Origin of the sequence: Vibrio sp. YMD68, assembly GCF_029958905.1 — a bacterium.
Taxonomy (GTDB): domain Bacteria; phylum Pseudomonadota; class Gammaproteobacteria; order Enterobacterales; family Vibrionaceae; genus Vibrio.
In genome coordinates this window covers 1,034,944-1,092,614 of record NZ_CP124614.1, presented here as the reverse complement: position 1 = coordinate 1,092,614, position 57,671 = coordinate 1,034,944, and the positions used below count along the sequence as shown (strand labels likewise).

Annotated in this window: 48 protein-coding genes (2 of these 48 only partly in view); 18 read left to right on the top strand and 30 right to left on the bottom strand. The window is 44.1% G+C overall.

Annotated features, from left to right (window positions below; genetic code table 11):
• The 5 genes from menC to QF117_RS11195 all read right to left on the bottom strand — a co-directional run.
• Positions 1-919 carry the 5' portion of an o-succinylbenzoate synthase gene (gene menC, locus QF117_RS11215; RefSeq protein ID WP_282388997.1) on the bottom strand. The gene continues 68 nt to the left of window position 1, outside the view, so 919 of the gene's 987 nt are visible here — the first part of the coding sequence; the start codon lies at positions 917-919; its stop codon lies off the left edge, out of view.
• 273 nt (positions 920-1,192) lie between these two features.
• Positions 1,193-2,059, bottom strand: coding sequence for a 1,4-dihydroxy-2-naphthoyl-CoA synthase (menB, locus tag QF117_RS11210; protein WP_282388996.1), 867 nt, complete (start codon positions 2,057-2,059; stop codon positions 1,193-1,195).
• Between the two features lie 86 nt (positions 2,060-2,145).
• Complete coding sequence (gene menH, locus QF117_RS11205) at positions 2,146-2,958, bottom strand: 2-succinyl-6-hydroxy-2,4-cyclohexadiene-1-carboxylate synthase (protein ID WP_282388995.1); 813 nt, start codon at positions 2,956-2,958, stop codon at positions 2,146-2,148.
• Between the two features lie 45 nt (positions 2,959-3,003).
• On the bottom strand, positions 3,004-4,779 hold the full coding sequence (gene menD, locus QF117_RS11200; protein ID WP_282388994.1) for a 2-succinyl-5-enolpyruvyl-6-hydroxy-3-cyclohexene-1-carboxylic-acid synthase: 1,776 nt from the start codon (positions 4,777-4,779) through the stop codon (positions 3,004-3,006).
• Positions 4,776-6,086, bottom strand: coding sequence for an isochorismate synthase MenF (locus QF117_RS11195; protein WP_282388993.1), 1,311 nt, complete (start codon positions 6,084-6,086; stop codon positions 4,776-4,778). Before QF117_RS11195 ends, menD begins: the two co-directional genes overlap by 4 nt.
• A gap of 217 nt (positions 6,087-6,303) precedes the next feature.
• Between QF117_RS11195 and QF117_RS11190 the strand changes: the two genes are divergently transcribed.
• The 4 genes from QF117_RS11190 to QF117_RS11175 all read left to right on the top strand — a co-directional run bounded on the left by QF117_RS11190 (position 6,304) and on the right by QF117_RS11175 (position 12,313).
• Entirely contained in the window at positions 6,304-7,518 is a 1,215-nt protein-coding gene (locus QF117_RS11190; RefSeq protein WP_282388992.1) for a pyridoxal phosphate-dependent aminotransferase, read from the top strand.
• Between the two features lie 208 nt (positions 7,519-7,726).
• Entirely contained in the window at positions 7,727-8,341 is a 615-nt protein-coding gene (gene yfbR, locus QF117_RS11185) for a 5'-deoxynucleotidase (RefSeq protein ID WP_282388991.1), read from the top strand.
• A gap of 78 nt (positions 8,342-8,419) precedes the next feature.
• The gene (locus tag QF117_RS11180; RefSeq protein ID WP_282388990.1) at positions 8,420-10,915 is read left to right on the top strand and encodes a cache domain-containing protein; all 2,496 of its coding nucleotides are present in this window, start codon (positions 8,420-8,422) and stop codon (positions 10,913-10,915) included.
• A 78-nt stretch (positions 10,916-10,993) separates the two neighbouring features.
• On the top strand, positions 10,994-12,313 hold the full coding sequence (locus tag QF117_RS11175) for an anti-phage deoxyguanosine triphosphatase (protein ID WP_282389466.1): 1,320 nt from the start codon (positions 10,994-10,996) through the stop codon (positions 12,311-12,313).
• Between the two features lie 22 nt (positions 12,314-12,335).
• On the opposite strand, the gene QF117_RS11170 is transcribed toward QF117_RS11175, so the two are convergent.
• Positions 12,336-12,989, bottom strand: a complete 654-nt coding sequence (locus tag QF117_RS11170; protein ID WP_282388989.1) for a DTW domain-containing protein — start codon at positions 12,987-12,989, stop codon at positions 12,336-12,338.
• Positions 12,990-12,992: 3 nt separating this feature from the next.
• Between QF117_RS11170 and rrtA the strand changes: the two genes are divergently transcribed.
• Positions 12,993-13,544, top strand: a complete 552-nt coding sequence (gene rrtA / locus QF117_RS11165; RefSeq protein ID WP_282388988.1) for a rhombosortase — start codon at positions 12,993-12,995, stop codon at positions 13,542-13,544.
• 89 nt (positions 13,545-13,633) lie between these two features.
• Here rrtA and sohB read toward each other — a convergent pair whose 3' ends face one another.
• A complete protein-coding gene (gene sohB, locus QF117_RS11160) occupies positions 13,634-14,695 on the bottom strand; it encodes a protease SohB (RefSeq protein ID WP_282389465.1) in 1,062 nt (353 codons plus the stop codon).
• Positions 14,696-14,804: 109 nt separating this feature from the next.
• On the opposite strand from sohB, the gene QF117_RS11155 reads away from it, so the two are divergent.
• The 4 genes from QF117_RS11155 to QF117_RS11140 all read left to right on the top strand — a co-directional run bounded on the left by QF117_RS11155 (position 14,805) and on the right by QF117_RS11140 (position 21,020).
• Entirely contained in the window at positions 14,805-15,545 is a 741-nt protein-coding gene (locus tag QF117_RS11155) for a YciK family oxidoreductase (RefSeq protein WP_282388987.1), read from the top strand.
• 197 nt (positions 15,546-15,742) lie between these two features.
• A complete protein-coding gene (gene imuA / locus QF117_RS11150) occupies positions 15,743-16,420 on the top strand; it encodes a translesion DNA synthesis-associated protein ImuA (RefSeq protein ID WP_282388986.1) in 678 nt (225 codons plus the stop codon).
• A gap of 3 nt (positions 16,421-16,423) precedes the next feature.
• Entirely contained in the window at positions 16,424-17,908 is a 1,485-nt protein-coding gene (locus QF117_RS11145) for a DNA polymerase Y family protein (RefSeq protein WP_282388985.1), read from the top strand.
• Positions 17,909-17,915: 7 nt separating this feature from the next.
• The gene (locus tag QF117_RS11140) at positions 17,916-21,020 is read left to right on the top strand and encodes an error-prone DNA polymerase (RefSeq protein WP_282389464.1); all 3,105 of its coding nucleotides are present in this window, start codon (positions 17,916-17,918) and stop codon (positions 21,018-21,020) included.
• A 127-nt stretch (positions 21,021-21,147) separates the two neighbouring features.
• On the opposite strand, the gene QF117_RS11135 is transcribed toward QF117_RS11140, so the two are convergent.
• The gene (locus QF117_RS11135; RefSeq protein WP_282388984.1) at positions 21,148-22,095 is read right to left on the bottom strand and encodes a chemotaxis protein CheV; all 948 of its coding nucleotides are present in this window, start codon (positions 22,093-22,095) and stop codon (positions 21,148-21,150) included.
• A 123-nt stretch (positions 22,096-22,218) separates the two neighbouring features.
• Positions 22,219-23,436, bottom strand: a complete 1,218-nt coding sequence (locus QF117_RS11130; RefSeq protein WP_282388983.1) for an ROK family protein — start codon at positions 23,434-23,436, stop codon at positions 22,219-22,221.
• A 263-nt stretch (positions 23,437-23,699) separates the two neighbouring features.
• Here QF117_RS11130 and pyk point away from each other — a divergent pair, with 263 nt between their 5' ends.
• A complete protein-coding gene (pyk, locus tag QF117_RS11125; protein ID WP_017034041.1) occupies positions 23,700-25,145 on the top strand; it encodes a pyruvate kinase in 1,446 nt (481 codons plus the stop codon).
• A gap of 45 nt (positions 25,146-25,190) precedes the next feature.
• Here pyk and QF117_RS11120 read toward each other — a convergent pair whose 3' ends face one another.
• On the bottom strand, positions 25,191-26,402 hold the full coding sequence (locus QF117_RS11120; RefSeq protein ID WP_282388982.1) for a DUF6363 domain-containing protein: 1,212 nt from the start codon (positions 26,400-26,402) through the stop codon (positions 25,191-25,193).
• Positions 26,403-26,719: 317 nt separating this feature from the next.
• Between QF117_RS11120 and QF117_RS11115 the strand changes: the two genes are divergently transcribed.
• The 3 genes from QF117_RS11115 to QF117_RS11105 all read left to right on the top strand — a co-directional run bounded on the left by QF117_RS11115 (position 26,720) and on the right by QF117_RS11105 (position 29,314).
• Complete coding sequence (locus QF117_RS11115; protein ID WP_282389463.1) at positions 26,720-27,271, top strand: outer membrane beta-barrel protein; 552 nt, start codon at positions 26,720-26,722, stop codon at positions 27,269-27,271.
• Positions 27,272-27,746: 475 nt separating this feature from the next.
• Positions 27,747-29,216, top strand: a complete 1,470-nt coding sequence (locus tag QF117_RS11110) for a sodium-dependent transporter (RefSeq protein WP_282388981.1) — start codon at positions 27,747-27,749, stop codon at positions 29,214-29,216.
• A 2-nt stretch (positions 29,217-29,218) separates the two neighbouring features.
• Positions 29,219-29,314, top strand: a complete 96-nt coding sequence (locus QF117_RS11105; RefSeq protein WP_017034046.1) for a MetS family NSS transporter small subunit — start codon at positions 29,219-29,221, stop codon at positions 29,312-29,314.
• 76 nt (positions 29,315-29,390) lie between these two features.
• On the opposite strand, the gene QF117_RS11100 is transcribed toward QF117_RS11105, so the two are convergent.
• The 15 genes from QF117_RS11100 to yceD all read right to left on the bottom strand — a co-directional run bounded on the left by QF117_RS11100 (position 29,391) and on the right by yceD (position 42,440).
• Entirely contained in the window at positions 29,391-29,798 is a 408-nt protein-coding gene (locus QF117_RS11100; RefSeq protein WP_282388980.1) for a hypothetical protein, read from the bottom strand.
• Positions 29,799-29,990: 192 nt separating this feature from the next.
• Positions 29,991-31,424 carry a PTS glucose transporter subunit IIBC gene (ptsG, locus tag QF117_RS11095; protein WP_282388979.1) on the bottom strand — a complete coding sequence of 478 codons (1,434 nt, stop codon included), beginning with the start codon at positions 31,422-31,424 and terminating at the stop codon, positions 29,991-29,993.
• A 441-nt stretch (positions 31,425-31,865) separates the two neighbouring features.
• The gene (locus QF117_RS11090) at positions 31,866-32,633 is read right to left on the bottom strand and encodes a YchF/TatD family DNA exonuclease (protein WP_282388978.1); all 768 of its coding nucleotides are present in this window, start codon (positions 32,631-32,633) and stop codon (positions 31,866-31,868) included.
• Positions 32,624-33,586 carry a DNA polymerase III subunit delta' gene (gene holB / locus QF117_RS11085; protein ID WP_282388977.1) on the bottom strand — a complete coding sequence of 321 codons (963 nt, stop codon included), beginning with the start codon at positions 33,584-33,586 and terminating at the stop codon, positions 32,624-32,626. Before holB ends, QF117_RS11090 begins: the two co-directional genes overlap by 10 nt.
• 1 nt (position 33,587) lies before the next feature.
• The gene (gene tmk / locus QF117_RS11080; protein WP_282388976.1) at positions 33,588-34,223 is read right to left on the bottom strand and encodes a dTMP kinase; all 636 of its coding nucleotides are present in this window, start codon (positions 34,221-34,223) and stop codon (positions 33,588-33,590) included.
• Positions 34,220-35,236, bottom strand: a complete 1,017-nt coding sequence (gene mltG, locus QF117_RS11075) for an endolytic transglycosylase MltG (RefSeq protein ID WP_282388975.1) — start codon at positions 35,234-35,236, stop codon at positions 34,220-34,222. The genes tmk and mltG overlap by 4 nt, the downstream gene beginning before the upstream one ends.
• Positions 35,233-36,036 (bottom strand): aminodeoxychorismate lyase, encoded by an 804-nt coding sequence (gene pabC / locus QF117_RS11070; RefSeq protein ID WP_282388974.1) that lies wholly within the window; start codon positions 36,034-36,036, stop codon positions 35,233-35,235. The genes mltG and pabC overlap by 4 nt, the downstream gene beginning before the upstream one ends.
• 81 nt (positions 36,037-36,117) lie before the next feature.
• Positions 36,118-37,359, bottom strand: a complete 1,242-nt coding sequence (fabF, locus tag QF117_RS11065; RefSeq protein ID WP_282388973.1) for a beta-ketoacyl-ACP synthase II — start codon at positions 37,357-37,359, stop codon at positions 36,118-36,120.
• Positions 37,360-37,450: 91 nt separating this feature from the next.
• On the bottom strand, positions 37,451-37,684 hold the full coding sequence (gene acpP / locus QF117_RS11060) for an acyl carrier protein (RefSeq protein ID WP_005595964.1): 234 nt from the start codon (positions 37,682-37,684) through the stop codon (positions 37,451-37,453).
• 234 nt (positions 37,685-37,918) lie between these two features.
• On the bottom strand, positions 37,919-38,653 hold the full coding sequence (gene fabG / locus QF117_RS11055; RefSeq protein ID WP_026026469.1) for a 3-oxoacyl-ACP reductase FabG: 735 nt from the start codon (positions 38,651-38,653) through the stop codon (positions 37,919-37,921).
• Between the two features lie 43 nt (positions 38,654-38,696).
• Positions 38,697-39,623 (bottom strand): ACP S-malonyltransferase, encoded by a 927-nt coding sequence (gene fabD, locus QF117_RS11050; RefSeq protein ID WP_282388972.1) that lies wholly within the window; start codon positions 39,621-39,623, stop codon positions 38,697-38,699.
• A gap of 97 nt (positions 39,624-39,720) precedes the next feature.
• Complete coding sequence (locus QF117_RS11045) at positions 39,721-40,671, bottom strand: beta-ketoacyl-ACP synthase III (protein ID WP_282388971.1); 951 nt, start codon at positions 40,669-40,671, stop codon at positions 39,721-39,723.
• A gap of 5 nt (positions 40,672-40,676) precedes the next feature.
• The gene (plsX, locus tag QF117_RS11040; protein WP_017034058.1) at positions 40,677-41,702 is read right to left on the bottom strand and encodes a phosphate acyltransferase PlsX; all 1,026 of its coding nucleotides are present in this window, start codon (positions 41,700-41,702) and stop codon (positions 40,677-40,679) included.
• Positions 41,703-41,711: 9 nt separating this feature from the next.
• Positions 41,712-41,882, bottom strand: coding sequence for a 50S ribosomal protein L32 (gene rpmF / locus QF117_RS11035; protein ID WP_004737376.1), 171 nt, complete (start codon positions 41,880-41,882; stop codon positions 41,712-41,714).
• A 33-nt stretch (positions 41,883-41,915) separates the two neighbouring features.
• Complete coding sequence (gene yceD, locus QF117_RS11030) at positions 41,916-42,440, bottom strand: 23S rRNA accumulation protein YceD (protein ID WP_282388970.1); 525 nt, start codon at positions 42,438-42,440, stop codon at positions 41,916-41,918.
• A 147-nt stretch (positions 42,441-42,587) separates the two neighbouring features.
• On the opposite strand from yceD, the gene QF117_RS11025 reads away from it, so the two are divergent.
• Positions 42,588-43,178, top strand: coding sequence for a nucleoside triphosphate pyrophosphatase (locus tag QF117_RS11025; protein ID WP_282389462.1), 591 nt, complete (start codon positions 42,588-42,590; stop codon positions 43,176-43,178).
• A 149-nt stretch (positions 43,179-43,327) separates the two neighbouring features.
• On the opposite strand, the gene rluC is transcribed toward QF117_RS11025, so the two are convergent.
• Entirely contained in the window at positions 43,328-44,275 is a 948-nt protein-coding gene (gene rluC / locus QF117_RS11020; protein ID WP_282388969.1) for a 23S rRNA pseudouridine(955/2504/2580) synthase RluC, read from the bottom strand.
• Between the two features lie 595 nt (positions 44,276-44,870).
• Between rluC and rne the strand changes: the two genes are divergently transcribed.
• Together rne and QF117_RS11010 are read left to right on the top strand one after the other, a co-directional pair.
• Positions 44,871-47,945 carry a ribonuclease E gene (gene rne, locus QF117_RS11015; RefSeq protein WP_282388968.1) on the top strand — a complete coding sequence of 1,025 codons (3,075 nt, stop codon included), beginning with the start codon at positions 44,871-44,873 and terminating at the stop codon, positions 47,943-47,945.
• 244 nt (positions 47,946-48,189) lie between these two features.
• A complete protein-coding gene (locus QF117_RS11010) occupies positions 48,190-49,749 on the top strand; it encodes a SulP family inorganic anion transporter (protein ID WP_282388967.1) in 1,560 nt (519 codons plus the stop codon).
• A 112-nt stretch (positions 49,750-49,861) separates the two neighbouring features.
• Here QF117_RS11010 and QF117_RS11005 read toward each other — a convergent pair whose 3' ends face one another.
• Positions 49,862-50,254, bottom strand: coding sequence for a glycine zipper family protein (locus QF117_RS11005; protein ID WP_282388966.1), 393 nt, complete (start codon positions 50,252-50,254; stop codon positions 49,862-49,864).
• Between the two features lie 198 nt (positions 50,255-50,452).
• Positions 50,453-53,113 (bottom strand): bifunctional acetaldehyde-CoA/alcohol dehydrogenase, encoded by a 2,661-nt coding sequence (gene adhE, locus QF117_RS11000; protein WP_282388965.1) that lies wholly within the window; start codon positions 53,111-53,113, stop codon positions 50,453-50,455.
• Positions 53,114-53,760: 647 nt separating this feature from the next.
• Between adhE and QF117_RS10995 the strand changes: the two genes are divergently transcribed.
• Together QF117_RS10995 and QF117_RS10990 are read left to right on the top strand one after the other, a co-directional pair.
• Positions 53,761-54,399 carry a YchE family NAAT transporter gene (locus tag QF117_RS10995; RefSeq protein WP_017035826.1) on the top strand — a complete coding sequence of 213 codons (639 nt, stop codon included), beginning with the start codon at positions 53,761-53,763 and terminating at the stop codon, positions 54,397-54,399.
• 80 nt (positions 54,400-54,479) lie between these two features.
• Positions 54,480-55,334 (top strand): ion transporter, encoded by an 855-nt coding sequence (locus QF117_RS10990; protein ID WP_282388964.1) that lies wholly within the window; start codon positions 54,480-54,482, stop codon positions 55,332-55,334.
• Between the two features lie 69 nt (positions 55,335-55,403).
• On the opposite strand, the gene asd is transcribed toward QF117_RS10990, so the two are convergent.
• Complete coding sequence (asd, locus tag QF117_RS10985) at positions 55,404-56,522, bottom strand: aspartate-semialdehyde dehydrogenase (protein WP_282389460.1); 1,119 nt, start codon at positions 56,520-56,522, stop codon at positions 55,404-55,406.
• Between the two features lie 251 nt (positions 56,523-56,773).
• Positions 56,774-57,671 carry the 3' portion of an Hpt domain-containing protein gene (locus QF117_RS10980; protein WP_282388963.1) on the bottom strand. 488 nt of this gene lie beyond the right edge of the window, so only the last 898 of its 1,386 coding nucleotides appear in the window; the start codon falls outside the window, past its right edge — the gene reads right to left on this strand; its stop codon occupies positions 56,774-56,776.

Sequence of the window (57,671 nt, the reverse complement as noted above, 5' to 3'; positions counted from 1 at the left end):
TCTCTAACTGGCACTGAAATAAATTTAAGGTATCAAGACCTGGAACTTCATCTGGCAATTGCCATAAAGAGAAACGAGCAAGCTGATCCAGCCCAAGACTAGATTCAATACTTGAGCTGATCACAGCTTGAATACCTAATACCTTAGCCTTTTCAATAAGATTAATGCAACGTGAAACCGAACCAATCAGCATCGGTTTAATGACGATCGCTTTTGCTCCGGTCAAATCCTCCAAACAAAAGTCATGTTTTTTCACTGCGTGTTGAAGGGTTTCATCCCATGCGATCGCTATGCCAGTATCTATCGCTAAAGAAAAACTGTCTCCAGGGTGCATGCAAGGCTCTTCTAAATAATGAACGCGTTGACGCAAAGAAGGGGCGACGTGCTTGGCAAATTTCTGAGCTTGTTCCAGTGTCCATGAACGGTTGGCATCGAGTCGAAGCGTTAGGTCTGGGATCGATTCAAGCAATAAGCTGACGATCATGCCATCACGAATAGGTTCATACAGCCCCACTTTGACTTTGGCTACTTTATTGCCTTCCATCGCGCTAAGTACCGGTAATACTTCATCAGGATCACCACTGCACAAAGGAGCAGAGCGATAATTACCCTCTTTCGGTAACTCACCAGCCAGCTCTAATTCGGCCATTGATAAACCAAAGGCGACAGAAGGATAGAGTTCATCATAATCAGCATTCTGCCCAGCTACCCACAACTCAAGCTGTTTCTGAGCTTGCAGCCCTGCTTCTTCAGTGGTTTCGACACTAAAGCCAATTAAAGGAGAAATTTCACCTCGACCGACCCGACCATTTTCCGTCAGTTCCACGATAAACCCAACACGCTCTTTGAGCTTATGATTTCTTAGAACTACACCGCTATCCATAGGTAACTGATAACGATAAAGCTTAGCTGATTTCATATAAGATTCCGCTGTGATAATGCGCGACCGCAAGTAATGCATAGACCATCAAATCAGGCCATAAGTTCACTCTTAATCGTAGATAGCTGCTGTCTAAGAGTGTTTTTTTACTGAGTTCTTTTGAGATTATTTTGCTTAACGTACCGATGCAAAACGTACTGATGCAAAACGTACTGATGCAAAACAAGCATAGTCGGCAAAGTGCGCAAAGGTGGTTTTATTCACATAAACACACCTTTGCTGACCAATGCTGTACTGGCTTACTCTCATTTATTAAGGGTTTCGAGGGAACTTATCAAAATCTGGACGACGTTTTTCATTAAACGCATTTCGACCTTCTTGGCCTTCTTCTGTCATGTAGAACATCATCGTTGCGTTACCTGCCAGTTCTTGAAGGCCTGCTTGACCATCACAATCCGCATTGAGGGCCGCTTTTAAACAACGAAGGGCCATTGGGCTGTGCTGAAGTGTCTCACGAGACCAACGAATCGCTTCTTTTTCAAGATCATCAACAGGAACCACCGTATTCACTAATCCCATATCAAGCGCTTCCTGGGCATCGTAGAATCGGCATAAAAACCAGATTTCACGCGCTTTCTTTTGGCCGACAATTCTCGCCATGTAAGACGCACCCCAACCACCATCAAACGATCCGACTTTAGGGCCAGTTTGACCAAATTGGGCATTTTCAGCCGCAATGGTTAAATCACACATCATGTGCAAAACATGGCCACCACCCACAGCCCAGCCAGCGACTGCAGCTATGACAGGTTTTGGACAGGTGCGAATTTGACGTTGAAAATCAAGCACATTGAGGTGATGTGTACCGCTATCATCTCGGTAACCACCGTAGTCACCACGAATCTTCTGATCGCCACCAGAACAGAAGGCTTTCTCACCTAAACCCGTGAGGATAATAACGCCCACTTGTTCATCATAGCGAGCGTTGGCCAATGCATCGATCATCTCTTTTACGGTCTGTGGACGAAACGCATTATGAACCTGAGGACGCGCGATAGTAATTTTCGCAATGCCATCAGCGGATTTATGATAATGAATATCTTCATACTCGTTGGTGCAGTCTTGCCATTCAACGGGTGCGTAAAGCTCTTCTTCGGTAATGCCTACTGTCTTTGCCATTTTAATTATCCATTTGTCCGATTCGTGCTCTGCTAATCGAGCATCAATTACTGTTTCGTGATCAATGACTGTTTTGTCATCAATTGCTATTTCGTAAAGTTCTTTATCGCATGCGCAAAGTTCTTTATCTCTTGCGCAAATGCATGTGGGCTTTCTTGATGCACATTATGCCCAACGCCTGAAACAAGGTTAAATGCCAACCCGCTCTCTCGCGCTATCTGACTAAATTTATAGTCATTCTCACCGCAAAGGTAATGCATGCGTATCGGCTGTTTTTTAAGTGCGGTTAACAAGTATTCTTGCTCGGCTAATGAAGTTGCAAGTAACATCTGCGCAATTGCAGGGCCAAGATTAGCATTGCGCTTTAACTGGAAGATTTGTTTCTGCTCATTGTTTAGTGAAGAAAAAACACCTTGCTGATACCAGTCGATTAACACCTGTTCAATTGGCTCATTATTGAAGCGATTTGCCCAGCCTCGATCATTGACAGCTCTTGCAAGCTTTTGTTCTGTGCTCTCTAATCCCAAGTGGCTCCCTTCTACGATGAGCCCGTGCACGTTAAGCATCGAAAACAAACCATTCGCCACACCGTGCATCGCAATTCTTCCCCCCATAGAGTAGCCAATAATAACCACTGGCTGGCTGGGCGCGAGTAATGCTGAAACAGTATTGGAAATCATGTCGCAGCAATCGTCAAAGCCTGTACACGTAATATGTGCACTTTGACCATGGCCAGGGAGGTCAATTGTCAGGCATGAGTAGTCCGTTAGCTGTTCGATACTCGATTGCCAATCATCGCCACTTCCTAGTAAGCCATGAAGAAAAACTAATGCCGGTTTGGCTGTATTACCCACATAATGATGTTCACTATGAAGCATGCCGTTCACTTTATTTTCCACAATCTCAGCTCCATAGGCCTAGCTCCACTAACCCAGAACCATAATCTAGGCATCATGAAGTAAACGAGAAAATTCGACGAGTTGTTCAGAGGCTTGATTTGAAGGCGTTATAACCTCGACAACCAAGGCACCACAGCCCTGATTGAGGTGTGTTGAGATACTGAGCAAACATTGAGATAGCGTATTTGGCCTATCGTAGGCCAAACCAAACTGCTTTGCTGCGTACTCAAACTGGTAGCCATGAGGCATTTGATATAAGGCTTCTTTCTGCTGCTTAGGCACTGGTAATAAATCAAAAATCGCCCCGCCATCATTGTTGGTCACAACGATCACAACCGGGCTCTTTTGATGGCTTAATAACGCCAAAGAGTTCAGATCATACAGCAATGAAGTGTCGCCGATAAAAACCAGCATGGGTGTTGATGAGGCTCGTTGAACACCAACGGAGGTCGCGACTAAACCATCAATCCCTGACGCGCCTCGATTGGTATGCACACGAAACGAGTCAATCGATGAAAACATATCAACCAAGCGCACAAAAAGACTGTTTCCGAAGAACAACATCGTCTCTTTAGGTACGTCTTTTAGTAATCCAGGAATGGCATAACTCAAACCAACTTCAGTCAAACGATCGCCATCTTCTAAAAACGCGTTTGCTTTTGTCGCGACCACACGGGAAAGCACTTGTAACGCATCGGCCCAACCCGCCGTTTCGCTTTTTTCAGACAATGGCAACTGAGATAACTGATTGAGTTGCCATTGGCACCAGTCAGCGACCTCAGAGCGATAATGGGTTTGTGGTAGATGTGACTGATTATTTCGATCGGCACTTGGGTCTACATAAATGTAGTCACAAGATGAGGAGGAGACGTGCTGATCTAGCCACTGATTTAAGCGCTTAGAGATAATTCGAGAGCCGCACTGAATGACAGCCATGCATTGATTTAATACATTTTTTTCTGGGTGAGAAGCGCTTGATAACTGTAACCACACATCATAGTGCGCCCAATCGCTACTCACACCAGATTGTGGGTCACATAAAACCGGCCAACCTAGTCGGTGCGCAAATTCAATGGCCGCGGCAGCCTGATCGCGTTCAACACGACCAATGATTACCAAGCCTTTTTTTGAAAAGAGATCCGTCGAAACCCAATGTGGATACTGATCCTGATACTGATTGCCATGCGGTATTCTGTCATGCTGTATGCAGTAAGGTTCTTTGCTTTGACGCCATCCAGATACCGTATCCTGGTAACCTTTAAACAGTGTATCATCGACCTCTCCGTACAACGGCTCTGGAAATGGGCAATTAATATGAACCGCAGAACCCTGTTGCGCTTGCTGGTACATGACCTCATCGAGGCTAGAAAGAAGCCAAGGTAGACCGATGTGCTCAGATGGGCTGGGTAGATTAAGCTCCGCGCGCGTATGCGGTGCAAAGATACCGCGTTGCTCGATAGCTTGATTAGCACCGCAACCCACCAATTGCTGAGGCCTATCGGCACTTAAGACAACCAACTTTTCCCCTGTCAATTTGGCTTCGGCGATAGCTGGCAGTAGGTTAGCCACGGCTGTACCCGATGTCACGATAATGGCAACGGGAGAACGGCTTGCCTTCGCTAGGCCCAACGCCAAGAATCCGAGCCCACGCTCATCAAAGTGCGTGTGAATATTGAGCTGCTGATTGGCATCAGATTCGAGAGTTAAAGGGGTAGAACGAGACCCTGGGGCAATGCATACCTCAGTCACACCAAATCGCGTCAATTCTTCGAGTATGACCCGGCACCAAATACGGTTCATCACCGCTTGGTTGTTGATCATGATGCGGCCTCAACCAATGGCGGGACATCGGAAAATAACGAAAGTAATGTGGACATTTTTTTGTCTAGCTCTTGCCATTCATGGCTAGCGACAGAGCCTGGAACAATACCCGCACCAGCGAATAATTGAACTTGCTCATTCACCACCAGCGCACTGCGTATCGCGACGCAAAACTCAGCTTTTTTATGGCTCACGTAACCCACTGAGCCGGCGTACCATCCTCGAGCAAAGGGTTCATTATTGCGAATAAACGCCATCGACTCCTGTCGAGGAAGCCCAGCAACGGCCGCTGTTGGTTGCAGGGCACTCAGCAACTGAACACCGTTGGTTCCCTTGTGCAAATGAGCCCGAATGCTGCGCTTTAAATGCTGCACTTTTCGTAATCGAATCAAGCGCGCATCTCGCTCCACATGAATCTCTTCCGAATGAGGGGTTAATCGTTCAACAATATCATCAACAACATATTGATTTTCATTTAAATTCTTTTCATCTTGCGACAACCAATTCGCCAATTGCATATCTTGTGTGGCGTTGACTCCTCGGCCAATCGTACCGGCCAATGCTTCCGTATGCAGCTCTTGGTCAAATCGAGAATATAAACGTTCCGGTGTTGACCCCATGAAGCTATGCTTCTGGTCAAGAGACATCAAAAAATGAAAGCTATGGTGATTCTGGTTATAGCTGGCTTTGAGCAATTGAGCGGCGCTGACAGGCTTATCTAGTTGAAGCACCGTCTTTCTTGCCAATACCACCTTTTTAAAGTCACCGGACTCAATACCATCAAGCACTTTATCCACCAAGTGCTGCCACTCATGCTCCGTTGGCGTATGATCAATATGATTAATGTGTGAGGATAATGACGGCAATGGCGCCACATCGTACTGAAGTTTGCGTAGCGACGTTAGCGTTCTCTTGTTATCTGATGTGATATTGACGGCAAGCGCCCAGGTGTCATCAAAACGAATCAGTTCTATTTGCGGTAGAAAGAAAAAGGACGGCATACATCGACGATTTTTTTCAGTGTTACCATCAAAAGAACGCCCACCCCAAATTCGTTGATCCTCACCTAATATCGCGTAGGCTGGGGCTGGATCCGAAAATGTGTACAACTGCCCCAGTGCAACCACTTCTTCACGAGTATCTCTCGATTGCCAATAAAATTTGGGAAAAACTGGTTGCGCTTCCAACCAGTCGATAAAAGCAATGTTCGGGTTTTCCTCAAGAACTTGAACTAGACGTACTTCACCTTCTTTGGCGCACTTCACACGTTCAATAAGTTCACAAACTGCTTGATGAAAAGAAGACAATTCAACCTCGTATATCGATGATATTGCTATTATTAGACGGCTACTTTATTTACAGACTCCGCTCAAATCAAGGCTGTCGCCCTTTTTTTACATATTCCTGTGATAAGAAACGTACAAAGATCAATCATCATTAAAATAAATACTAGATTTTCATTCTATCAAACCCGAAATTGAGATACTTTAAATATAGAATTGAATCATTTTTAGGGATTATGCAATGCAAAATATCGAGATGTCATCAAAACTCGATAATGTCTGCTACGACATTAGGGGTCCAGTACTCAAACATGCTAAACGCATGGAAGAGGAGGGGCATAAAATTCTTAAACTGAATATTGGTAATCCCGCCCCATTTGGTTTCGATGCCCCAGATGAAATTCTTGTTGATGTCATTCGTAATCTTCCAACGTCTCAAGGCTATTGTGATTCGAAAGGTATCTACTCCGCTCGCAAAGCGGTGGTTCAACATTACCAACGGAAAGGCATCCACTCTTTGGATGTGGAAGACGTTTATATCGGTAATGGTGTGTCCGAGTTGATTGTCATGGCGATGCAGGCGTTGCTCAATAATGGCGATGAAATGCTGGTACCAGCGCCTGATTACCCTTTATGGACCGCTTCTGTTGCTCTTTCAGGGGGTAAGGCCGTTCATTACATGTGTGATGAGGAGTCTGATTGGTACCCTGATCTTGACGATATAAAAAAGAAGATTGGTCCTAAAACGCGTGGCATTGTTTTAATTAATCCAAACAACCCCACTGGCGCGGTTTATAGCCGTGATTTTTTACTGGAAGTGATTGAAATTGCTCGTAAGCACAAGCTGATCATTTTCGCTGATGAGATTTACGACAAAGTGCTCTACGATGGCGCCACTCACACTTCTGTTGCGACACTCACCGAGGATGTTCTGGTTGTTACCTTTAATGGGCTATCAAAAGCGTATCGAGTCTGTGGCTTCCGTGGCGGTTGGATGTTCTTAACTGGGCCTAAGCACCTTGCTAAAGGCTATATTTCAGGCTTAGAAATGCTCGCTTCCATGCGTTTGTGCGCCAATGTTCCGATGCAACATGCGATACAGACAGCACTTGGCGGGTACCAGAGTATCAATGAACTTATCTTGCCTGGTGGGCGTCTATTAGAGCAACGTGACCGAGCATGGGAACTGATTAATCAAATCCCAGGCGTTTCTTGCGTTAAGCCAAAAGGGGCAATGTATCTGTTCCCAAAAATTGACACAAAAAAATACCGCATCAAAGATGATCAAAAGATGGTGCTCGACTTCTTGATTCAAGAAAAAGTCTTGCTGGTACAGGGGACTGGCTTTAATTGGCCAAAACCGGACCATTTCCGAATCGTCACTCTGCCTCATGTTGAAGACCTAGAAATCGCCATCGGACGATTTGAACGATTCCTTTCAACCTATAGCCAATAAGTACATAGGCTACAGTAGCGATACATCCCATTTCGTGTTTCTAAATGGATACTTTTTCATAGACTGAGAGAGTGTCCATTTTTGTTTGGATGAAGTTCATATAGTCTAGGACGTGTGGATCTTTCGAGCTGATTTGTACAAAAGTTAACCGCGAAAGATCAACACACCCTAGCTCCCTAAGCTCAGGATAATTTAATGATATTCAAGGATGTTTATTATTATGAAAGAGAATGATTCCCCAAAAGAAAGCCACTTTTTCGCGCATCTCGCTCGTATGAAACTGATTCAACGCTGGCCGTTAATGCGTTCGGTCTCTACCGAAAACATTTCCGAGCATAGCCTTCAAGTAGGGTTTGTCGCCCATGCTCTCGCCGTGATTAAAAATAAAAAATTCAATGGTCAACTCAACCCGGAACGCATCGCCATTTTGGGAATGTACCATGACACCAGTGAAGTACTCACTGGCGACCTCCCTACCCCGGTTAAGTATTACAACGAAGAGATAGCCAAGGAATATAAGAAAATCGAAGCGGCAGCAGAGCAAAAATTATTATCGATGCTGCCAGAGGAATTTCAACAAGACTTCGCTCCCTATCTTGTCACCCAAGAAGCACACCCTGAAGATGCGGCGATCGTCAAACAAGCGGATACCATCTGTGCTTATCTCAAGTGTTTAGAAGAACTCAGTGCCGGCAACCATGAATACGCACTAGCCAAAAAACGTCTTGATATCACACTAAAAGAACGACGAACCGAAGAGATGATGTATTTTTTGAATACCTTCGCTCCAAGTTTTGAATTATCACTGGACGAAATAACGTAATTGTCCACCGTTTTGATAAGACTTAGCTACACTTTGATTAATCACTAGAAACTTTGATTACAAATTTATAGGTATTATGTGTCAATAACGAGCGACCAAAAATTACTTCGGTTAATTAAGTACTTACCAATGGTCATCATTGGGCTTTCTCTTCTGGTACTCATTACTATCGTGTTATCAGCCAATCGAACGGCCTTAAAAGAAGATCTTGCCACCCTTCATACTGGGTTTTATCAAACACAGCGTGACACAATCCAATACCGAGTGGCGAATGTCATAGAACAAATTGAATTTGAAAAATCAAACACAGAGAACATCCTAAAAAACGACATCAAAAACCGGGTTGATGAAGCAGTGGCGGCGGCAAATAATATTTATGCTCAAAACCAACACCTCGACAAATCCATCGTCAGTAAAATGATCACAGATGCGCTAAGGCCGATACGCTTTAATAATGATCGCGGATACTTTTTCATCTATCAACTCGATGGCACCAATGTTATGCACCCCATTTTGCCTCATGTTGAAGGAAAATCGCTTTGGGATTTGCAAGATGCTCGCGGCGCCTATGTCATCAGAGACTCGGCAGAGCTAGCGCAAACACAAACACAAGCATTTCACCGCTGGTGGTGGGTTAAACCCGACGCCATTGATCAAGAGTTTGATAAAATCGGCTACCTCTCACTATTTGAACCCTTTGACTGGTTCATCGGAGCAGGTGAGTATGTTGTGGATGTCGAAGAGGATATTCAACATCGTCTAATACAACGGTTTTCAGATTACAGTTATGGTGAAGGTGGTTACATCTTTATTATGAACAGTAACGGCGAATTGATCTCGCACCCCAATCAATCCCTGATAGGGGTGGGTAGGCTGGATGCCCAAGATGGTAACGGAACGTATTACGTACAAGAACTGATTAATCAAGCGCGTAATGGTGGCGGCTTTGTCGAATACCAATCCAGTTATACCCCTGTTGGCACCATGACACCCGATAAACTCAGCTATGTGAATTACCTGCCCGATTGGGACTGGGTAATCGGCACTGGTGTGTATACCGAAAAAATAGACAGCTTTCTTGCAGAAAGAGAAGCGTTGATCCAGCAAAAAAATTCGGAAGAAGTATTGAAGATCACTTTTCTAGGTATAGTGGTTTCGCTGGTATTGGCGGCTTTGTCTTTATTTATTGGTAATACGGTTGGCCGTCGATTTTTACGCTTACAGCATAAGATTAACCAAGATTTCCACGAGTTAGAAGAAACCAAAAATCAGCTTCAATATCTCGCGCTTCACGATAGCTTAACTAAACTGCCCAATCGGGTCTTCCTTATCGACTTTATTAATCAGCAAATTAAGCAGTGTCAGGGGAATGGAAAATACACCGCCATCATGTTTGTTGACCTCGATGATTTTAAGAAAGTCAATGATGCCTTTGGGCATTCAACTGGCGACCAACTTTTGGCGCAAATAGGGGCGAAATTTGAAACCTTGCTTAACCAGAATGAAATCGTGGCTCGGTTTGGTGGCGATGAATTCGTCTTCTGTTTTTCTAACCTTTCTAATGTCTTAGAAGCGGAAAATCGAGGTGTCGAGATTTGTCAGATCTTCCAGGAAGAGTTTCTGATCGCCGGTAAAGTTATTTCATCGAGTTGCAGTGTGGGTGTCTCCATCTACCCGCAAGATGCTCGTGACGCAGAAGATCTTATTGCTAAGGCCGATACGGCACTTTACACATCAAAAGCCCGTAAGAAAGGGAACGTATTATTCTATGATGAATCTATCAACCGCCAAGTCCAGTATGAATTAAGCCTTGAGAATGAGCTTCGCTGCGCTCTAAAGCTTGGGGAACTCTACATGGTGTACCAACCACAAATCGACTTAAACACAGGGAAGTTACAGAGTGTTGAAGCACTGATTCGCTGGAATAATCCGTTGCTTGGCCATGTGTCCCCTGTTGAGCTTATCCGAAAAGCCGAAGAGATCGGGCTTATCCACGAAGTGGGCCTATTTGTTATTGAACGCTCGTGCCAAGAGATCATCAATCACTATCCAAATGGTGATGACAGCCTTGCTCTGTCAATCAATGTGTCACCTAGCCAACTGATCGCCAAAAATTTCATTCACGATTTAACATCAACGGTGGATAGGCTGGGTATTGATCGACACCGAATCACGGTTGAAATCACTGAAAATGTGTTGATTAATGATTTGGAGATAGTCACACCTATACTCAAACAACTTCGCGAGAGTCACTTCTCTATTTCTTTGGATGATTTTGGCACTGGGTTCTCATCACTCAGCTACCTGTCTAATCTGCCAATAACGGAGATAAAGATCGACCGAAGTTTCATCGATAAGCTATTAGTCAGCAAGCAAAGTGACGCCTTGATTAAAGCCATTATCGCGATTGGTGATTCACACTCATTAAAAGTGGTCGCAGAAGGCATTGAATCTCTAGAGCAATACCAAAAACTCAATGAATACCAATGCAATTTAGGTCAAGGATATTATTTTTCTAAACCTATCCTTATGAATGAGCTTGTAAACTACCGGAATGACCGTACATTAGCTTAGAGGTGACCGCTATTGTTATTATCGCAATCGGGAGCCATGTATTTCGGTGATAAGCATCCAGGAAAAAGGACGGTAGGCATGGATACAGAGATCAGCCTTCTTTGGCAAGATAGACACGATGATGAACATAAAATTAGGCGCGATGATCACCGAAGCCCATACCAACGTGATCGAGCGCGCATTTTACATTCTGCCGCGTTTAGGCGACTACAGGCCAAAACTCAGGTACATGGTAATAGTGTGGATGACTTTCACCGTACCCGTTTGACTCATTCCTTAGAAGCGGCACAACTCGGCACTGGCATTGTCGCTCAGTTGAAAAAGAAACAGCCTGAATTTAAAGACTTACTTCCCTCAGACAGCCTTATCGATTCTCTCTGCTTAGCGCATGATATTGGGCACCCTCCCTATGGACACGGGGGAGAAATCGCTCTCAATTATATGATGCGTAATCATGGGGGATTTGAGGGTAATGCGCAAACCTTCCGCATTGTCACTCAGCTCGAACCTTATACCGAACATTTTGGTATGAATTTGTCTCGCAGAGCCTTATTGGGGCTGATTAAGTACCCGGCCTTTTTGAGCCAGACTCAAGCCAAAACAAAGCCTAAAGCGACGTTTGATCAGCGCCGGTTAAAAGCGACCGACTGGCTTCCTGCTAAAGGTATTTATGACTGCGATAAGCATTTCTTTGATTGGGTCATCAAACCCCTTTCAAAAAAAGATCAAGCGTTACTGTGCGAACTTCGCAGCGCCCCTTTATCGAGCCACCAACACAGCAAAACTCGTTTCAAATCTTTAGATTGCTCCATCATGGAATTGGCCGATGATATTGCCTACGGTGTTCACGATCTTGAAGATGCCATTGCGCTTGGCATGATTAATCGAAACCAATGGGTAGAAGCCGCAGCCAGTCGATTATCAGAGTGTGGTGAGCCTTGGTTTGAAGCGCATATTGCCTCGATTACTGAGATGCTCTTCTCTGGAAAACACCATCAACGTAAAGACGCTATCGGCGGCATGGTGAACGCGCTACTCACCAGTGTCACCATTCAACCCGTCGATGCTGATTTTGAGACCCATTTACTGGCCTATAATGCGTATTTAGATGTGAATATGAGTAAAGCGCTGAATATCTTAAAGCACTTTGTCAGCCAGTACGTTATTCAAATTCCGCAAGTACAGATTGTGGAATACAAGGGCCAACAAATTATTATGGATTTGTTTGAAGCGCTCAGTCCCAACGCGGAACGCCTACTTCCCGACGTTGAAAAAAGTAAGTGGCAACTCTCGAAAGGAGACCCTAGCCAAAAACTGCGAGTGATCGCTGACTATATTTCCGCAATGACCGATGGCCACGCGCAACGGCTTCATCAACAACTGTTTTCCAACACATAAAATGAAAATCTACGGAGTTAAGCTAATCATTAAGGCTACGGAGATAGTTTCGCTCAAAAACCCCTTCTGGCATCTGATCTATTTGAAATTGAATCATGTTGTCAAAAGTGGTCAGTAGCGGTGAGAAATCTTGCTCTGGCTGCAAAATACTGAGTAAGTGATACCCAGCTTCCACCGTAGATAGGCTATTGTCACTCGGCGCTTTTCGGATACGGTAGTTTCCTTTCAGCCCTTTAGGTAAATGCAACATTGGAAGATCATGTAAGTTAGCGGACAATTGCCACATTTTGTACGCTTTCTTCCATGTGCCATCCAGCAAAATAACTCGCAGCTTTGCTGGATTACCATCACTCCTTTCTTCATCTCGGTCTTGCCCGGCATCATCGGCGAGTAATGTTGAAACACAGCGTGATTGATCACAGGGGTACATAATGTAATGGGCGTAATCGGCATCATTCAATAACGCGTTGAGTTGACGATCCTGGCTAAAGTCTTCACCAATAAAACTGTGGCTGTTCTCCAAAGATAGCGTCAAAATTTTCGCCGTTCCCATCGGTCTTTGTACTTCGCTAGAATGTTGTAGGATGATCAATTCCACATTCGATGGTAGTCTTTTGATCCAACGACAAATACAAGCTTTGTGTGATTTTCCACATTCTAAACAATATCGGTACATATCTTGCGCGTTTACCTTCTTTTATCTGTCATCAGCATTATCTGCTTAGGCTTACAATTTGAGCCATTACACTCTTACGTTGAATGGAATGCTACGGCCATTCATTCTGGACAATGGTGGCGGATCCTAACAGGAAATTTCACTCACACCAACTTTGCTCATTGGGCCATGAATCTTATTGGATTATGGTTTATTGGCTTCATTTTTAAACCTAGCCTTCCAACCCTGCTCTTCCCTCTACTGCTAACCAGTATGGCCGTTGGCATTGGCAACCTATTTACCGACATGCAGCTCTATGCGGGGTTATCCGGATCGTTACACGGGCTCTTTGGCTACTACGCCCTACGCGAAAGCTTACACGGCCGAAAAAGCAGTGGATTGTTAGTGTTCGGATTAATGGCGAAGATAGTATGGGAATTCAGTTTTGGTGCGTCCACCGTGACAAGTGGTTTGATTGATGCTCGTGTTGCCATTGAATCTCACTTATTTGGTGCCGTCTCTGGGCTTTTACTCGCTTACTTCTCTTATTGGTATGGTAGAAACAAAAACGCCTAACCGTCATTCACTGTTAAGTGTTCTGGCTAGGCGTTTAAACTTGAATGGCTCTTTTTATTGCATTGTTTTCATTAAACAATCAGCTTTAATTAAATAATCGGCTTTTGACCGCGGCTAATCAGTTTCATTAATACATTGTCTGCGGCTTCACCGGCAACGCCAGCTAATTTGTCGGTGAGCTTCTTTTTCTGCACATAATGAATAGACAGAACGGTTTTATCTTTACACGCTTCCACGACAACATCATCAGACGTTCTGATCTCATCAACCAAGCCAAGCTCTTTCGCCTGTGTGCCAAACCAGTGTTCGCCCGTTGCCACTTTCTCAAGATCGAGTTCAGGGCGACGTTCACGAATGAAGTCTTTAAATAAGCCATGTGTTTCTTCTAGCTCTTGCTTGAACTTATCACGGGCTTTATCGCTGTTTTCACCAAACATGGTCAATGTACGTTTGTACTCGCCTGCCGTTAACTGTTCAAATTCAATATCATGCTTTTTAAGCAGTTTATTGAAATTTGGGAGCTGAGCGATCACACCGATCGACCCAACAATGGCAAACGGTGCTGAGATAATTTTATCCGCGATACACGCCATCATATAACCGCCACTCGCAGCGACTTTATCAACCGAAATACTCAGTGGTAAGCCCGCTGCTTTAATACGATCAAGTTGAGACGATGCCAAGCCATAGCCATGTACCATGCCACCACCAGACTCTAAACGTAATAAAACTTCATCGCCTTTTCGCGCCACCGCCAAAATAGCCGTCACTTCTTCGCGTAATGACGCCACTTCTTTTGCATCAATGCTGCCATTAAAGTCCAATACAAATAAATGCGACTCTCGTTTCGCATCCAACTCACCCTTTTTGACGGCTTGTTTTATCTCTTTCTCACGAGATTTTGTTTTTTCTTTGTCGTTTTTCTTCTCGGCTTTATCGCGAGCTTTAAGAAAAGCGTCATCATGTAAGTGATGCTCAAGTTGTTCAACACGTGCTTTGTGCTGTTCGGTCAAATTTGTAATCTCTAGCTCACCCTTATCACCGCTGCCTTTACCACCAACGGCTTTAGCTATCACTAAAATCGCAATAATCGCGACGACGACAGTCGCAATCTTGGCCAAAAATAGGCCATAGTCCAACAAAAATTCCAATGTCATTATCCTCAAATGTACGAATTAGTGTATTGTTCGTTCTACTCGGTTATTGTAACCGTCTTATCGCATAGAAAAAAATAAAATCACGACAATAAGGAAGCTTACGGTGGATTATTCAGTTTCTGCAAACGCCCTCAAAGACAAAGTTATCCTCGTTACAGGCGCTGGCGCAGGCATCGGCAAACAAGCAGCCATGAGTTTTGCCGAACATGGCGCGACGGTTATTCTGCTTGGCCGTACCGTTAAAAAACTTGAGCACACTTACGATGAAATCGTTGAAGCGGGTTACTCTCAGCCAGCCATTGTGCCTTTAGACATGAAAGGGGCAACAAAACAGAACTACATTGATATGGCCGACACGATTCAAACGCAATTTGGTCGTCTTGATGGTGTTTTGCATAACGCCAGTATTTTGGGGGTTATCAGCCCTTTCGCTCAAATTGGCGAAGATTCCTTTGATGATGTGATGCAAGTGAACGTCAAGGCTCAATTTTTGATGACTCAAGCGCTGTTGCCATTGCTGCTGGAATCTGAAGATGCACGTGTCACCTTTACCACCTCAACCGTCGGGCATTCGGGTCGTGCTTACTGGGGAACGTATGCGATGTCGAAGTTTGCTACCGAAGGCATGATGCAAGTCCTTGCGGATGAGTTAACCGATTCTCCCGTTCGTGTTAATGCGATCAACCCTGGCGGCACTCGTACTGGAATGCGGGCTAAAGCTTTCCCAGCAGAAGATGTTGAGTTACTCAAAACACCAAAGGATATTATCCCTCTGTACCTTTACTTAATGGCACCAGAAGGAAAAGACATTCACGGTCAATGTATTGATGCCCAGCCCAAATAACATGACACCCGTGTTGCTCTAAAAAATCAACAATGCCTTGTTACGCTTAGCAAGGCATTTTTATTTTCTGCGTATTTATTTCTGCTTAATTCATAGATGCTTACCCATTTTACAAGGGTCAAATTCACTCTCATTCCAATCTTTTTATTGCTGCTTTTAATACATGATATATACTGTATGTATATACAGGTGATTTTATGTGTGAATTGATAGAAAAACTCAAAAATAATCAGCTGATATGGCAAGGTACCCATACCCCCGTATCAGGTGAATACCTCTCTACGGGCTTCAATGTTCTCGATCAGAAGCTAGAAGGCGGCTACCCAAAACATGGCGTGGTTGACATTCAATCGCTCAGTGGGATTGGAGAATTACGCTTGATCCTACCTCACATTAAAAAAACAGAATCGAAACGATTATCGGTCTTTATTCAACCTCCTGGCTATTTGTGTGCAGAGCAACTTGAAGCCGAAGGCATTGATAACAAAAACGTACTCATTATTTCACCCCATACTCACCAACAGGCGTTATGGGCGGCAGAACAATGCTTAAGAAGTGGCGCGTGTAGCCGAGTCTTTTTATGGAACGCGGATCTTGAAGTTCATCAGGCAAGGCGGCTTCAAGTAGCCAGTGAAGAAGGCGACTGCTTACAATTTATTTTTCGCCCACCACAAAAAGGGCGATTTTCGCTTCCCGTCAATTTAAGTATGACTCTGTTCCCTCACCGAAATGGGCTCGAAGTGACCATCACGAAGCGAAAGGGAGGCTGGCCTCAAGGACGTTTTATCCTCTCTATGGATCACTTATGGCCAAGTTTAACCTTGGATCAAGCTTCCCCAGTCATTGTTCCTTTCCCGTTACGAAAGCAAGGTTGAATCGTGCAGCTGTGGCTCTATTTACATTTCCCTCATTTGCAACTCGATGCGCTGTTTTCTGAGCAGTCTGAAGCGCCCTTAGTGATTGTCGATGAAAAGAAACATCAAATAGTGCAGCTCAATGATGCTGCGCTAAATCAGAGCCTCAATATTGGGATGGGATTAGGCAGCGCAGCCACCTTGTGTACCCATTTGCAGGTGCACGCTTATGACGCTCAAACAGAACAACAAACGCTAACTCACATTGCTCAGTGGCTATATTTGAAAACATCAGACATCACCCTTTTTCCACCCAAAGGGATACTGTTAAAGGTGTCTAACATGCTGTCTCTCTACCACGATTTAGACACCTACTGGCAAATAACCAGTCAGCACCTTGAACAGCTTAATTTTCGCTATCAGTTCGCCACCGGCTTTTCCCCTTTCTCGGCAATGTTGCTGGCAAAATCGGCAAAAAACCGCCTTTATGAAGATAAAGAATCGATCATGGCACAGATTCATCACCTTCCTCTGTCCATCAGTGATCTTGATAGAAAACAAGTGGAACAACTTCGTCGTATTGGGATTCGCACATTTCAAGAGCTCCTCCCTTTGCCTATGCAAGAGCTTGCGAGACGCTTCAACATTGACCTTGTGAATTACGTGGGCCGCCTGTTGGGTCAATTCAAACATCCGGTCACCTTTTATCACCCACCAGAAACCTTTGAGAGACACTTAGAGCTGCTGTTTGATATTGATAATGTGCAATGGCTTGAAAGACCATTAATGAGACTGCTCAAGCAATTAGAGCGATTTTTAACATTACGAAGCCAGGTAGCTTATGAGCTGTGCTTAATCTTGTATTTGAGAGATCATAAAGAACAGAAGATCTCTTTTACATCAGCAAGTGGGGACTACCTCTCAGATAAGTGGGCGGTGTTGTGCCATTTGTCTTTAGAGTCATTAGCTCTCAATGCGCCTACCCACAGTATGAGACTGGTCATTATTCGATACGGTGATCGCCAAAGCGCGACGCAAGATATTTTTTGTGGATTTAAGGGGCAGCAGACAGAGTTAGAACTGATCTCTTTACTGCAAGCCAAGCTGGGTAACGACACCCTTTATAAAGTGCATACAACCCATGACCCAAGACCAGAGAAGTCCACCACTCTCTATAACCCCAGTCATCCTCCTGAATCAACAAAACCTCGGTCAATGACATCTAACTCAATGGAATCTAACTCAATAAAACCTATGTCAATGAAATCCATGCCCATGAGATCTCAATCAATGCCTGCCCGTCTCCGCCCGACGTTCATGCACTCCTCGCCGCAACCGCTCACCGAGAAAGCCCATATCATCAGTGGGCCTGAACGCATCGTCACAGGTTGGTGGGACGGCAATGACATGATCCGTGACTATTTCATTGCTCGTAGCGCTGAAGGTCGCTGGCTTTGGGTTTTTCGAGATCACCAGAAAAACTGGTTTATTCACGGTCAATTTAGTTAATGTTGATATGAAATACGCAGAACTTTTTTGTCAGAGTAACTTTTCTTTTTTAACCGGTGCTTCACATGCGGAAGAGTTGGTGATTCAGGCTGACTTTTTACGTTATCAAGCCATCGCGATTACCGATGAGTGCTCTGTCGCGGGCGTGGTTCGAGCGCACACTGCCATCAAAGATCACCATCTTGCTATCAAACAGATCATTGGCAGCATGTTCTGGCTAAACGCTGAATGCCAGTTGGTATTGCTTTGCCCTAACCGACAAGCCTATGCCGAATTGTGTCGAATTATCACCAATGCTAGAAGACGCGCTAACAAAGGGGAATACCAACTTTCAGAGTGGGACATCATGTCGGTGCAACACTGCTTGATCATTTGGTTACCTTGCCATCACTCCATCGACCACCATTGGGGAAAATGGCTCAACCAACACCACGCAGATCGGCTATGGCTCGGTTTACAGCGTCACCTCAATGGGAATGACAAAGAGTACACCGCGCACTGCCAAACACTAGCCACCGAGTTTCAGTTGCCCATCACCGCTTGCGGTGGCGTGTTAATGCATACTGCGACAAGGCTTCCTTTACAACACACACTCACCGCGATTAAACATGGCAGCACACTGGATACCATCGGTGAGCATATGTTAACCAACACAGAAAGAGCGCTGCGTAGCCAAGAAAAGCTGGCTCGAATATTTAAGCCAGAGTGGCTGGCTGAAACAGAACATATTGCTCAACGTTGTCAGTTCGATTTAGCGTCTTTGCGCTATGAATACCCCAGTGAGCTCATTCCTAATCAAATGACCCCAATGGGTTATTTACGTCAGCTAACCGCGCAAGGGAAAAAGCACCGATTCCCAAACGGGGTACCCAACATGATTGAGGACATAATCGAGAAGGAGCTCATGCTGATTGAACAACTCAAGTACGCATTTTTCTTCCTCACCATTCATGACATCGTTATGTTTGCCAAGAGGCAAGGCATTCTTTACCAAGGAAGAGGATCCGCAGCCAATTCCGTCGTGTGCTATTGCCTTGAAATTACCTCCGTCGATCCAAGGCAAGTCTCGGTACTATTTGAACGCTTCATCAGCAAAGAGAGAAACGAACCACCAGACATTGATGTGGACTTTGAGCACGAAAGACGCGAAGAAGTGATTCAATATATTTATAACAAATACGGTCGAGAGCGTGCAGCATTAGCCGCATCGGTGATCTCTTATCGTTTAAAAAGTGCCATTCGAGATATTGGAAAAACACTCGGCATTAATGACACTCAATTAGATTTTTTCATTAAGAATATTAACCGACGAGATCACCAATTGGGGTGGCAGGCTCAACTTATTGAATTAGGACTTAAACCCGATTCATTAAAAGGCGAACATTTCATTACGCTCGTCAATGACATCATCGGGTTTCCACGTCACCTCTCTCAGCACGTGGGAGGCTTTGTCATTTCCTCTGGCCCTTTGTACGAGCTTGTCCCTATTGAAAACGCAGCAATGGATGAGCGTACGGTGATTCAGTGGGATAAAGATGATTTAGAAAGTCTGGGGCTACTCAAGGTTGATGTGCTCGCGTTGGGTATGCTGACGGCCATTCGAAAATGTTTTTCACTCATTCAGCAATATCATGGTCAATCACTCTCTATCGCGGATATTACCCGAAAAGAAGACGATCCCAACGTCTATGGCATGATACAACGCGCCGATACCGTTGGGGTGTTTCAAATTGAATCACGAGCGCAAATGAGCATGCTGCCACGGCTTAAACCCAAGTGTTACTACGACCTAGTCATTCAAATAGCGATTGTTCGTCCTGGGCCTATACAGGGCGACATGGTGCATCCATTTTTGAAACGGCGTGATGGCATTGAGCTCACCAGCTACCCATCAGAAGAAGTCAAAGAAGTGCTTTCTCGCACAATGGGCGTCCCTATTTTTCAAGAGCAGGTCATTAAACTCGCGATGGTGGCGGCTGGATTCAGTGGCGGTGAAGCCGATAAACTTCGACGAGCAATGGCCTCATGGAAAAAAAACGGTGAACTGGTCAAATTTAAAACGAAGCTCATTGACGGGATGTTAGCTCGTGGCTATGAACTCGATTTTGCTGAAAGAATATTCGATCAAATTTGTGGGTTTGGTGAATACGGATTCCCAGAAAGTCATTCCGCCTCATTTGCTGTTTTGGCGTATTGCTCGGCTTGGTTGAAATATTACTATCCAGAGGCTTTTTATACGTCATTGCTCAATAGCTTACCGATGGGCTTTTATACCGCCTCGCAACTGATTCAAGACGCCAAGAGGCACCATATCACCGTATTACCCGTATGCATTAATCATTCAGATTATGATCACCTTGTGGTGGCTCATTCCTCTACGTTGGCGATTCGTTTAGGATTACGGCAAATCAAAGGGGTTACGCAAGATGGTATGCAACAATTGATCAAGGCAAGACCACCTCAGGGTTATCAGTCCCCATCTCAGCTGCAACACATTGGTATCAATAAACGAGATATAGAGCTATTAGCCTCTGCGAATGCCATGCACTCATTCGCCCATAATCGTTACCAAGCCCGTTGGAGTATGATGGATTCCATGACCGATTTGCCACTTTTCCAACACGTGGTCGAGACTGAAGACGACAACATGCAAAGCCATAGCCTTGTTCAAAACCATCGCCTTGAGACGCCGAGTGATATGCAGACATTAATGGAAGACCTTTCCTCAACCGGTGTCTCTCTCGACCTGCACCCCATCACTCTCCTCGATAATGCGCGTCAGTTAAGCCCATTCACTCGCATGAAAGACCTAATGAACAAAGAGCACCAATCCATGGTGACGGTGGTTGGATTGGTCACAGGAAGGCAGTCGCCAGGCACTGCGGCGGGAGTGACATTTTTCACCCTAGAAGATGATACTGGCAACATCAATGTCGTTGTTTGGAAAGCGACAGCAAGAGCTCAAAAACAAGCCTACTTAACCGCTAAGATATTAATGGTAAAAGGGATATTAGAAAAAGAGGGCAATGTCACACATGTCATTGCAGGGCGATTAATCGATCTCACCCAGCATTTTGAGCACCTAGATACTCGATCCCGAGACTTTCATTAAACTGACAAGAAAATTAGGGCAAAGACATTTACCGGAAGCGATACACTCCCGTTGATTTTTCAACTTTGACCCGTTTTAGCCCTTTTAGCCCTTTTAGCCCTTTCTTTAACCCCTTTTAGCCCTTTCTTTAACCCTGTAGCAAATTTCGTAATCGGTCTTGAGCAACTTCAACCAAGAGATCCGGTTGGAACTTGGAAATAAAACGATCACAACCCACTTTTTGTACCATCGCTTCATTAAAGCTGCCACTTAATGACGTGTTAAGCGTGATATGCAAATCCTTCATTCGAGGGTCGCTTCGAACTTCATGAGTCAACTTATAGCCATCCATTTCCGGCATTTCCGCATCGGTTATCATCATGAGTAATTCAGAGTAGATATCTTTCCCTTCATCACACCACGATTTGAGTAACGTTAACGCTTCAAGGCCATCACTACACTCGATGATGTTGAGCCCAAGTTGAGATAGCGTTCCTTTGACTTGATTACGAGCCGTGGAAGAATCATCGACGATCAACACGTTACGTCCAATCATCTCAGATGCAAGCTCAGCATCCAGTACACCTTCAGAAATAGACACATCATAGTCAATAATCTGAGCGAGCACTTTTTCTACATCAATGATTTCAACAATATGAGATACATCATCTTCTTTCACATGGGTGATCGCCGTTAAGTAGTTCGCTCTTCCTGCTGTCTTTGGGGGCGGCTGAATTTCTGTCCACGCGGTATTCACAATATTACGTACTTGCCCAACCAAGAACCCTTGAATAGAGCGGTTATACTCGGTAATGATTAAGTTTTGCTCTAGAGACGAATCATGATTCGCAGGGAAGCCTATCGCCGCGCGCAGATCAATCACAGGCAGTGATTCCCCGCGCAATGACGCAACCCCGGTAATATGGTGGTGAGAACCGGGCATCTTGGTCAGCACAGGCACTTTAAGCACTTCCCTGACTTTAAAGACATTAATGGCGAAAATCTGTCGGCTATTCAAGCTAAAAAGTAATAGCTCTAGACGATTCTCACCAACCAAATTGGTTCTCTGATCAACGGTATTTAGAACTCCAGACATACATACTCTCAGGATTACTGGTCTATAAATAACATAGTCCATAGTATGGGGCTTAGACAGAAAATAAAACCCATATAACGTCATGTCACATGGGTTTATTATCAATATTGTAGATAAGTCTTGTTAACCTTCAATGACTTTCATTAAAAGTAGACCATCAAAAAGCGCCTGTTTAATCAGCGCAGCGCCCGGCATCGTTGCTTGTTTATAAAAGCGCGACTCCACCAGCTCTAAATCTTGATGATACACTGGAAGACTCTGCTCTTTGATGCACGTTAACACCGCCGGATAGAGCACATCTTTTGCTTGGTTAATAACACCACCAATCAAGATTTTTTCTGGGTTGAAGAGATTGATCACAATCGCGATTGCTCCCCCCAAATAACGGCCAAGTTTCTCTATAACATCAACGGCTAAAGGGTCGCCATTAGCGGCGGCAGCGCAAATCGATTCAATGGTCATTTCTTCAAGTGCACTTAATTCCGAAGCTTCACCGTTATCGATGCGCCTTGCCACCTCTTCTCGAATCGCTTGAGAGCTGGCAACCGTCTCAAGGCAGCCACGATTACCACAATGGCATCGCTTTCCGTTAGGGTCGATTTGAATATGACCCAATTCGCCAATGTTTCCATGACGACCTTGCAGCACTCGACCGTCTAGAATAATGCCCGCACCTAACCCATGGTGAATAGAGATAAGCACTGAATTATCATTGTCTTGTGAGTGGCCAAACAGTTTTTCGGCCAAAGCCCAGGCTCGGGTATCGTTAGCGACGAAAACAGGTAGCCCAGTCGCTTTATAAATTTCAGGCCCCAACGCCAAGTTCTGCACATTGTAGTGCGGCATTTGCAGTACGATACCGTCTTCCGAATTAACCAGCCCTGGCAAGGTAATCGCAATACTGGTCACTCTATCAAGCTGCTCTGAATACGTTTGAAAAAATTCATCAATTTCATGCAATAAACGCGCTAAGACATCGTCTTGATCGAGTTCGTGAATGTCAATTTTGGTATCGATTAGAACATCACCACCGAGCTCATGAAGCGCAATGGTCAAATAACCGCGGCCTAAACGCATCGACAAAAACTGCCAGCCTTGATTATTCACTTGCAAGCCAACCGCAGGGCGACCTCGACTGGTTGATTCCTGAACCGTCGTTTCATGAATCAGATGAGACTCTATTAACTCACGAGTAATTTTAGTGATACTTGCAGGCGCAAGTGAACTCTTCTTCGAAAGATCAATTCGAGAAATAGGACCATTTTGGTCTATGAGTTTATAGACACGACCAGCGTTGACCTGCTTAATATGATCAATGTGACCGGGTTGAGCCATGTACATGATGTACTCCAAAAATCAGCAACATATTAATTTTTTTACTTTGCGAAGTAATTGTGAAGTGCTTTGATAGTATGCCGTGACAGGTATCACGGAGAAAAACCCATCTTTGCGGAAGGTGTCGAATTGTTAAGGATTATTCACCCGCATTTTTTTCCAGTCGCAAAGTAATTATCTGATCAATGTTGAAATATCAATGATTCACCTCACCAAATTACCCACACTGCATATACTTAGAAAAGCAATGGAATGTTTAGGAGAACAGGATGACCTCAGCAACACGAAGAACAAAGATTGTAACGACCCTTGGCCCTTCTACCGATAAAGGCGATAACCTCCTCGAAATAATCAAAGCCGGTGCCAATGTTGTCAGAATGAATTTTTCCCATGGCACGGCCGAAGACCACAAAAATCGAGCGGCAAAAGTACGCGAAATCGCCGCAAAATTGGGAATACACATCGCCGTGTTAGGCGATTTGCAAGGGCCTAAAATTCGTGTCTCAACGTTCAAAGAGGGAAAAATAACACTCAACCCAGGCGATCGATTTACTCTAGATAGCGACCTTGGCCCTGGTGAGGGCGACCAGGACGCCGTAGGCCTAGATTACAAAGAACTGCCCAATGATGTGGTAGCCAATGACATTTTACTTCTGGATGATGGTCGAGTTCAGCTAGAGGTTGTCTCGGTGGAAGGAAACAGAGTCCACACTATCGTCACGATTGGTGGGCAGCTTTCAAATAACAAAGGCATCAATAAGAAAGGGGGTGGCCTTTCCGCAGACGCATTAACCGAAAAAGATAAGAGAGATATTCTTCTCGCCGCTGAGCTTAAAGTGGACTATTTAGCCGTTTCGTTCCCGAGAAATGGGGAAGATATGAACTATGCGAGACGCTTAGCAAGAGATGCCGGTTTAGAAGCCAATTTAGTGGCCAAAGTGGAACGCGCTGAAACCGTCGCAACCGTAGAAAATATGGATGACATCATTATGGCTTCAGACTCAGTCATGGTGGCCAGAGGAGACTTAGGGGTTGAGATTGGAGACCCTGAATTAATCGGTGTCCAGAAACAGCTAATACAACGCGCTCGTGCCTTAAATCGTACCGTTATTACCGCAACTCAGATGATGGAGTCGATGATTTACGCCCCAATGCCAACTCGTGCTGAGGTGATGGATGTGGCGAACGCTGTCCTCGATGGTACGGATGCCGTCATGCTTTCAGGAGAAACTGCGGCAGGGGCTTATCCAGTTGAAACGGTAAAATCAATGGCGGAAGTGTGTGTCGGTGCAGAGAAAAAAGCCCTAGAAAGCACATCAAGCTATCGGATTGACCGACGTTTTGTGACGGCTGAAGAGACCATTTCAATGGCAACCATCTACTCGGCTAATCATATGGAAGGGATAAAAGGCATGGTGGCGTTAACGGAATCTGGCCGAACGGCCTTGATGATGTCTCGCTTAAGCTCAGGGTTACCCATTTTTGCTCTGTCTAGAAATGAAGGTACGTTGAATCGTTGCAGTATGTATCGAGGTGTCACTCCGCTTTATTTTGATACCTCGGCAGAATCAGGATTTGACGTCGCGTTAGAAGCGCTTCAATCCCTCAAGGAGCGAAAATTGGTTGAGTTTGGCGATATTTTGATCATCACTCAAGGCGATATTATGGATGTCGCAGGTTCAACCAACTGCCTGAGAATATTGCCCGTCACCTAATCACGGCTCTTTAAGGCAAGTAACAAAAATGATTTAGCTTCTCGCTTAATCGAAATCATAAAGTAAAGGCTCACTGTGTGGGCCTCGCTTTATTCCCTCGTTTGGCTTTATCTTCGAATACATTTCAACAAACTTTTGACCGGCATCTAAACCAAGCTGATAGTCGTGCTGAAGATCTTCTTTTTTACTCATCAATGAATTGGATTTTAAGGGGCTATCTGGTTTTATCTGTACGATAAAACAATCATCTGGCGGGTGATGTAAAAAGTCTTGCGTTAATGAGTAGGTTTGGTAATGGGCCATCAACATATCAGCCAGACCTGAATCAAATTTATCTCCAACTAAATGACTTAATCGATAGATATCGTCAGCACCAAATAACCATCGCCCGCCATTGACCAATTCAAGATGGTTAGCGTCGTTTTTCTGCTGCTTTGATTTAGTGATCTGCTGTTGAAAAAAACCGTTCCAATCTAACTTCCACTGACCCAGTTTTTCTTGCCACTGCTCTTGAATAGCATTCAATGACTCTCGGTACCACTCAACATGACGAGCAGGAGTATCATGAAGAGAGGCAGAGTTAAGAGAAACAGTCGTAGAAGGCTCAGGCTCTATCCCACTTCCTTCTGTGCGAATAACAACGATACAACGCGCTTCATTGCGCCACGCTTGCTGCACTGGGATTGCAGCCGAAACACCCCCATCTACGAATGGCTCACCTCCGACCATCACCTCATTCGGATAAAGGCGAGGGATCGCACAGGTGGCGACCATCACCTTGTACCAATCATCGGCGAGCATGGGTAAATAGTGGTCATGTAACGTGGTGCTGTGGGTGACCGCTGCGAACGCCTTTCTCTCACCCAACACCATACGACCCATATCAATATCGAGTTTATATGGATAATGGCAGATACTATCGATGGCCCATTCCAGACCCAAATACTGCTTACGACGAATGTAATGAAAGAGACTAAAAAATCGAGGATCCGTCGTGAGGTCAATAAGAAATGAGTGGCCTAACCCTTTTTGACGACAAAGAAAGGCACAGAGGTTTAAAGCACCTGCCGATGTACCATAAAACTCATGAAAAGGATCAAAATTTGACAGTAGGAATGCATCTAAGACACCAGAGGTAAAAATACCGCGTTGCCCTCCCCCTTGTGCAACAAGCGCATGTTTCCCACCAATGTAATGCGAGAGCTGATTGGTATCAACTTGCGTCAATAAATTCGTAACAACGCCACTATTTCTCATCAATAATGCACCGTTAATGAGTGATAACAATCGCTCCGTAACCCAGCAAAACTGTAAAAATTGTTGCTGTGATAATGAGTGAATATTTTAGGTCTTGATCCATAAACTCCTCCTTGCTCTTCTTAAAGTAATAACAGCAGTGTGAAGTATCTTCAAATTATGTGTATTTTCTAAGCACAATTATGCTGTTAGCCTCACACTTGGGTACTAGACTCAGAGATTGCACTTAGAGATTAAACGGGTTGTCACACCAATACATCAAAAAGCAGCGAGGGCCATTCATTATGTACAGTTTTACCAAAGTCTTGGGGCTAGGTATGTTACTCATGAGTTCGGTGGCCGAAGCCGATTTCTATCTGACTCCCTGGGTAGGTTACACCGGGGGTGGGGTCGTGGTTGACCAAAATGACATTGAATACGATATCAAAGAATCCGAAAGCTACGCCATTACCTTAGAAAGTACCCTCGAACAGGGTCGAATTGGCGTATTTTACAGTCAACAAAATAGCCACATTGAAACGCTCAATGAAAGCAGCACGATTCAATACCTACATTTTCAAAGCAGCATCTACTATCCAGTCCAAGACAGATTCAAAACTTATGTTGGCGTCGGACTTGGTATGTCTTATGTCGATGTGGATTGGGCCAGCGACAAATATGGCTTCTCAGCCAGCATGTTTGGTGGATTTGAATATGAAATCAACGACACCTTTTCACTCAATAGCCAGTTGCGTTGGCTGGGTACCGTTGTGGATAACGAAACATCGGGGATTTGTAATCTGCCGACCGAAGAATCTTGCACAATTCGATTTAAAACCGACTGGATGAATCAATTTTCAGCCAATGTAGGGCTAGTCGTACGTTTCTAGCTTACGTTCAAATCCAACCGATTGATGCTAAAAAGTGATGATATTATAGTCATACACTCTAACCATCAATTCAGTCAATTAAGTTACCCTTTCAGACCAAGGCAGAGCATCAGCCTTTCATCTCGCTATTATTTAACACATAAGCCCAGTTTTGTTGCTCCAGATCAACATATTCACTACATACCTGCTAATTTCCATATCGCATATTGTGTTGCACTCAACTCATTATATCGGTAGTCTCCCAATTAATGCGTAGCTGAATATTTCAGTTTTTGCAAACACACATGACACAATAAAGAACAATATTCTGAGTTTTCTTGTGGTAGTTAGAATAAAAAACTAACTTTTAACAATATCATGGATGATAGAGCAAATATTCAATAGAAATATAGCTAGCGACATTTATCACTCCTATTTAGCGTTAAATTAGCCGAAGAAAAGCTTCATTCCTCAGGGAGTTGTAAAGGAGTTTAATATGAAGCGAGAACAATGGGGATCACGTGCTGGATTTATTTTGGCTGCGGTAGGATCGGCAATAGGATTAGGAAATATTTGGCGTTTCCCTTATATGGCCTACGAAAACGGCGGTGGCGCATTTTTTATCCCTTACCTTTTTGCCATGCTGACTGCTGGTATTCCATTTATGATCATGGAATTCAGTATGGGGCAGAAAAACCGCGGTTCAGCACCAATATCACTGTCTAAGATCCATCATAAGTTTGAATGGCTTGGCTGGTTCCAAGTAGGTATCGCAGCCTCAATAGCCGTTTACTACGTTGCTGTTATTGGCTGGTCAATTTCATACCTTGGTATGTCTTTCACACAGAGCTGGGGAACTGATACGAACGCGTACTTCTTCAGTGAATACCTGAAACTGGGTGATAATTCCCCTTCTAATCTGGGTTCTATTCAGTGGAAGATCGCAGCGGCAATGCTTATTGCCTGGGCTGTGACCTACGCTGCTATCGTTGGCGGTGTAAAATCAGGAATTGAGCGTGCAGCCAAGATAATGATGCCAGTGCTATTTATTATGGTTATCTTATTGATTGGCCGTATGATCTTCCTTCCAGGTGCGCTTAACGGTGTGAACTATCTGTTTGAACCTGACTTCAGCAAGATATGGGATCTGAAAGTTTGGGCAGCAGCATACGGACAGATATTCTTTACGTTGAGCATCGGCTTTGCCATCATGCTTGCCTACTCAAGCTACCTTCCAGAGAAGTCAGACATCAATAACAATGCCTTTATGACGGTATTGATCAACTGTGGTTTCTCGATCCTTGCCGGTATCATGATTTTCTCAATTTTGGGTTACATGGCACACGAACAAGGAAAAGAGCTCACTGACGTGGTATCTGCAGGGGTTGGGCTTGCGTTTGTGACTTTACCAGCTGCAATCAACGAGCTGCCTGCACCATACATTTTCGGCCCGCTATTATTCCTAGCATTAACGATTGCAGGCTTAAGCTCGCACATCTCAATCATTGAGGCGGTCACTTCAGCCATCATTGACAAGCTTAATTGGGGTCGTAAGAAAGCCGCTACCGTTGTTTGTGGTGTCGGTGCAGTTGTATCACTGGCGTTTGCGACTAACGGCGGATTGCTGCTTCTTGATTTAGTGGATTACTTCACGAATAACATCGGTATTGTTGTTAGCTGTTTTGTTGAGTTGTTGCTAATGGTTTGGGTATTCAAGATCTCGAACGTACGTAGCTACGTGAACAAAGTATCCGACTTTGAAGTGGGTGGATGGTTCGACATTTGTCTACGCTTCATCAGCCCAGCAATTCTGGCGGTGATTGTATTCAATACATTAAAAACAACATTGACTGAAGGCTATGGTGGGTACGCTCAATCTGATCTATTACTGCTCGGCTGGGGCTTGTTAGCTCTACTATTTGTCGGTGGCGTTATCATTAACCTAACAAGCAAGAAGGAAGCTTAATTATGACGACGAGTGCAATTATCATGATGGTACTGGGTTTAGGCATTACGTGGGGCGGCGCTATTTATTGTATCCGTCGAGCGATGAATAAACAGTAACCCTCATCCAAATAAAACAAAAGCCAGCTTGAATGCTGGCTTTTTTGTATGTAGACCTTATGGATGGCTGTTACAATTAGAACGCGTATTTAATACCCACAGCAGCACCAATTTGAAGCTCAGGACTCTTATAAAGGTTTAATTCAGGGTGCACTTGTGCGTACATATCCCAACCTTTTGGTAACTCTACACTCAAGCCTAAAGGCACACGTACGCCGAAGTCATGCTCCCACTCTCCCCAAGCGCCTGCACCAACATACCAAGACAGTGGTGAATCAGATTCAAAAACACCACGTTCGATGATGTAATCAAATGCCGCCCCTTTGTTACCAATGATAAAACGATATTGACTGTCGAGCTCAACGACGACGCTCAATTGCTGGTCGACGGCCATGCCAACAGAAAAATGAGTGGGGCTAGATGCTTCCTCTGAATATGAAGAGAAAGAAGCAACAAGAGTAAAGAAAGGAATAAGCTTTTTCATCAGGTTCTCCAGAAATAATCCACGCATTCTATTCTGAATCAAGCTAACAGTGTCAGGGCAAAGTAAATGCGATATCCACACAAATGGTAAAGGAACGCGTTATCAAGAAATAGCAATCGAATAGTAAAGGAAAGGAGCAAATAGCAATAAAAAAAGGAGGCCGAAGCCTCCTTATATCATCAATATGTGGGATTAACCGTTAGAGCGAATCCACTCATCCATATCTGTTTTAAGGTTGTCTGATTTAGTACCAAAGATAGCTTGAACACCACCGGATACAACCACTACACCCGCGGCGCCAAGTTGCTTAAGTTTGTCTTGATCAACCACTTCAGTATCTGCAACAGAAACACGCAGACGAGTGATACAAGCGTCTAAGTTTGTAATGTTCGCTTTACCACCGAACGCAGCGACAAGTTCACCTGCTAGCTCAGAACCCGTTGCAACACTCACAGCTTCACTTGACTCGTCTTCACGACCCGGTGTTTTAAGATCCATTGCCTTGATCACTGCGCGGAATACTACGTAGTAGATAACAGCATAGACAAGACCTAAACCAACCATCAACAGCATATTTTGTGCATTGCCAGACAGTACAGTAAAGTCAATCAGACCGTGTGAGAAAGACGTACCGTGAACAATACCAAGGGTATTTGTTAGGAAGAACGCAGAACCCGCCAGTAGCGCGTGGATAGCATAGAGAACTGGAGCGACAAATAGGAATGAGAATTCAATTGGCTCAGTAATACCTGTTAGGAATGACGTCAGTGCAGCTGAAGCCATAATACCCATTACTTTGGCACGATTCTCTGGTTTAGCAGAGTGAGCGATAGCAATAGCAGCAGCCGGTAGACCGAACATTTTGAACATGTAACCGCCAGCGAGTTGACCAAAGCCATTACCTGCCGCACGAGATGCTTCATCAGCCACTAGGTAACAAGTTAGGACACCATTTTGAGCTTCGCCAGCAGCGTTTACACAGCTACCTGCTTCAAAGAAGAATGGTACGTTCCAAACGTGGTGTAAACCAAATGGGATAAGTGAACGTTCAACAATGCCGTAAATACCAAAAGCCACTTGTGGGTTTTGGTCCGCTGCCCAATGCGAGAAAGAAGCGATTGCTGAACCAATTGGTGGCCATACGATAGAAAGAACAATAGCAAGACCAATCGCTGAGAAACCCGTAATGATTGGCACAGCACGCTTACCAGCGAAGAAACCCAAATATTCAGGCAATTGAATTTTGAAGAATCGGTTAAATGACCATGCAGCCAAACCACCGACCAAAATACCGCCTAGAACACCAGTATCAATACTCTCGACACCCATTACGCCAGCCATAACACTTAATGTTGCTGTCATGATGCCGTAACCTACGATTGCAGCAAGACCTGCTACACCGTCATTATTTGTAAAGCCAAGTGCTACACCAACGGCAAAAAGCAGTGCCATTTGACCAAACACTGAACCACCAGCTTGTTCCATTAAACTAGAAACGATCTCTGGAAGAAAACTTAGATTGGCAGCGCCCACCCCAAGTAGGATACCTGCAACCGGTAAAACTGATACTGGCAGCATCAGCGATTTACCGACTTTCTGCAAGTTAGCAAAAAGGTTCTTAAACATAATTGTGCTCCTGAATGATTATTAGAATTTTTAGGCGCTAACTGCATACCCCCGTAGCTTTGATGTTAGCACCTACGATAATGTAACCGTGTGTTACATTATATTTTTCGCCTCTAAATATATATTGATGCCCCTCATACTTTCTATACAGTTACGAAATTTAGTTTCAAAACATTAAATGGGTCACAGTCGGCGATACACCGATAAAGCGCATTATTAAAAGTAAGCTATTGATATAAATAAAAATAGTATTCACTAGCATTAATTTCACTAAGTAAATAAAATAGCGATCATTGTTATTTTATGTAACAAAATTACAATTTGACCAATCAGGCTGTTAATTTCAACAAATTTCGTGAACTTGATGTTTTGCGTGACAAATATCACTTTTAAGAAAAAAAAAAAAGAGCCGAAGCTCTTTTATTGACCAACTATCGATTTCTATCGCAAAAAAAGATTCGAGAAATTTTCGGTTGTTTTACGACCAACCTCGGATAAAGACAACCCTTTAAGCTGTGCAATGTAGGCCGCGACTTCAACAACGTAAGCGGGCTGGTTCTCTTTCCCCCGGTGAGGAATAGGTGCTAAATAGGGTGAATCTGTCTCAATCAACAGTCTTTCAAGAGGCAGCGACTTCACGACCTCTTTAAGTTCTTTAGCTTGGCGAAAGGTGACAATTCCCGAAATGGAAATATAAAAGCCCAAATCCATGGCCGCTTCCGCAAACGGCAAATCTTCTGTAAAACAGTGGATCACTCCACCACAACGTTCGGCGTTCCCTTCTTTTAAAATCGCAAGCGTATCCTCCCGAGCATTACGGGTATGGATAATAAGCGGTTTATTGAGATCAACGCCCAACTCTACTTGCTGAGCAAAGCGCAATTTCTGCAAATCGGCGGTTTCAGGTTTATAGTGGTAGTCCAGACCAGTCTCCCCAATAGCCACCACTTTTTCATGACGAGCGTACTCATGCAAAATATCCAATGCAAAGTCACTTTCTACGTCTAAAGGGTGGACACCACAAGATGCATGGACGTGATCATAAGGGAGAATCATTTCCATCATTTTAGGAAATGAATCTAAGGTCACCCCAACAGACAATAACTGTGTCACATTGGCTTGTTTTGCCTTTTCAAGCACATCTTCAATGCCTGAATGGATCTCATCATAATCAAGCTTATCTAAATGACAGTGGGAATCTACAAACATACTTCCTCATTAAATTTTATTAGCCAATCAGAAATCATTAACTCGTGATTAAGGCCTGGAAATGTTTTCAACTGAGTCATTAACGCACTAAGGCGTAAACTTTGCTGATAGAGTAAATCATAGCTCAAATGCTTCGAAAGCTCGTTAGCAACAGGGCTAAGTGATGGCTCGGCAACCTCAAAATGAGCTTTCTGCGCCTCGCAAAGCAGTAACCAAAGCCATTGCAGTCTTTCTAGAGAGCCTTCATTCAAGTGGCTATTTAACGTTAAGAAACTGTCTTGCCCTTTTGCCAGCGCTAACATTGCGTTTTCTATTTGCGTATAACTTTTTAAGTGTCCATCTTTAATAAACGCTTCGAGCCTTAGAGGTGCGTTATCATTCAAATGGGCAACATAATTTGGCACAGCTTGCTTTAAACGATCAGAGACCCATGCAGATGCCACCTCAGAGCTTGGGGCTTTCACATTCCACTGCTGACATCGGCTGACGATGGTTGGCAGTAATTGTTCTTTACGTTGTGTGATTAACAAAAATAGACAGTTACTCGCCGAGGACTCTAATGTCTTTAGCAATGCATTCGCCGCCGATTCATTCATCGCCTCAGCTGGCTGTATAATGAACAGACGAAAGCCGGAAAGCTGAGAAGATTCCTGAGCTTGTCGATTGCATTGGCGTATTTGATCAACAGAAATACTTTTTCCTTCTTTTTCAGGAACAATGTAATGAAGATCAGGGTGATTGGATGACTGCATCAAGCTACAGCTATGACAAAACCCGCAAGCCTGGGACTTGTCATTATTGCACATTAAGGCGTCACTAAATCTTTTTACCAGCTGTTCAACACCCAGCCCTTCTTGAGCGCAGAGTAATGTCACGTTAGTAAAGTGGTCACTTTGCAGGTTTCTCTGCCAATGTTGCCAAATATCATCTAACCAAGGATAAAGCGCATTCATGCTATGAATTCTCTTCTAACCAAACCATCAGTGCCGATTTAATGTCTTCGGCCACTTGCTCTATATTCTGTTCGGCATTAATAACAGAGACCGTTTTATCACTGCTTGCGATTTCTAGGTACTTCGATCTTGTTCGGTCGAAGAACTCAATATTCATTTTTTCTATTCTATCTAGCTCGCCCCGACCTCTCGCTCGTTCTAAACCAACACGGGGATCAAGATCCAGATACAAGGTAAAGTCCGGCTTGAAGCCTGCCAGGGTGGTTTCTTTTAACGCGTTCATCGTTGCTGATGGTATTTGTCGACCACCACCCTGATAAGCTTGTGAGGACATGTCATGACGATCACCCACTACCCACTTACCCTCATTCAACGCAGGCTTAATGACATTTTCCACTAACTGTACTCGAGCAGCGTACATAAGAAGTAACTCGGTCATATCTTGGAGCTTTTCACCTTGATGCTCTTCTTTTACTAAAGCTCTCATTTTTTCCGCCAGCGCGGTACCACCTGGCTCGCGTGTCTGAACTAACTCAGTGATACCCGCTTGGTGCAAGGTTTCTAAGATCGCACTGATCGCTGTGCTTTTTCCCGCGCCTTCTAGCCCTTCGACAACAATAAATTTTGCTTGATTCATTTTTGGCTTCTTATCTCTTTTAAATAGGCTCTAACGGCTGTGTTGTGGTCTTTTAAGTTTTTAGAAAACACATGCCCCCCTTTTCCACTCGCTACAAAGTACAAATAATCACTGTCTTCAGGATTTAGAGCCGCCTTTATTGATGCGCGACCTGCCATAGCGATCGGCGTAGGCGGCAGTCCAAAAATAGTATAGGTATTGTATGGCGTTGGGGTTCTTAACCCTTTTTTACCAATAACTCCCTTATAGCTATCTCCCATTCCGTAAATAACGGTCGGGTCTGTCTGAAGACGCATTCGCTTGTTAAGACGATTTATAAAAACCGCCGAGACGCGCTCACGCTCTGATTCAACGGCCGTCTCTTTCTCGATAATTGACGCGAGAATCAATGCCTCATAGGGTGATTCTAGTGGGAGACCAGATTGCTTGAGTTGCCATTCCTCATCCAATACTTCCCCAAGCTTTCGATAAGCTCTCTTTAAAATATCAAGATCCGTTGTTCCCAGCGTATAATTATAGGTCTCAGCAAGCATCAGGCCTTCCAGCTTTTGATGTTCACTGCCTATCAAAGCCGCGATATCTTCTTCTGAGAGACCCACGATTGTCTGTTCTAGGTTCTTATCGTCGGCCAACGTCGTCCGCCACTCCTCAAAGCGTGTACCTTCAACAAAAGTAATCGAAAATTGATGCTCCTTGCCTTCTGTCAAAAAGACCAGAGTCTGGCGTAAACTTTGTTCTGGAAGTAACTGGAATGTACCAGCACGAATTTGGGTCAATTCTGGGTAGAAACGACGCACTAACGGCGTAAACGGACTTTCTTCTATCCACTGCTGATTAACAAACTGGTTTAGTACGCCATTGAAGCTACTGCCAGATTGAACGGTGAAAATTTGTTCAGTTTGAATGGATAGCGGTTGTTCTAGGTAGGCATCAACTTCACTGGTCATATAAAAAAAGGCACCCGCAGCCATAGCGGACAGAATACACAATAAAATGAATAGCTTTTTAATCACGAACGAAAAATCTCCTGAAAGTCTCGGGCTTTTGACCCAATAGGGTATAGGTTGTCTCTCAATTTTATCACTGGAATGACGGTGCAAATCGAATTAGTCATGAATATCTCGTCAGCTCGATCAAGATCATGTTGAGTAAAATCTCCAATCTGGACAGGCATCCCTCTTTCTTGGGCACACTCAATAATAAGCTGTCGCATCACTCCTGCTACCCCACTATTTGCCAATGACGGAGTATATAGCGTCTCACCTGTTACCCAAAATAAATTGGCCATCGTGGTTTCTATCACATGATCATGAATATTTAGGACAACACCATCCACCAAGCCTTGCTCATCCATATCTCGCTTAGTTAGCACTTGCTCTAGACGATTATTGTGTTTATGCCCGGCAAGGAGCGGATTAATACCGAGTCGATGTGCACATACTCCTAGCTCTATGCCATGCTTGGCCCAATCTTGATAGTGTTCAGGGTAGCAGAATGTACTAATGACGATATTAGGTGCTGATACTTCATTGGGGCTATAACCTCGGCCGCCCGTTCCACGAGTAATATTCAGTCGAAGGCCCGCTAATCTAGACTTTAACGCAGCGTCATCCAACCACTGATGTACTTGCTTCCAGTTCGGCTGCACAATGAATAATTGATCCAAGCAACGTTGCATTCTTTGCTGGTGTTGTTGCCAATGTTGTATCTTTCCTTGGCAGGTAAGAATAGTAGTAAAACAACCGTCACCATATTGAAAAGAGCGATCGGTCAATGAAATCGTGTCGCAAGGCAGTCCGTTTACCCAAAACATTATGTCTTCCTAAAAAAAGAAACGGCTTAATGCTAAGCATCAAGCCGTTTCAATACAAGTCAATTTAAGACTTTCGGTTTGCTAGATCTTCTTAAAGATCAAGCAACCATTAGTACCACCGAAACCAAATGAGTTACACGCAGCGTATTCCATGACCACTTCTCGAGCAGTATGTGGAACGAGATCGATATCTAGATCGTCTTCTGGGTCGTCAAGGTTAATCGTTGGAGGAACGATCTGATCTTGCAAAGATAAAGCCGTAATAATCGCTTCAACCGAACCGGCTGCACCTAGGAGGTGTCCAGTCATCGATTTTGTAGAAGAAACCAAAACTTGCTTTGAGCCTGCTTCACCTAGCGCACGTTTGATGCCTTTAATCTCTGCAACATCACCCGCTGGGGTAGAAGTACCGTGGGCATTGACGTAGCCAATCTGCTCACCAGAGATGCCAGCATCACGCATTGCGGCTTCCATCGCGAGTGCTCCACCTGAACCATCAGCACTTGGTGATGTCATGTGATATGCATCACCGGACATACCAAAACCCACTAGCTCTGCATAGATTTTTGCACCACGAGCTTTCGCATGTTCGTACTCTTCAAGAACCATCATGCCAGCACCATCACCAAGAACAAAGCCATCACGGCTTTTATCCCATGGGCGAGACGCTTTTTCTGGCTCTTCATTACGAGTTGAAAGCGCTTTAGCTGCACCAAAACCAGCCATACCGAGTGGTGTAGAGGCTTTTTCTGATCCGCCGGCTAACATCGCGTCTGCATCACCATAAGCGATCATACGAGCGGCATGGCCGATGTTATGAAGGCCTGTTGTACATGCTGTTGAAATAGCAATGTTAGGACCGCGTAAACCACGCATAATCGATAAGTGCCCAGCAACCATGTTTACGATCGTTGATGGAACAAAAAATGGGCTTACTTTGCGAGGACCTTTTTCAATAAGAGTATTGTGTCCTTTCTCAATCAAATCTAAGCCACCAATTCCCGATCCAATTGCTACGCCAACGCGTGGGGCATTGTCTTCGGTAATGGTAAGGCCAGAGTCATCCATTGCTTGGATACCTGCCGCGACACCGTACTGGATAAATAAATCCATCTTACGAGCATCTTTTTTAGTCATATACTCTTCGCAGTTAAAGTCTTTGACTAAACCTGCAAAGCGAGTAGTAAAATTGGTAGTGTCATAATGATCGATATCAACGATACCGCTTTGACCGGCTAGCAGGGCTTTCCATGAAGATTCTACAGAGTTGCCTACCGGTGACAGCATACCCATGCCAGTGACAACAACACGACGCTTGGACACGATATTATTCTCCGGGATTGAAGTGATTCTATGAAAGGTATAGAAATACTAGAAAAAACACAGGCGGCTAGAAAGCCGCCTGGGAGAGATATTACTGAGCGCTGTTTACGTAGTCGATTGCAGCTTGAACAGTAGTGATTTTCTCAGCTTCGTCGTCTGGAATCTCAGTATCAAATTCTTCTTCCAGCGCCATTACTAGCTCAACTGTATCTAAAGAATCTGCACCTAGATCGTCAACAAAAGAAGCTTCGTTTTTAACTTCTGCTTCGTCTACACCTAGCTGTTCAACGATGATTTTTTTTACGCGTTCTTCGATGTTGCTCATTTTTCTTTTCCTTTACAGATGTCGCCTAAATGCGATGATTCCGTAGTTTATTCAAACTATTGAAAGTTGCAAGAGAGACCTTGCTGGTCAAACCACAATTTTAGCGATTTTAACCGAAATTCAGTACATTTTTGACTTAAATCATACACAAGTGTTGTTTATGAAATAGCCAAGCCTTCAATATTGTAGGGTAAATATAAAATTCTACTCACCTAAATATTCAAAACTGTCGTATTAAACCATATACATGCCGCCATTAACATGCAAAGTTTCACCCGTGATATATGCCGCTTCAGGAGATGCTAGAAATGCGACTGCGGATGCAATTTCACGTGGATCGCCCAAACGACCCGCAGGAACGTTTGATAACGTTGCAGCACGCTGATCATCATTAAGCGCTTTTGTCATGTCTGTTTCAATAAAACCAGGGGCGACGGTGTTAACGGTAATACCACGAGAGGCAACCTCACGAGCCATTGACTTAGTGAAACCAATCACGCCAGCTTTTGCCGCTGCATAGTTGGCTTGTCCAGCATTGCCCATTGTACCAACTACAGAGCCAACGTTCACGATACGGCCGTTACGTTTCTTCATCATGCCGCGAAGTACCGCTTTGGACATGCGGAAGATCGGCGTTAAGTTAGTATCAATGATGTCGTTCCATTCATCATCTTTCATGCGCATTAGAAGATTATCGCGCGTAATCCCTGCATTGTTGACAAGGATATCGATCACACCAAATTCGTCGTTAATCGTTTTCAACGTCGCTGCGATTGAGTCAACATCAGTCACGTTAAGCGCAAGACCTTTACCATTTTCACCAAGGTACTCACTGATCGCTGCTGCGCCATTTTCGCTCGTTGCGGTACCAATTACGGTTGCGCCACGCTCTACCAATAATTCAGCAATCGCTCGACCAATACCACGGCTCGCACCCGTTACTAGGGCGATTTTGCCTTCTAAATTCATCATCTGTTATTCCTTATGTTCTTAGCCAATAAAAGCCAGCGATTTATGCTTTCGCCGCTTCTAATGAAGCAACATCATTAACTGGCGCTGCGCTAAGTGTTTTAACGATTCGTTTTGTGAGACCCGTTAGAACTTTACCTGGGCCGAACTCAAGCAATTTTTCAACGCCTTGTTCATCCATTAGCTGAACACCTTCTGTCCAACGAACAGGGCTATATAGCTGGCGAACCAAAGCGGCTTTAATTTTTTCCGGATCTGTTTCTGCAATAACATCAACGTTATTGATAACGGGCAATGCTGGTGTGTTAAATTCAATAGATTCTAAAGCCACCGCTAATTTGTCAGCGGCAGGTTGCATTAGCGCACAGTGCGAAGGAACAGAAACAGGTAAAGGAAGCGCACGTTTAGCGCCGGCTTCTTTACAAAGGGCACCCGCACGAGCAACAGCCTCTTTGTTACCAGCAATAACCACTTGACCTGGTGAGTTGAAGTTAACAGGAGAAACCACTTCGCCTTGCGCTGCTTCTTCACACGCTTTAGCAATAGATTCATCATCTAAACCAATAATGGCGTACATAGCACCAACGCCCGCTGGTACCGCTTCTTGCATTAGTTGACCACGAAGCTCAACTAATTTGATCGCTTGCTTGAAGTCAATGACCCCGGCACAAACCAAAGCAGAATATTCACCAAGGCTGTGTCCGGCTAGATTATGTGGCTGCTCTAAACCAAGCTGTTGCCAGACACGCCAGATCGAAACTGAGGCAGCAAGTAAAGCCGGTTGTGTACGGAAAGTCTGGTTCAAGTCTTCAACTGGACCTTCTTGGATTAATGCCCAAAGATCATAGCCCAGTACTTCAGATGCTTCAGCAAATGTTTGCTTAACCACATCATACTGCTCACCTAATTCGGCAAGCATGCCCAGAGCCTGTGACCCTTGGCCGGGAAATACGATAGCAAAATTGCTCATTGTTATTTTCCTTAAACAAATAGACAAAAGAGAAAAGGCACAACAGAATCTATTTAGCCCAAATAGGTGCGCCTTTAACTTAAAATTGTGTGGGGTGTTAGAACTTAACCAGTGCAGAGCCCCAAGTAAATCCGCCACCAAATGCTTCCAATAACAACATCTGACCACGTTTAATGCGCCCGTCACGGACCGCTTCATCGAGCGCTGTAGGAACGGTGGCTGCAGAGGTGTTACCGTGTCGATCTAAAGTGATGACCACTTGATCTAACGACATGGTGAGTTTTTTAGCCGTTGCTGAAATAATTCGGTAGTTCGCTTGATGAGGAACCAACCAATCTAATTCAGATTTATTCATGTTATTGGCCGCAAGCGTGTCTTTTACCAGTTTCGATAACTGAGTCACAGCGACTTTGAATACTTCATTACCAGCCATGTGAAGCCATTTATCAGCATCACCACCACGCTCTGGGACACCAAGACTGAGTAGCTCGCCAAATTTACCATCAGAGTAAATATGAGTAGATAAAATACCAGGCTCTTCGCTCGCACCGACAACCACCGCACCGGCTGCATCACCAAAAAGAATGATGGTTGAACGATCAGTCGGATCACATGTCTTCGACAAAGCATCTGCTCCAATCACTAAGACATTCTTACACATACCGGTTTTAATATGCTGATCAGCAACAGAAAGCGCATAAACAAACCCTGAACAAGCCGCTCCGATATCAAAAGCCGGGCAACCTTTAATACCAAGTTTACCTTGCACCTGACAAGCCGATGACGGAAACGCATGGCTGCCACTTGTAGTTGCAACGATGATTAAATCGATATCGTAATTTTGAATGCCGGCCATATCGATCGCATTTACGGCTGCATGATAAGCCATATCAGCAACGGTTTCGTCTTCAGCAGCGATGCGACGTTCTTTGATGCCTGTACGCGTAACGATCCATTCATCGCTTGTCTCTACCATTTTCTCTAAGTCTGCGTTGGTACGCACCTGAGATGGCAGGTAACTGCCTGTACCTAAAATTCTGCTATACATGAAAACTAATAATGCCTCTCAAGTAAAACCGCTTCTAAACGATCGCTAATACGACTGGGAACTTGTCGCTTGACCTCATGTATCGCCTCACCTATCGCATTGACGACAGCGGATACATCAGCACTTCCATGACTTTTAATAACAATGCCGCGCAATCCTAGCAAACTTGCGCCATTATACTGGTCGGGGTTCAATGTTTTTAGTTCATCAAACAAACCTGAAAACAACTTTCTGGCAATCCAACCTTTTATTGAGCTGTTCATCATGCTTGATTTAAGCTTATCAATAAAGAGCTGAGCCGTACCTTCACACGCTTTAAGGCACACATTACCGACAAACCCATCACAAACCACCACATCCGCCGCGTCATGAAGTAATTGGTTGCCTTCAACATAACCAATAAAATGGACAGACTGAGTCTGGGATAACATCTCGGAACAACGCTTAACCAAATCATTCCCTTTAATCTCTTCGGCGCCAATATTCAAGATAGCGACTCTTGCTGGCCGGCCTAAATACTGCTCTGCTAAGGCACTGCCCATGACGGCAAATTGGAAAAGAGAGTCAGCATCACTTGACACATTGGCCCCTAAATCTAGCATCCAAGTTTTGTTGCCTTGGGCGGTAGGAAGCGCAGAAATTAATGCTGGACGTTCAATACCGGGAAGTAACTTCAATCGAAACCGCGATAGCGCCATAAGAGCGCCAGTATTGCCACCACTAAGGCAAGCATCGGCTTGATTGTCAGCAACCGCATCAATCGCCATCCGCATGGATGTGCCAGAACTGTTACGTAATGCTAGGGAAGGTTTTTCGACATTGGAAATGACCCGGTCACTATGTTCAATGATCAAACGATCATTGGTGTCATAACCAAGTAAAGATAATTGATGTGTGATCGAAGTCCGATCACCTATTAATAGGATTTTCAGCTCTGGGAAATACGACAGTGCCTGCACGACGGCAGGCACTGTAACACGGGGACCGAAGTCTCCGCCCATTGCATCAATCGCAACGGTTATAGTTTGCAAAGGTCAACCTTACTTGTTGATAACCTTTTTGCCACGGTAAAAACCTTCGGCAGTCACGTTGTGACGTAGGTGAGTTTCACCTGAAGTTGCGTCTACAGATAGTGCAGCTGTAGTTAGCGCATCGTGTGAACGACGCATGCCACGCATTGAACGTGATTTTTTGCTCTTTTGTACGGCCATTGACCCTACTCCTTTGTCTTAGTTTAAAACGAATTAACGCTTTAAGCTTTTTAAAACATCGAATGGATTCGGCTTTTTCTCTTCCTCAATTTCTTCAGGAATTTCACCAAATACCAAGTTATTTGAATTAACGCTGCATTCCGCTTCATCATGCATTGCTATTTGAGGCAAATTTAAGATGAACTCATCTTCAACTAACTGTATTAGGTCTAACTCACCGTACTCGTTCAGATCTACCAAATCGTACTCTTCCGGTGCTTCCTCTTCACTCTTCTCATTACAAGGAGTATATGTGAATTGGACATCACACTGATGTGTGAAAACCTCATTACAGCGTTGACATTCCAGGTCGACTTCGACGTTAGCTTTACCAGAGATAACTACGAGTCGCTGTTCATCCAGCCCAAATGACATTGAGACTTCTGCGTCGCGTTTAACGCCTTCGGTTATCTCCTCTAAACGCTTAAAAAGACTGACTTGGATGTAACCATCTAAATCTGTTCTTTTTTGAGCGGTTTTAGCGGGATGTACCGTTCGCGGTATTTTTACCTTTTGCATAGGGCGCGAATCTTATCTTCCAAAATACGTTTAGTCAAAGAAAAAGGTGAAAAAAGTGGACTTTTTTACCTTTCAATAGAGAGAATTATTAACAACAGCTTGGATTACGTTATGCTGTTATCTCTAACCCACACATTGTATCTAAAAATGCATAATTACCAACTGATTTTAGCCTCGACTTCTCCATATAGGCAGGAACTCCTCAACAAGCTTTCAATTTCATTTACAACGGCCACGCCCGATTGCGATGAAACTCCGCGACACAATGAAACACCTCAACAGCTCGTGAGTCGGCTTGCGCAAAAAAAGGCGACCTCTTGCCTCGCTGATAGCCCAAGCCTAATTATAGGGAGCGATCAGGTTTGTGTTATCGATGGAAAGATTGTTGGTAAACCTTTGAACCGAAAAACCGCCATCCAGCAATTGACGGCTCAAAGTGGCAAGGTCATCACCTTCTACACGGGTCTCTCACTTTACAACTCGGTGACCCAGTCTAGCCAAACCATTATTGATGAGTTCCATGTCCATTTTCGACAATTAAATCGTGCGGAAATTGAAAACTATGTTGATAAAGAGCAACCATTTTATTGCGCAGGCAGTTTTAAATGCGAAGGGTTGGGTATTGCACTGTTTGAACGATTAGAAGGAAAGGATCCCAATGCGCTTATCGGATTACCCTTAATCGAATTGATCACCATGCTGAAATCCGAAGGCTTTGAGGTATTAGCCAGTTCTTAATTCGGTAAGCGGCAGTTAATGTATCAACCCATTAGCGATGTACTAGTCAACGATCAGTATGCAGTCAATAGCTAACCTAAAGTTACCTATATCGCTCAAAGTAAGCGCTGCTAATGAGAAAGAACACCACATTAGCAGGCTGCTTAAGGTTACTTGCTGTTTTTTAACGACTGAATCACGCGTTCTAGCTTCGCTTCCATTGGAGCGCTAATGTCGACTAAGTTCTCTGTCGATGGATGAATGAACTTAATGTTCGCTGCATGCAGGAATAGTCGATCCAATCCACACTTCCCAGTGTAGGCATCAAAACGGCGATCACCGTATCTGTCATCCCATGCTATTGGGTGGCCAGCGTACTGAGTATGAACTCGAATCTGATGTGTACGCCCCGTCACTGGGCTCGCTTGTATTAACGTTGCATCATCGAATTTTTCAAGTACTTTAAACCGAGTCTCCGATGCTTTGCCTGTCGGATTAACTCGCACAATACTATTCACTTCATTTTTCAACAAAGGTGCATTGATGACACGACAAGTTGATTTCCATTGCCCCATAACCAGCGCGAAATAAAATTTCTTAACTGTCTTCTCTCGAAACTGGGCCTGAAGATGACGTAACGCCGATCGTTTTTTCGCCACCAGTAAAATGCCCGACGTGTCCCGATCGATACGGTGAACCAACTCTAAAAAGCGAGCCGTTGGTCTCAGTGCTCTTAATGCTTCAATGGCGCCAAACTTTAAACCGCTTCCGCCGTGTACCGCCAAGCCTGATGGCTTATTTAAAACCAACAGATGCTCATCTTCATAAATGATATTACTTTCAAGCTGAGCCACCTTGTTAAGCTTGGTACTGATCACTGGCTCATCGGTTTTCTCTTCAATAGTGACTGGAGGAATACGAACAATGTCCCCAGCCTGCAATTTATACTCAACTTTAACGCGTTTTTTATTTACTCGTACCTCTCCCTTTCTCACAATTCGGTAAACCATGCTTTTGGGGAGGTTTTTCAATTGGTTACGTAAGAAGTTATCTATACGCTGACCCGCCATGTCTTCATCGATATCGACAAACTGGACTTTAGTTCTAATTTCACTCATTTCGCCATTGTATCACTCAAACACGCTATATTTCATATTTTCTTGCTTCATTTAAAGCAAACCCAACTCACAAACATCACTCATTCACCGATACCCTTACTGCTGTGGATAAAAAACAAACTGCCCTTCACTATTTCTTAGACTTCAAGAGGAAAAACAAAGAAAAACAATTAATTATTGAATATCAACAGCCATTACTCTGGTTTTTTTTCACCTGTTTATAACAAAGCAGATTGCTGTGATTTCTTTGCGCTGCTATAGTTCACTGCTGCTATTAACGCTTTGATGATTATTTAAACAAAATCAAGCGCGATATCGCACAGTTAACTGAGTAGATTACTTTGTCCCGTAGTGCCGCACTTGGCGTAAGACTCTATTGAACGAAGTCAACTTATTGCCCTACTCGTCGTATTTTCATGTTGAGTATTCTCCGCAAATCGCGGGTCACAAGCATATTCGCTTGTGACAACTGACGTGCCCTTAGAGCATCCCCTCCAGCCGGGAGGCTGCACTTTTAGCCATGGGATCTGGCACCGTGAAAACGAACTAAAGCAATAAGCACAATCAATATAAAAAAAGATAACGAGATTATTAAATGAAAAGAATGTTAATAAACGCAACTCAAAAAGAAGAGTTGCGTGTTGCTTTGGTCGATGGACAGCGACTTTTCGATTTGGATATCGAAAGCCCAGGACACGAATCAAAGAAAGCAAATATCTATAAAGGCCGTATTACCCGTGTTGAACCAAGCTTAGAAGCTGCTTTTGTTGACTACGGTGCTGATAGACACGGATTCCTTCCTCTTAAAGAAATTGCTCGTGAATACTTCCCACAAGGTTACACCTACCAAGGTCGACCAAGCATTAAAGAAGTATTGAGAGAAGGGCAAGAAGTCATTGTTCAAGTTGAAAAAGAAGAACGTGGCAGCAAAGGCGCTGCATTAACGACTTTTGTTTCACTTGCCGGCAGCTACCTTGTTTTAATGCCTAACAACCCTCGTGCTGGTGGTATTTCACGCCGAATCGAAGGCGATGAAAGAACTCAGCTTAAAGCCGCACTAAGCACACTTGAACTTCCACAAGGTATGGGGCTGATTGTTCGTACTGCAGGTGTCGGTAAAAGTGCTGAAGAGCTTGAGTGGGATCTTAACGTATTACTCAACCACTGGGGCGCAATCAAACAGGCTTCAGACAGTAACTCAGCACCTTTCCTGATTCACCAAGAAAGTAACGTTATTGTACGAGCGATTCGTGACTACTTGCGTCGTGACATTGGCGAGATTCTTATCGATAGTAACACTATCTATGAGCGCGCCCTTGAGCATATTCGCTTAGTTCGCCCAGACTTTGCTAGCCGTATTAAAAAGTACGATGGTGAAGTGCCACTATTTAGCCACTATCAAATTGAGAGCCAAATTGAATCGGCCTTCCAACGTGAAGTGCGCCTTCCTTCAGGTGGTTCAATCGTTATTGACCCAACAGAAGCACTCACCTCTATCGACATTAACTCCGCTCGCGCTACTAAAGGTGGAGATATTGAAGAAACCGCTCTAAACACAAACCTTGAAGCCGCAGATGAAATTGCTCGTCAATTACGTCTACGTGACTTGGGTGGCCTTGTTGTTATCGATTTCATCGATATGACACCCGTTCGTAACCAACGTGAAGTTGAGAATCGTTTGCGTGATGCAGTGCGCCTTGACAGAGCTCGTATCCAAATCGGTCGTATCTCTCGTTTTGGTCTTCTAGAAATGTCACGTCAGCGCTTGAGCCCGTCATTGGCAGAAGCAAGCCACCATATTTGTCCTCGTTGTACAGGTACTGGTGTTGTTCGTGATAACGAGTCGCTAGCACTATCTGTTCTACGTTTGATTGAAGAAGAAGCTCTGAAAGACAACACAGCACAAGTACTTGCTGTCGTACCTGTTCCAATCGCATCTTACCTTCTGAACGAAAAACGTCGTTCGGTTAACCATATCGAAAAGAACCAAGAAGTTAAGATCACTGTTGTTCCTAACTCTGACATGGAAACTCCACACTTCGAGGTGATTCGTATCCGTGAAGGTGAAGAGTTTGATTTACTGTCTTACTTACTGCCTCAAAAGCTAGATGCTCTAAAAGAAGCAGAAAGCAAAGAGCCTGTTGAACAAGAAGTTAAACTGAGAAAGGTTGAAGAGCCAGCTTTAAAAGGCTTCGCTGCGCCTGCTCAATCAGCACCGACTCCGGCACCTGCGCCTAACGCTGTTGAAGCAAAGAAAGCACCAGCGAAAGAAGAAGAGGCTCAACCTGGCCTGATCTCTCGTCTATTTAAAGCACTAGGTGAATTTTTCTCTGGCCCTTCTGAAGAAGCCAAAGAAGAGGTTAAGGAAGAAAAACCGACCGAAGAACAGCGTCATCCTCGTCAACGCCGTAATCGCAACGATCAACGTCGTCGCAATAACCGTGATAATCGTAATGATCGTGGTGACCGCAATAAGCGTAAGCCTGTGCGAGATGAGCAAGCTCCAGCGACGGAAAATGATGAAAAGGCGAAACAAGAACGTAAGCCTAATAACCGTAAACCTAAGCAGGATCGTCGACCTAACCGTGATGATGCAAAACCATCAAAAGTATTAGAACAAGGCCAGCAAATCGCTGCAGATGCTCAAAATACCAAGCAAGACTCTTCCTCTGAAGCAAAAGCGCCGAAAACGAAAGAACGTCGTCAACGCCGTCCGCTGAAGAAACAGATTCGAGTGAACGGTCAAAATAAACCTCAGCCTGTTGATGCTGCTAAAGCGGCAGAAGTGGTCAGCGCTGTTGCAGTCGCTGAAGCGGTAGAAGCCAAAGTTGAAGTGAATGACGCAACACAAGAAGATCAACCTAAACAGCGTCGTAACCGTCGATCTCCTCGTCATTTACGAGCAAGTGGTCAACGTCGACGTCGTGGACGTGATCGTCGCCCTAACCCATTCCGCCTTCGCAAAGGTGGTGTTGCTTCTCCTGAGATGGCAATGGGTAAAGTGATGCCTCGCTATGATTTGGCGAAGCCTAAGCGTCAGTCGTTAGCTCAACCTGTCGAACAAGTAGTGGAAACCTCGGCCATTAAGCTGTCTGGTTTCGCTATGCCTGAAATGGCGATGGGTAAAATCATCCTATGCTCAACAGTGAAAACGAACACCGATAGCAAGATTGAAGCTCCGGTGAAAGTTGAAGCGCCAGCAGTGGCAGAAGTTAAAGAAGTCGCAGTTGAAGTAAACGTTGCCCCTGAAACTAGCGCTGAACAGCCTGCTAATGTTGAAACTGTTGAGTCAGTCGAGAACGTCGAAACAATAGCGACTGCACAAGAAGCTAGTGTCCAAAAAATCAGTGATCAAGAAGCCAGTGTTGATTCGCCTAAACTCGAAGAAACTAAGCTCGAAAAGCCTAAACTTGAAGAAACAGCAGTCAACGAAGAAGTCGCAGTCGCTACTGAAGCCGTGATTCAAGTTCAGCCTCTTGCAGAAAAAAGCAGTCGTGTTAAAGCACACGCTACTTCGGCAATGACTAAGGCTCCAGGGCCTCAAGAAATTAAAGAGATTGAAGTGGTTTCTATGCCTCTGAAAACCGAACGCTACCAAGCAAAAGGCGCTGGCAGCCAAGTTGCACGTAGCCAAGCGGGCTCAGGAATGACGAAACCTCAAGGCTTTTAATACCTTTAAAAACGTTAAAAAGGCTGCTAACTCTTAGCAGCCTTTTTTTTCAATGTTGGACAAGACATAAGTCAAGTTAATCTATACTAGGTTAATCATTGAACTTAATCACACTTTTCGGTAGCATGCGCCGATTCATACTTATCTGCACTCAAAATAGAATGTTTGTCTATCTCTGATTTTGCTCTATTTGTAACGAAGTGTTGTTTAAGGATAAACCCACAAGCAAAAATACTGAGTTAACATGTTTGAATTTCCACAGTTTTCTAAACACTCTGTAAAAAATGATGTCCTATCCGGACTTACTGTTGCACTCGCACTGGTACCAGAAGCCGTTGCTTTTGCCTTTGTCGCGGGTGTCGACCCTATGGTTGGTTTGTACGCGGCATTTATCGTTGGCCTTATTACTTCTATTTTTGGCGGACGACCTGGAATGATTTCCGGTGCCACTGGCGCGATGGCGGTTGTTATGGTCAGCCTAGTGGCGACTCACGGTGTCCAGTACTTATTCGCCGCCATCATGCTTGCGGGTGTATTTCAGATATCGGCCGGTCTCTTTAAGCTAGGCAAATTTATTCGCATGGTTCCCCACCCTGTTATGATTGGCTTTGTTAATGGCCTGGCGATTGTTATTTTCCTTGCTCAGCTTGGGCAGTTTAAAACTCCCGATGCTTCCGGTGCGCTAACCTGGCTACCTCAAGGTGAAATGCTGCTAATGTTAGGGCTTGTGGTACTAACCATGGCTATTATTCATTTTCTGCCTAAACTGACCACGGCGGTGCCTTCTTCTCTGGTCGCGATCGTTACCGTCACTGTTTTAGTATCAATGTTGAGCCTGGACACCAACACGGTTGTTGATTTCCTACGTACTATGTCTGGCGATGCAAATGCTACATTGGCTGGCTCTTTACCAACGTTCTCGATTCCTGCGGTACCATTTACATTCGAAACTCTTCAAATCATTTTGCCTTATGCCATTATTCTTGCAGCCATTGGGTTAATTGAATCATTGCTTACACTAACGGTTCTGGATGAAATGACCAATACACGTGGGCAATCTAACCGCGAGTGTGTTGGGCAAGGCATGGCAAATGTCACGTGTTCGGTATTCGGTGCAATGGGTGGTTGTGCGATGATTGGACAATCTATGATTAACGTTAACTCTGGCGGTCGTGGGCGACTTTCCGGAATCGTAGCGGCCGTTGCACTTCTGGCGTTTATCTTATTTGGTTCTGCGTTGATCGAAATGATTCCACTGGCGGCACTCGTAGGCGTTATGTTCATGGTCGTGATTGGTACGTTTGAGTGGGCGACATTTAAGCTTGCCCGACGCGTTCCTAAACAAGACTTCTTTGTTATCGTCCTTGTTACGGTTGTGACGGTTCTTACCGACCTTGCGGTTGCCGTTGCCGTGGGTGTTGTAGTTTCTGCTTTGATGTTTGCTTGGGAACACGCAAAACACATTTACGCAAGCAGTAAACTTAACGACGAGGGTTCTAAGGAATATCATATCAACGGTCCAATTTTCTTTGGTTCTGCGGCTAACTTTCTTGAACTGTTTGATTTTAAAAATGATCCTGACGATGTCATCGTCGACTTTGCTAGTTCACGCGTAGCTGACCATTCAGCTATTGAAGCCATTGAAACACTAGCAGTTCGATATTCTACGCTTGGCAAGACATTGCACTTACGTCACTTGAGCCCAGATTGTCGCGCACTTCTTCACAAAGCCGGTAGCTTAGTTGAGATTAACGTTAAAGAAGATCCAAGCTATAAAGTAGCAACGGATGTTTTGGCTGGCTAATTTTTAATGTTTTCGTGATAAAAAATGGGTTTGCCAAATCATGGCAAACCCTTTTTTTTATCCCAAACACCATGATAGTCGTTACAGGCTATAATTTACTTCTGCCCACGGATCATCCATTAAGAACAGTGTAACCACGGTTCGTCATGCAATTTCTCATTACCGTCTGCTGATTCTGTTCGTAGTCAGCTTGATTCTGACGACGGTCACGGCTGCCACCAATAATTCCAGCGCCTAGGCCTACCGCAGCACCTTTCTTAGCGCCTTCACTGCCAGAGCCTCCCGCAATAGCAACACCGGCTGAACCGATTGCCGCACCTTTCAAGGCGCCACCGACCGCACCACGAGAGCGAGTGTCTTTTTTGACTTGATTAGACAGCTCTTCACATTGATGCTTATCATAAATATAGTCTTTCTCATCAACACCGTTTTTATCGATGATAAGGTTCGCATGAACGTTTACAGAAAATAAAAGGGAAAGTGAAAGTAAGCCTACGCGTTTCATTGCTGGTTCCTATTGATCGTTTAGGGAGATAGGCCAAAGTGTATAAAGACTGAGCGAGAACAACTAGGAATATCCCTTATTCCAAAAATTCGCTTGCCAACCGATCTAATAAAAGCCCATAAAAAAACCCCAACCAATAGGCCGGGGTTTGATAATCAACATTTCGTGCTAGCGAAACATCTTATAACGTCAGAAGTCTTACTTCTTTTTAGCTGGTTTGTCAGCTTTTTTCTTGCTTGCTGCTGTTTCTTCGGCAGCTTCACCTTCAACAAATGCTTTACCGTAGTAAGAAGCGATTAATACTTCTTTCAGCTCATTGATCAATGGGTAACGTGGGTTAGCACCTGTACATTGGTCATCAAACGCATCTTCAGCAATTGAATCAACTTTCGCCATAAACTCAGCTTCGTTAACGCCAGCAGCTTGGATTGACAGTGGAATATCCATTGCAATTTTAAGCTCTTCTAACCAGTTAAGTAGTGCATTCACTTTCGTTTCAGTATTACCTTCACGGAAACCTAAATGCTCTGCAATTTCAGCGTAACGAGCACGTGCTTTAGGACGGTCGTACTGAGAGAATGCCGCTTGTTTCGTTGGGTTGTTCGTCGCATTGTAACGAACAGTGTTCGAGATTAATAACGCATTCGCAAGACCGTGTGGAATGTGGAACTCAGCGCCTAATTTATGCGCCATTGAGTGACACACACCTAGGAAAGACTGCGCAAAAGACATACCAGCGATGGTTGCTGCATTGTGTACTTTTTCACGTGCAATTGGATCTTTCTTACCATTAGCGTAAGAGCTTGGTAAGTACTCTTTCAGCATCTTAAGTGCTTGTAGAGCGTGACCGTCTGAGTATTCGTTTGCTAGAACGGAAACATAAGCTTCTAATGCGTGTGTAACAGCATCGTAACCACCGAATGCACATAGAGACTTAGGCATGTCCATCACAAGGTTCGCATCAACGACAGCCATATTCGGCGTTAGTTCGTAATCTGCTAATGGGTATTTCTGACCTGTTTTCTCATCGGTTACAACCGCAAATGGTGTTACTTCAGAACCTGTACCAGAAGTCGTTGTGATACATACTAGTTCAGCTTTTGCACCCATTTTAGGGAACTTGTAAATACGTTTACGGATATCCATAAAGCGCATAGATAGGTCTTCAAAATCAGTTTCAGGATGTTCGTACATCACCCACATGATTTTCGCAGCGTCCATTGGTGAACCACCACCAACCGCTAAGATAACATCAGGCTGGTAACTTGCACATGCTTCAGCACCGGCTTTAACTACCGCCAATGTTGGATCCGCTTCTACTTCATGGAATACCTCAACTTCCATGCCTTTTTCTTTTAGGATGGCACGTAGATCGTCAATGTAACCGTTGTTAAATAAGAAACGGTCAGTAACGATGAGTGCACGTTTTTTACCTTCAAGGTCAGTCATTGCGATTGGTAGACAGCCGCGACGGAAGTAGATAGATTTTGGTAGTTTGTGCCACAACATATTTTCTGCTCGCTTAGCTACAATTTTCTTGTTGATAAGGTGCTTAGGACCTACGTTTTCAGAGATAGCGTTACCACCCCAAGAACCACAGCCTAGTGTCAATGAAGGAGCCAATTCGAAGTTGTAAAGGTCACCGATACCACCTTGAGATGAAGGAGTATTCACAAGAATACGTGCAGTCTTCATTTTGTCACCGAAGTACGCAATACGATCTTCGTTGTTGTCTTGGTCAGTGTAAAGTACTGAAGTATGACCAACACCACCGATGTCTAATACGATACCCGCTTGACGTACAGCGTCTTCAAAGTCTTTCGCTTTGAATAGACCTAGTGTAGGAGATAGTTTTTCATGAGCAAATTCGTCATCCCATGAAGCTTCTAAGCCTTCACCGATAAGAATTTTAGTTGAAGTTGGTACTTTAACGCCTGCTAGCTCAGCAATCTTGTATGCTGGTTGGCCTACGATTTTCGCGTTCAGTGCGCCATCAATAAGCAATACTTTACGTACTTTCTCTGCATCTGCCGTGTTTAGCACAACTGCGCCGTACTTAGCAAAACGAGCTTTAACTTCGTCGTAGATAGATTCCACAACAATCGCCGCTTGCTCAGAAGCACAGATAACGCCGTTATCGAATGTTTTAGACATTAAGATAGAAGAAACAGCACGTTTGATATCTGCAGTTTCATCGATAACGACAGGTGTATTACCTGCGCCAACACCGATAGCTGGTTTACCTGAAGAGTAAGCCGCTTTAACCATGCCTGGGCCACCAGTTGCAAGGATCATGTTGATGTCGTCATGTTTCATCAGTGTGTTAGACAATTCAACTGAAGGTACGTCAATCCAACCAATAATGTCTTTTGGTGCACCCGCTTTAATTGCTGCGTCTAGTACGATTTTAGCTGCGTAGTTCGTTGCATTCTTAGCGCGTGGGTGTGGAGAGAAGATACAACCATTACGTGTTTTAAGACAGATTAGTGCTTTAAAGATAGCGGTTGAAGTTGGGTTGGTCGTAGGAACGATCGCACAAACAATTCCTAGTGGTTCAGCGATAGTAATCGTACCACCTTCATCGTTACGGTCGATGATGCCACAGGTTAATTCGTCTTTATATTTGTTGTAGATAAACTCAGAAGCAAAGTGGTTTTTGATAACTTTATCTTCCATGATACCCATGCCAGATTCAGTTGCCGCCATTTTAGCTAGTTCGATACGAGCTGTTGAAGCTGCTAGAGATGCTGCACGGAAGATTTCATCAACTTTCTCTTGTGGAAAGTTCGCAAATTCTTGTTGCGCCGCTTTTACACGAGCTACTAGAGCGTCTAGTTCAGCCAAGTTCGATACAGGCATAGTGGATCTCCTAAAATAAATAAATGTTAAAAACTTTTTATTAAGATTGCGCCGAGATGCTTAAAACTACTGTCAAGAACCAATCCAATTGCACAGGCTTAGTAAATTGCTTTCAGGGCTGAGTATAATATTTCAGGCCATGAAAAAAATTGACTCAGATCAGTTCTCAAAAGGCAATTACCTACAAAGTAGCAGTTAAAACACCGACAAAAACATAAGGCACTGAAAACAAATGATTAAAAGCCAAAAAATCAGTGATTAAAAATCACGCAGTCAGATAAATAAAACTAAATAACTTTCACAAACCTGTAAAAAAGTTACATATTTCTACAATAAAGTACATTTAGTGTCACTTTTTACGTGCTACGAGCTTAAACGTTTTTGAGATAAATGTGGCATAAATGATAGAGATTTTTGTCATAAATGTGGGAATGCACTCAATTTTTTTCTTCGCGATTTAACTTTATCTTTGATTTCAATCTCTACTCTTTCGCTGTTCAGTCCATGAGATCGGATTACTTATTTTGTATGGAATAAGCAAAAAAAAATCATCTCGAACACAACATTACCGCTCGTACAAAAAAACGATTTACCATAGAATCGCGGCAAATTATTTCACCCTATTTTACGGTTGCCGAGTTAGAACTATGACTTCATTCGAAATCGCCATTTTTTTACAGTTTTTTTTAGGATTGGTTGCGGCGGTGAACCCCGTAGGAATCATGCCCATTTTTGTTTCTTTGACGGGACATATGACACCAGAAGAAAAAAACAAAACCGCACGAACGGCGAACATTGCTGTTGCGATGATTTTGATCGTGTCACTGTTAGCCGGCCAAGTATTATTGGATATGTTTAGTATCTCTCTAGACTCATTCAGAGTTGCAGGTGGGCTACTACTGCTTAGCATTGCTTTCTCAATGATGAGCGGAAAGCTCGGTGAAGATAAGCAAAATAAACAAGAAAAGTCTGAGTATGTAAGTAAGGAACAAATTGGCGTCGTCCCTTTGGCCATGCCTCTGATGGCCGGTCCAGGTGCGATCAGTTCAACCATTGTTTATGGAGCCCGCTACCCCAGTACACTTGATACGCTGGGCATCATTATTACCGTAGCAATCTTTTGCTGCTGCTCTTGGCTGCTGTTTCGTTCAGCGCCTCTTATCGTACGTTTTTTAGGGCAAACAGGTATCAATGTGATTACACGTATAATGGGGCTTATCCTCGGGGCTTTAGGGATCGAGTTTATCGCAAACGGGCTTAGGAACTTATTTCCCGGCTTAGCCTAGCCACGGCTGACCTGTTAACCACTCGATTACTTTTTGATCTCACGCTATTATGGTGCTGTTCATTCACTAGCAGCATCATTATGACTTTAACTGACCATTCATTGAAACATCATCTCTACATCATCATTTTTGGCACCCATACTAAAGCGGGTCGTATTTTTGATATCGGGCTGATCATCGCCATATTTTTATCCCTATCCGTCCTAGTGGCCGACTCAGTGTACTCTTCTGATGCAGAGTGGCATTTTGCTCTAAAAATCCTTGAATACTTTTTTACTGGTCTATTCACCATTGAATATCTACTGCGGCTCTATTGTTCACCAAAGCCAACCGCCTATGCGCGGAGTTTTTACGGTGTGATCGACTTACTGGCTATACTTCCAACGTATCTTGCCTTGCTTATTCCAGGCGCTTCTTTCATGGGAGTGATCCGTCTATTAAGAGTCATGCGAATCTTTCGAGTTCTTAAACTGGTCCGCTACCTTCAAGATTCACACATCTTGCTTCGATCACTCTATATGTCCCGAAGAAAGATCCTTATTTTTTTCAGTATGGTCGCTATTCTAGTGACTATTTTTGGATCACTGCTTTACGTGATTGAAGGGCCTGAAAATGGTTTTTCTAGTATTCCGATGAGCATCTATTGGGCTATCGTAACCATTACGACGGTAGGTTATGGCGATATTTCACCAGTAACACCTCTTGGTCGATCGGTCGCTTCTCTTGTCATGCTGCTCGGTTATTCCATTCTAGCGGTACCCACTGGGATCATCACGGCAGAATTAAATCAAGAGATGAATGCGCATAGGAATTTGGTTAAGTGCCCAAACTGTATGAAGACAGGACATGAAAGCGATGCACTTCATTGCAAGTTTTGTGGCGCAGAATTAGCGGATCCAGATAAGCGTATTGTTCCTACTGAGCCTATTGGATAAACCACGAAACCTTCTGAATTAAGATATAAAAAAAGCGCCAACAGGCGCTTTTATCCAATGCAGCAATAATTATGATTTTTCTGCGAGCAAAATACGCAATGTTCTACGCAAAGGCTCTGCGGCACCCCAAAGTAGTTGGTCACCAACCGTAAACGCATTCAAGAAATCATCACCCATCGACATTTTACGTAAACGTCCTACTGGCACTGATAGTGTTCCAGTAACTTTTGCTGGCGTGAGTTCTTGCGCCGTAATATCGCGATCATTTGGAATCACTTTAACCCAATCATTATGAGTCGCGATCATCTCTTCAATTTCATCAAGCGGAATATTCTGCTTTAACTTAATCGTAAGCGCTTGGGCATGACAACGCATAGCACCAATACGAACGCACGTACCATCAATAGGCACTGGGTTATTTTGAAAACCTAAAATCTTGTTCGCTTCAACTTCGGCCTTCCACTCTTCTTTGCTTTGGCCATTTTCACGCTTCACATCAATCCAAGGAATCAATGAGCCAGCAAGAGGAACACCAAACTGATCCGTTGGGAACGAACCGGAACGTAGCGTATCTGCCACTTTTTTATCAATATCTAAAATGGAACTCGCTGGATTAGCCAGCTCTGAGCTAACCGAATCATTCACCACACCCATCTGCGAGATAAGCTCGCGCATATTTTTCGCACCAGCACCCGATGCCGCTTGATAAGTCATTGCACTCATCCACTCAACATGGCCTTTCTCGTAAAGACCACCCAAAGCCATGAGCATCAAGCTGACAGTACAGTTACCACCCACAAAGGTGTTGGTTCCAGAATGGATTCCTTGCTGGATCTGAGCCAAGTTGACTGGGTCAAGAGTAATAATGGAGTCTTGAGCCATTCTCAACGTAGAGGCTGCATCAATCCAGTACCCTTTCCACCCTGCTTGGCGAAGTGCCGGGTATACTTTCTCGGTATAGCTGCCACCCTGACAAGTGATCACTGCATCTAATTGTTTCAAGCTTTCGATGTCAAACGCATCTTGCAGCATACCTGCTGGGTTGCTACCTAAAGCAGGCGCTGGAATACCAACTTGAGAGGTACTATAAAAAACAGGTTCGATTAGGTCGAAATCTTTTTCTTCTACCATGCGTTGCATAAGCACGGAACCAACCATACCACGCCAACCAACTAAACCGACTCTCATCACAAAAACGCTCCATGTATTAAAAAATGTATTTATCCATCTATAAGTTTTTCGACAAAAAATCTCAAGCGATAATTACTAAATAATGCCATTTATGGTCATTTTTTCTAGAAAACGCCAAGAGATTCTAGAAAAAGCGGAGAGAAAGGCCAAAAGGGTCGAGTTGAATAGGCTTTTAAAGGCGTAGTTAGTGTGCTCTGACAACGGGCAGACACTGATGAAATGACGCAGGACTAAGCTAACTATAGAGATCAAGAATGCTGGTTTATATAATCCCTTGCGCTGCCTACCGCTGACGATAAGGCGATAGCCAAACGCTCAAGTTTCTCATCACTCACACGAGTACCTTGTTTGAGATCCGTTTCAATATCAGTGGCAATGTCTTTTAACCCTAAAACACCAAGGTTACCCGCAACCCCTTTTAAGCTGTGTGCGATTCGCATGGCATGTTCAATATCGGCCTCTTGCGTTTCTCTTATATCTTGTGCATTGGTTTGATGGTCCTGAACAAACACATCTAAGAGCAATAAGACGGATTCGTTGTCGCCGTTTAGAGAGTGCAACATATGATCGATGTTCACTTTTTCAGAAACAAGGGATTCTTCATTATCATCGATTGTCTGATCGGGTTGATGTTTTGTAGAAGAATCCTGATGATGAGTCGTGGATTTCCCCTGTACTGACGACGAATTAGAATCTGCCTGACCAAATTGTAGAGGTTTACTCATCACGTCACCTTTTTCATTGTGTTGCGTTGTTACAGTTTTTTGTTTTTGTGCAATAGAAGACACCCGTTGCTCAGTGTCATCAGTTGCTAAATCCTCTTCCTTTGTTTTTTCTTCAACCCCCTGATTAATTAACTGGACGGGCTGTTGCAAAAGCATAAAAAACAGACTGATTATCGCCAACGCACTCGCGGCAATGGACATCATAAAGTAATCATTCATTTGCTCATCATATTGACGCTTTACTTCTGATTGGACGAGGTTGACCGGGTGATTGACCAGTTTTTCGACCAAATAGCTTCCTTTGGCATAAACACTTAAAACAGAAGACGTTTGAGCCAGAGCCTGTTGTAGCCTTTCTCCGTCTTCAGTCGCCATCTTCTGAGACTGAACAAACAAATAATCCAAAGAACGATATATTTCA

Coding starts and splice junctions, on each gene's coding strand:
- pyk (WP_017034041.1), top strand. CDS start 23,700: ATGACCTCAGCAACACGAAGAACAAAGATTGTAACGACCCTTGGCCCT.
- pabC (WP_282388974.1), bottom strand. CDS start 36,036: ATGTTTTGGGTAAACGGACTGCCTTGCGACACGATTTCATTGACCGAT.
- yceD (WP_282388970.1), bottom strand. CDS start 42,440: ATGCAAAAGGTAAAAATACCGCGAACGGTACATCCCGCTAAAACCGCT.
- rne (WP_282388968.1), top strand. CDS start 44,871: ATGAAAAGAATGTTAATAAACGCAACTCAAAAAGAAGAGTTGCGTGTT.
- holB (WP_282388977.1), bottom strand. CDS start 33,586: ATGAATGCGCTTTATCCTTGGTTAGATGATATTTGGCAACATTGGCAG.
- fabG (WP_026026469.1), bottom strand. CDS start 38,653: ATGAATTTAGAAGGCAAAATCGCCCTAGTAACGGGTGCGAGCCGTGGT.
- QF117_RS11105 (WP_017034046.1), top strand. CDS start 29,219: ATGACGACGAGTGCAATTATCATGATGGTACTGGGTTTAGGCATTACG.
- QF117_RS10990 (WP_282388964.1), top strand. CDS start 54,480: ATGACTTTAACTGACCATTCATTGAAACATCATCTCTACATCATCATT.
- QF117_RS11110 (WP_282388981.1), top strand. CDS start 27,747: ATGAAGCGAGAACAATGGGGATCACGTGCTGGATTTATTTTGGCTGCG.
- menD (WP_282388994.1), bottom strand. CDS start 4,779: ATGATCAACAACCAAGCGGTGATGAACCGTATTTGGTGCCGGGTCATA.
- QF117_RS11005 (WP_282388966.1), bottom strand. CDS start 50,254: ATGAAACGCGTAGGCTTACTTTCACTTTCCCTTTTATTTTCTGTAAAC.
- QF117_RS11175 (WP_282389466.1), top strand. CDS start 10,994: ATGGATACAGAGATCAGCCTTCTTTGGCAAGATAGACACGATGATGAA.
- yfbR (WP_282388991.1), top strand. CDS start 7,727: ATGTTTATTATTATGAAAGAGAATGATTCCCCAAAAGAAAGCCACTTT.
- QF117_RS11140 (WP_282389464.1), top strand. CDS start 17,916: ATGAAATACGCAGAACTTTTTTGTCAGAGTAACTTTTCTTTTTTAACC.
- fabD (WP_282388972.1), bottom strand. CDS start 39,623: ATGAGCAATTTTGCTATCGTATTTCCCGGCCAAGGGTCACAGGCTCTG.
- QF117_RS11135 (WP_282388984.1), bottom strand. CDS start 22,095: ATGTCTGGAGTTCTAAATACCGTTGATCAGAGAACCAATTTGGTTGGT.
- imuA (WP_282388986.1), top strand. CDS start 15,743: ATGTGTGAATTGATAGAAAAACTCAAAAATAATCAGCTGATATGGCAA.
- QF117_RS10995 (WP_017035826.1), top strand. CDS start 53,761: ATGACTTCATTCGAAATCGCCATTTTTTTACAGTTTTTTTTAGGATTG.
- QF117_RS11120 (WP_282388982.1), bottom strand. CDS start 26,402: ATGAGAAATAGTGGCGTTGTTACGAATTTATTGACGCAAGTTGATACC.
- QF117_RS11045 (WP_282388971.1), bottom strand. CDS start 40,671: ATGTATAGCAGAATTTTAGGTACAGGCAGTTACCTGCCATCTCAGGTG.
- QF117_RS11115 (WP_282389463.1), top strand. CDS start 26,720: ATGTTACTCATGAGTTCGGTGGCCGAAGCCGATTTCTATCTGACTCCC.
- QF117_RS11090 (WP_282388978.1), bottom strand. CDS start 32,633: ATGTTTGTAGATTCCCACTGTCATTTAGATAAGCTTGATTATGATGAG.
- adhE (WP_282388965.1), bottom strand. CDS start 53,113: ATGCCTGTATCGAACTTGGCTGAACTAGACGCTCTAGTAGCTCGTGTA.
- QF117_RS11025 (WP_282389462.1), top strand. CDS start 42,588: ATGCATAATTACCAACTGATTTTAGCCTCGACTTCTCCATATAGGCAG.
- asd (WP_282389460.1), bottom strand. CDS start 56,522: ATGAGAGTCGGTTTAGTTGGTTGGCGTGGTATGGTTGGTTCCGTGCTT.
- ptsG (WP_282388979.1), bottom strand. CDS start 31,424: ATGTTTAAGAACCTTTTTGCTAACTTGCAGAAAGTCGGTAAATCGCTG.
- rluC (WP_282388969.1), bottom strand. CDS start 44,275: ATGAGTGAAATTAGAACTAAAGTCCAGTTTGTCGATATCGATGAAGAC.
- QF117_RS11100 (WP_282388980.1), bottom strand. CDS start 29,798: ATGAAAAAGCTTATTCCTTTCTTTACTCTTGTTGCTTCTTTCTCTTCA.
- QF117_RS11010 (WP_282388967.1), top strand. CDS start 48,190: ATGTTTGAATTTCCACAGTTTTCTAAACACTCTGTAAAAAATGATGTC.
- menB (WP_282388996.1), bottom strand. CDS start 2,059: ATGGCAAAGACAGTAGGCATTACCGAAGAAGAGCTTTACGCACCCGTT.
- QF117_RS11170 (WP_282388989.1), bottom strand. CDS start 12,989: ATGTACCGATATTGTTTAGAATGTGGAAAATCACACAAAGCTTGTATT.
- rpmF (WP_004737376.1), bottom strand. CDS start 41,882: ATGGCCGTACAAAAGAGCAAAAAATCACGTTCAATGCGTGGCATGCGT.
- QF117_RS11190 (WP_282388992.1), top strand. CDS start 6,304: ATGCAAAATATCGAGATGTCATCAAAACTCGATAATGTCTGCTACGAC.
- QF117_RS11130 (WP_282388983.1), bottom strand. CDS start 23,436: ATGTACATGGCTCAACCCGGTCACATTGATCATATTAAGCAGGTCAAC.
- tmk (WP_282388976.1), bottom strand. CDS start 34,223: ATGAATCAAGCAAAATTTATTGTTGTCGAAGGGCTAGAAGGCGCGGGA.
- acpP (WP_005595964.1), bottom strand. CDS start 37,684: ATGAGCAACATCGAAGAACGCGTAAAAAAAATCATCGTTGAACAGCTA.